The following is a 56408-nucleotide window of genomic DNA, read 5'->3' on the forward strand; positions in this document are numbered from 1 at the left end:
GCTAGCCGAAACTCCGAAGGAGACCAACTGATGACAGGAAGCACCACACCAGCTTCGGCCGGACGGACTCCGGCCACAGTGCTCGGTCGTGCCGGGGCCAGCGGGGCTGCCGTCGGGCTCTGGTACGCACTGCCCGATTATGTGGATCGGCGCCGGTCGCGGGTCCTGGCCAAGCTGGCGATCCTTGCAGGGGCGGGCGTCGTGTTCGCCCGTCGACAGGATCCGGATTCATCGCCGACTGCGCCGTCGGCAGTGGGAACGACGCCGGGGCGCGGCCCCGGGCCTCTGGATACCGCCGGCCAGGGGCAGCTCGCAGACGAAACGGCGGGAACCAGGGCCCGCCTCAAGAACCTGAACCCCGGGCTAGTGATCGGACTGGGTGCCACGATCCTGATAGTGGGCATCGGTGCGAACATCGCCACCGAACGCTGGATCCATCGGTTCGGCGAACGCCTCAAGGCCAACGGATCCAGCCGCCCCCATACGGCCATCGGTTTGATAGCCGGGAGTCTGACCGCCCTGGCGAGCCTGGATGATCTCCCGTCTCCACGGGAATGAGGAAAGTGACGATCTCACTCGTCTAAGATCATCACTTTCCATAACGGGGCCTAGTGCCAGCTTGCGGTGTCGGGGTCGATGCCGTGGTTGCGGGCGTTGGCATCGATGCTTTGACGGAACCATGCCGCAAGGCCGGTACGGACGCCGTCGTAGTGAGCAGCGAACGCCGGATCAGACTCATACATACGACCGAGACAGACCTGCATCTGTCGGGTGAGGGAAAAGTATGAGGCCGAGAACACTGCGCGGTGACGTTCCACGAGTAGCTGCGCTTCCGGGCTGCCAGGTGTGAAACCGGCCTGCATGGACTCCCCGAGGGAACGGTCGAGGTCGGCCATGGTATCGGCGATGGATTGCCATTCCGCCGGACTACGGGTGGCTGATTGCTCGGCATACTGCTGCCATTGGGGCGTGCCTTCGTAGCGTTGGCGGGCTTGGGCCGACCAGTCAGGGTTCCACCGCGGGCCGAAGATGGCCGTCTGTTCCTGGACGGTCAGCAGCAGGCCGTGCTCATGGGCGTCGATCATTCGATCCAGTCCGGCACCGAGCTGCTGGAGATGCTCGATCCTGTCGGCGACGTGCTGGCGTTGGGTGCGCAGGGCGGCCGGTACGTCCGTCGCTGAGTCGTCGAGGATGGCACGGATTCTTTCCAATCCGAGGCCGAGCTCGCGGTAGACGACGATTCTGTGGAGGCGTTCCAAATCAGCGGCGGTGTAGAGCCGGTATCCGGTAGGCGTGCTCAGCGAGGAGCGCGCCAGGCCAATCTCATCCCAGTGGTGTAGCGCGCGGATGGTTACGCCCAGTCGCGTCGCGGCCTGACCGACGGTCAGGCCATCGGCAGAAGTTGCCTCAGGCATGCTCCTGATTCTCCCCTGGACGGCCCTCCGAAGGGGTGATCCCGATATCTTCAAGATTCCGCGCCTCCTGGCTGGCCGGGTCAAAGGGCTTGGCCGCGGTGAAGACGACCCGGGCGTTCTCTGGGGTGATCACCTCGACATCACGAGTGTTCCACGGGGTATCTCGGGGTCCCGCGACCGAGCCAGGGCGCAAGGCGCGGCAGGCTTCAACCAAGGCATTGATCTGGCCCAGGACGCCCGCGAAACTGAAGCCGATGGCCGGGGGCTGGTCTGGAATGCTCCGCGCCTGGACGAGAAGCACGTCCTGGAAGGCCCACCGGCGCAGATGTACCAGCGTGCCGGGGATGCTGAAGAGTTCGAAGAACCCGAGTCCACGAATCCAGAAGTCCACGGATTCCTCCAAATCGCACGACGGAATCGTGACGAATGCGGGCATCCCATAGATGCCGCGGAAGGGTTCCGGCGGCACCGCTTCCGGTGTGGGTACGGGTACGGGGCTGATGTCGAATGCGTTGTAGTAGTCGCTCATGTACCCCAGCCTCCGGCCTCACGCTACGTGAGGGTCAAGCCGTCGCGCGAAAACACCCGTGGCCCGGCGGAAGACCGCCGGGCCACGGGTGTCAATGAGCTAACCGATCAGAAGTACTTCGGCAGCGTGCCCTCGTGGGCGGTGCGCAGTTCCTCCAGGGTGGCGCTGAACTGGCCCTGGATGTCCAGGGAATCCGAGGCAGCATCGACGATGCCCAGCCGGACCACCGGGAAATCCCGGGCGGTGGTCATGTCCTTGAAACGGACCTCCTCGGAGCGAGGCACGGCCACGACGGCGCGGGCCTGGGACTCGGAGAACAGGGCGGTGAACACATCGACGCCGTCCCGGTCGCAGAGATCCTGCAGGGCCACCCGGGCGCCGACGCCGTAGCGCAGCGACATCTCCACCAGGGCTGCCGCGAGGCCACCCTCGGAGAGGTCGTGGGCCGCGTCGATCATGCCGTCGCGTGAGGCGTTGACCAGCAGGTCGCCGAGCAGCTTCTCAGCAGCCAGGTCCACCGTCGGCGGCAGACCGCCCAGGTGTCCGCGCAGGTTCGCGAACTCCGAACCATCCAGCTCATCCGCCGTCGTCCCCATCAGGTAGATGGCCTGCCCGTCGGCGCTGGAGTGCCATCCCGAGGGGGTGCGGCGGGCGACGTCGTCGAACCTGCCCAGCACCGCGACCACCGGGGAGGGATGGATCGGGGTGGTGCCGGTCTGGTTGTAGAGCGAGACGTTGCCGCCGGTGACCGGGATGCCCAGTTCCATGCAGGCATCGGAGAGCCCGCGGATGGCCTCGGCCAATTGCCACATCACGTCAGGGTCCTCGGGGGAGCCGAAGTTCAGGCAGTCGGAGACGGCCAGCGGGACGGCCCCGGTGGTGGCCACGTTGCGGAACGCCTCGGCCAGGGCCAGCTGGGAGCCGTGGTACGGGTCCAGGTAGGCGTACCGGCCGTTGGCATCGGTGGCCAGGGCAACGCCCATCCCGGTTTCCTCATCCACGCGGACCACGCCGGCGTCATCGGGGGACGCCAGGGCCGTGTTGCCGCCGACGTAGCGGTCGAACTGGTTGGTGATCCAGGACTTGTCGCACATGTTCGGTGAGGCGACCAGCTCCAGGACGGCATCCTTGAGCTCCTCGCCCAGGCTCGGCAGGGTGAGCCCCGCCGGGGAGGCCCTGAACGTATCGGCCTGCAGGGCGTCCTGCCAGTCGGGGCGGGCATAGGGGCGGTCGTAGACCGGTCCGTCGTGGGCGACGGTGCGCGGATCCACGTCGACGATGACCTCGTCGTCCCAGGTGATGACCAGCCGTTCGGTGTCGGTGACCTCGCCGAGCCAGGAGTACTCCACGGCCCATTTGTCCATGACCGCTTCGAAGGCCTCGAGGTTTTCCGGGGAGACCACGGCCATCATGCGTTCCTGCGACTCGGACATCAGGATCTCGCCCGGGGTCAGCGTCGGATCGCGCAGCAGCACGTTGGTCAGTTCGACCCGCATGCCGCCGTCGCCGTTGGAGGCCAGTTCACTGGTGGCGCAGGAGATGCCCGCGGCGCCCAGGTCCTGGATGCCCTCGACGAGGGAGGCCTTGAACAGTTCCAGGCAGCACTCGATGAGCACCTTCTCGGCGAAGGGGTCACCGACCTGGACCGCGGGGCGCTTGGAGGGTTTGGTCGCATCGAAGGACTCGGAGGCCAGCACCGAGGCGCCACCGATCCCATCGCCGCCGGTACGGGCACCGAACAGGACGACCTTATTGCCCTTCCCGGAGGCGTTGGCCAGGCGGATGTCCTCATGGCGCATGACGCCCACGGCCAGCGCGTTCACCAGCGGGTTGCCCTGGTATACCGGGTCGAAGACCATTTCCCCGCCGATGTTCGGCAGGCCCAGCGAGTTGCCGTAGCCGCCGATCCCGGCGACGGCCCCGTGCATGACCCGGGCGGTGTCGGGGTGGTCGATGGCCCCGAAACGCAGCGGATCCATCACGGCCACCGGGCGGGCGCCCATGGAGATGATGTCGCGCACGATCCCGCCGATGCCCGTGGCCGCGCCCTGGTAGGGCTCCACGAAGGAGGGGGAGTTATGCGATTCGATCTTGAAGGTGACGGCCCAGCCATCGCCCAGGTTCGTGACCCCGGCGTTCTCGCCGATGCCCACGAGCAGGTCCTTCTTCATCTCATCGGTCACCTTGTCGCCGAATTGGCGCAGGTGGTTCTTGGAGGACTTATACGAGCAATGCTCGGACCACATGACCGAGTACATGGCCAGTTCCGCGCCGGTGGGGCGGCGGCCCAAAACATTCACGACGTCGTCGTACTCGTTCTGCTTCAGCCCCAATTCGGCCCACGGCAGCTCGGTGTCGGGGGTTGCCGCGGCGTTCTCCACGGTGTCGATGTTGAATTGCTGGCTCATTTGGTGCCTCCCACCAGGGTGCTCAGGACGGAGGAGAAGAAGCCCAGGCCGTCGGTTCCGGTGTGTGCGCCGGCGGCCGTCGTGGGGCCGAATCCTGCCTCGACCGCGTGTTCGGGGTGCGGCATGAGTCCGACGACGTTGCCGGCGGCATTGGTGATGCCGGCGATGTCGCGGCGCGAGCCGTTGGGGTTCCAGCCCACGTAGCGCAGGGCGACGCGGCCTTCGGCCTCCAGGGCGTCCAGGGTCTTCTCGTCGGCGACGTACTGCCCGTCCTGGTTCTTCAGCACCACGGTGATCTCCTCACCGGCGTCGTACTGGTTGGTCCACGCCGTGGTGTTGTTCTCCACCCGCAGGACCTGGTCCCGGCAGAGGAACTTCAGGTGGTCGTTCTTGATCATCGATCCGGGCAGCAGATGCGATTCGGTGAGGATCTGGAATCCGTTGCAGATGCCCAGCACGGGGAGCTTGGCCTCCGAATTCGCGGCGTCGATGATGCGGGACATCATCGGGGCGAATCGGGCGATGGCCCCGGCGCGCAGGTAGTCGCCATAGGAGAAGCCACCGGGGATGATGACGGCGTCGACGTCCGCGAGGGAGTCGTCTCCGTGCCAGAGGGCCACGGCTTCGGCGCCGGCCAGCCGCACGGCACGGGCGGCGTCGCGGTCATCGAGGGTGCCGGGGAAGGAGACGACGCCGATGCGGGCGCCGTTCAGGGTCGTGTCCGGCGCGCTGTAGTCGCCGATCAGGGGCAGTGAATCGTTGCTCATGCTTCGGTGACGACCTCGACGTTGACCACGTCTTCAATCACCGGGTTGGAGAGCAGGGTCTCGGCCGCGGTGCGGGCCTGGGCCAGGATCTGATCGGTCACCTCGCCGTCGACGGTCAGTTCGAAGCGTTTGCCCTGACGGACTGACGAAAAGGCGTCGAAGCCCAAACGGGGCAGTGCGCCCACGATGGCCTTGCCCTGGGGGTCGAGGATCTCTGGTTTGGGCATGACGTCAACAACGATGCGGGGCATCCGGGGTCTCCTGTGCGCGAGGTGGTTTGAGTACGCCTGCGGAGGTGCCGTCTCACGCCGGGCTGGAGGCGCTCCGCGAGCTTGCCCGATCAGTCTACCGGGTTCGGCGGGGCCCGCGGCCCGGGGTGACCCACCCCACGTATCCGCGTGAGGGTCCACGGTTTGCCCCTAGGCTGGGGCCATGGATGAGCAGCAGGATGCCGGTGCCGATTTCCCCGTGCTGGACGCCGATGCGCGCTGCCCCTGCCTGTCGGGCGAGGTCTTCGGCGCCTGCTGTGGGCCGGTGCACGCCGACCGTGCGGCAGGAGGTCCGGGGGCGGCGACGGCCGAGGCCCTGATGCGTTCGCGTTATAGCGCCTTCGTCACCGGGGACGCCGCCTACCTGCTGGCCAGTTGGCATCCCTCGACCCGGCCGGCGGAGCTGGACTTGGACCCGTCGATGAGCTGGCGGCGGCTGGACATCGTGGACACGGTCGCCGGAGGCCCCTTCGAGGGCACCGGGATCGTCGAGTTCGCCGCGCATTACCGCCAGGACGGCCGGCGCGGCGTCCAACGCGAACGCAGTACCTTCCTGCGCGAGGACGGACGCTGGTTCTACCTCGAGGCAGTGGCCGGCTAGGAGTCCTGTCCGGTCTTCCCGGCCGCCTTGGCCGTGGCCTTCGCGCGCCAATCGTCTTCGATCTCCTCCAGGGAGCGTCCCGCGGTTTCGGGGATGCGGGTGAGCACATACCAGAGCCCGAGCGCCGAGAGCAGGGCGAAGAGCAGGAAGACCACCCCGCCGAACTTCTCCAGGGCGACGGGGAAGGCGGCAGCGAAGATCGCGTTGAACAGGTATTGGGTGAACGTGATGACCCCGACGCCGATGGCGCGCATGCGCAGTGGCAGGATCTCCGGCACATAGAGCCAGAACACCGGGCCCAGGCCGAACCCGAAGGAGAAGGTGTAGACGAAGACCGCGGCGATGGAGAGGTATCCGGCGTCGGGGAGCAGCCACAGCCCGACCATGGCCACGGCCTGTCCGGCCATGCTCAGGGCCAGCATCTTGATCCGGCCCAGCTTGTCGATCAGCGGCAGGGACACCCCGGTGGAGATGACCAGGGCGATGCCGACACCGTAGTTGGCGACGGCCCCGGCATTGGAACCCATTGAGGTGATGTCGGCGAAGATGATCGGCGCGTAGTAGACGACGGCGTTGATCCCGGTGAAGACCTGGAAGAACGTCAGGACGAACAGGACCACCATGGCCGGGCGGGCGGAACGGAACAGCGTCCCGATCCCCGCGTCCTGCTGTTGGAGGCTGGCTTGGATGTCGTCCACTTCGGCCTGGGCGATCTCGTCGGTACCGCGCAGCTTCTTCAGGACCTTCAGCGCTTCCTGGCCCCGGCCCCGGGTGAGCAGCCAGCGCGGGCTGGCCGGGCTGAGCAGCATGCCGAAGAAGAAGATGATGGCGGGGAAGACCCCTGCCGCGAGGATCCACTGCCAGGACCCCGAATCGTGGAGCAGGTCCCCGACGATGTAGGCGCCGAGGATGCCGACGTTGACCGCCAGCTGGTACAGGCCGGTCAGCAGACCGCGAATCCGTGTGGGGGCCAGCTCGGAAAGGTAGATCAGGCCGAACATGTTGGCGATGCCCACGGCCAGGCCGAGGAAGAAACGGGCGAACATCAAAAACCCGATGTTCGGGGCCAGCCCGCAGGCGATGGACCCGACGATGAAGATCCCCGCCCCCACCAGCAGGATGTGCCGGCGGTCGAAGCGCCGTGAGGCGATGGTGCTGACCACGATGGCCGGCAAGGCGCCCCAGAGGAGCAGGGAGGTGACCAGCCCCTGGGTTTGGGCGTCGATGCCGAAGTCCTGGGTCAGCAGGGGCAGGGCCCCGGAGATCGCGCCCGAGTCGTAGCCGTAGAGCAGGCCGGAGAACCCGGCCAGGATGGCAATGAGGATGACCACCTTGGGGATCGCCTCGGTGGAATGATCTCTGGACGATGGCGCCTTGTTCTCAGCCATGGAGGTGCTCCTTTGCGGGCTACGTGTCGGCGGATTCGTTGGCCGGGGGGAGACTGCCTCCACATCGGCCGGAAGGCTCGGCCCGAAAGTAACGAACGACACAACACTAGAGGTCCTATGTCTGGATCGTCAAAACTGGCAATTCAGCACGGATTTACGAATTCATGCACAAATCACCGGAGTTACATAGGATGTTTTGCCGTCGGGTTAGCGGTCCAGGGTGACCGTACGCAGGTCCAACCGGCGTAGCACCCGATCCACCGCCTCGGGATCCGCCTCGGGTTCCCGGCGCATCGACAGCACCTCGCGCCGGGCTGCGTCGAGGGCCTCGCGTTGGACCTGGTCCATGGCCGCGAGGGTCTTTTTGACGATGCGCGCCTTCTCCGGGTCGTCGCCGAAATCGTGTTCGAGGATCCGGTGCAGCGAGGACATGCGACGGGCGAGCTTCTCGCGCCGTTCGGGGGAGAGCTTCTGCGCCGCCTCGGATTGCCTGACGGTGTCCATGGCCACCTCCTCGGCGCGGACGGCGATGGCCCGTTCGGCCCGTTCGGCCTTGGCCCGGTCGTCGGGCAGCTTCAGATGCCGCATCAGGGTCGGCAGGGTCAGCCCCGGGCCCACCAGGGTGACCAGCAGGACGGCGCAGGCGCAGGTGATGATGAAGTTGCGCCCCGGGAACGGGTCCCCGTTGTCCATCTCCAACGGGAGCGCCAAGGCCAGCGCCAGGGTGGCCAGACCCCGCATGCCGCACCAGCTGACCACGAGCACTTCCTTGAGCGAGCCCGGCACGCTGTTGCGCTTTTCGGTGCCCCCGACCTTGTACATCAACATCATCCAGCCGAAACGCACCAGCAGCACCGCGGCGCAGACGACCAGGATCCCGGGGATGAAGGCCATGATGCCCGCTCCTTCGTCCTCGAAGACGTAGCGCATCTCGATGCCCAGCAGGCCGAAGGCGACCCCGGTGGTCAGCATCTCCACCACGTCCCAGAAGGAGTTGCGGGTCAGGCGTTCGGCGGAATCCTGGGGGCGGGCCCGCCGGCCCAGTTCCAGGGCGGTGACCACGACGGCGACGACGCCCGAGCAATGGATCTCCTCGGCCAGGATGTAGACGGCGAAGGGGGCCACCAGGGTCGCGGCGGAGCGGGCCACCAGATCGGGGACGAAGCGGTTCAGTGTTCCCACGAGCCAGGCCATGGCCAGGCCCAGGACGACGGCTCCGGCGGCGCCGAGGAGGAAACGCGGGATCACATCCCAGCCGACGTCCCGGCCGCTGGCGGCCGCGGCCACGGCGGTCTGGAAGATGACGATGGCGGTGGCGTCGTTGAACAGCCCCTCGGTTTGTAGCACGGTGGTCAGCCTGCGGGGCATGCTGACCTTGGCGGCGACCGCCTCGACGGCCACGGGGTCCGGCGGGGCGACGATGGCGCCGAGCGCGATGGCCGCCGGCAGTCCCATGGAGGGGATCAGCAACCAGGTGGCCCCGGCGACGATGGCCACGGTCACGGCGATGAGCAGGACCGCCAGCAGCACCAAGGAACGCCAACGCAGCCGGAAGACCGCCCAGGAACTACGCTGGGCCACCGCATACAACAGCGGAGGCAGGAACAACGGAAGGATCATTTCCGCGTCGATGTGGATCTCGGGGATGAACGGCAGATAGGCCACCAGCGCCGAGAAGACGAGCATCAGCACCGGATAGGGCAATCTGATCCGCTCCCCGAGCCCGGCGACGAGCACCGTTCCGAACAGCAGGCCAACGAGCAGGATCAAGAATTCCATGGGTGTGTTCCTCCGGGCGCCAGTCTTTCACGCCGCGGGCCCGCCCGGGCCCTGAAATCGACCTGGGCGGTAATGAATCGGTGACTACCCGGGGGAGGGGGCAGTGCCTACTGGTCGCCGCTGGCCGTTCCGCGTCCCAGCAATGCCTCGGCGGACTTCCAGGCCGAGATCTTGCACCCGTTGCCCAGGGCGAAGGCACGTTGGACCGTCGTCTCGTTCAAGGTGCCCTCCACGATGGCCGTCTGTGGACCGGCCGACTCCTGGGTGCAGTCGGCATCCTTCTTCGCCTTCCCGGTCAGCACGGTCTTGCCGGGGCCGTCGAGGAAGGTGCAGGCCTCCTCGGCCTGAGGATGGTCGGTCCCCTTGCCGGGGACCCCTCCGGAACAGACGAGCCGGTACCGGTGGACTACATCCTCGCCATTGGAGGTGATGGTGATGGACAGATCGGCGTCCGTCCCCTCCTCCGGGCCCGCCGGTTGCTCGGTGGGCTCCGGGGCCGAGGACTCCGTGGCGGCAGTGGTCTGCGTTGGTTCGGAGTCGGGACTTTCGCCTGCGCAGCCGCTGAGCAGCAGCAATCCCAGTGCGGCGGCGGCCATCGTCGATAAGGTTCGTGCGGTCCAGCGGTTGGCTTGGTTCGTTTCCATCGTGCACCCCCGGTAGCGGTTGGTCGGACAAAGACCCTTAGGGGTGAATCTGCCACTCCCGGCGTCCGGTGTCCACTGTTCGGCGTCGGGGATTCATCGGCCGGGGGTCGGGACCGGCTCCGTTTCCGCGGCCGCGATCAGGTCGTCGGCGACGGCCAGCAGGCGAAGGCGCAGCCCGGTGGCCTGCTCGGCAAAACCCTGTTGCAGCCTCACGTATTCGGCCTTCCCGGCGGCGGTTTCGATACGGATCGGCGTATAGCCCCAGTCGCCCAGTTCGTAGGGGGAGGCCCGCATGTCCATGGTCCTGATGTCCCAGGCCAGTTCGAAGGTCGCCAGCAGCAGTTCCCCCGGAACCGCGGCCGAGAGCTTATAGGCCCATTTATAGAGGTCCATGTTCGCGTGCAGACAACCGGGCTGGTCCAGCGACGCCTGGTTCTCCCGGGTGGGCCGTTCCTCGTTCAGGCCCACGGCCTGCGGGGTGTAGAAGCGGAAGGCGTCAATATGGGTGCAGCGGATCCGGTGGCCTTCGACGACCTCGTCGGTGCCGGCGGCGCCCAGCCGCAGCGGTAGGTAGTCATGGCGTACCCCGTTCTCCTCCGATTTATACGCCATCGCCCATTCATGCAGACCGAAGCAGGAGAAGCGGGCGGGGTTCGAAGCCGCCCCGGCCAGGATCGACCGGGCGTGGGTGACGGTGCGGTGCCGTTCGGCCATGAAGGCCGCCGCGTCGAAGGTGACCCCCTCGCCGTGGGGCCGGTGGTGCCTCCACGTCAGCCGCTCGGCGGCCTGGTCGCCCAGCAGGACGACGCCGGTGCCCGGGTTCCAGCGCTGCAGCCGGCCGGGCTTCTCGGTGTAGTAGGTGAACAGGAAGTCCTCCACCGGATGTTTGCGCTGGGTGGAGCGACGCTGGAGGAATGGTGCGGCGAAGTGTTGGACCCGGTCACGGTGGGCCCGGGCGCGGGGGAGCCAGAGGTCCTCGGTCAGATGGGGCAGATCGGCTGGCATGGTCCCATTATCGCGTTCTCCCGCCCCCGGGACCGCATCGGCGGCGGGAGAGGGGAAAAACAACCGTGGAGTAGGATGGTGGGTCGGGGGGTTCCCGTGCCCCGGGTGCTTCCGTACCCGGCTCGAGGCCGGAATCCCGAGCCTGAAAGGGACACATGGACCATAAGCGGTTGCCCATAGTGAAGGACACCACCGGTTTGGGGATCGGATACAAGATCGGGTGGTGGTTGCAGTTCATGGGGTATTTCTTCTTCGGGCCCGCGGATCAGCTGCCCCACCTCGATCCACGCGAACGCCTGAAGCGTGAAAGGGCACGGCGGGTCCTGCGGGCCCACCGCAAGCGCGGGACCGACGCTCCGGATGAGGTACTGCTGGTCGCCGGCTCCGACTGAACCATCGAGGAGGCGGAGGGCTGGAAAGGACCGCCGGGCAAGGTTGTAGGATTGTTTGCATCCGACAAAACCGACCCCAGTGAGGAACCCCCATGCCCGCCTCGAGCCTCGAGCCGTTGCACCAGGAGTCCACTCCCTCGATCATCGCGCGCAAGATCCGCACCGCCATCGGCAACGGGGAGTTCGAGCCCGGAACACAACTGGGGGAAGCCGACCTGGCCGGGCGGCTGGGGGTCAGCCGGGGCCCGCTCCGCGAGGCGATGCAACGGTTGACCCAGGAGGGCCTGCTGATCAGCATCCGCAACCGGGGGCTCTTCGTCGTGGAACCGACCCCGGCGGATATCTCCGATATCTATCTCACCCGTACCGCCGTCGAACGCGGGGCCGCGCTGAAGATCATCGAACTGGACCGGACCGGAAGCGAGGCGGGGGCGGAGCTGTTGGCCATCGTGGAGAAGATGGCGGCCCTGGGGCCGGGAAGCGATCCTGCCGAACTGAGCCTGATCGACCTCTCCTTCCACGAGGCGATGGTCCGCTGGGCGTCCAGCAAACGGCTGACGCGGATCCACCGGACCCTGGTCACCGAAACCCGGATGTGCCTGGTCGCGCTCGAACAGGCCGAATACTCACTCCAGCACCGGGTGGATGAACACCGGCATATCGCCGAGGCCATCCTCGCCGGGGATGTCCCGGCGTTGCACCGGGCGCTGGCCGAACACATGGACAGCGCCATCGCCCAGCTGCTCGAGCCCCTGGCCGATGGGGCCGGCACCGACTGAGCCCCCTGCCCCGAAGACACCACGAACCGAAAAAAGGGAGGGTGTGCGCCGCGGCGCACACCCTCCATTTCCGAGCTGTCTTCCTACTGCGCCATGGCCTTGCCCGCGTCGGCCTTGGTCCGGTTGACCTGGACCCACTTCCTGGACGGCCAGCCGACCGATCCGGGATCGCCGGGCAGATCCTCGCCACGCAGTGACGCCTGGGACGTCTCCCGCATGCACAGGATAGCGATGAAGCCGACTATGCCGGCCAGCGACATGTAGATCCCCGGCACCAACACGTTTCCGGTGATATCGATCAACTCGTTGGTCAGTGTCTGCGAGGGGCCCGCAATGAACGCCACGGAGAAGTTGTAGCCGATCGCGAAGCCCGTATAGCGCACATTCGTGGGGAATAGTGCCGGCAAGGTGGAGGACACCGAGGCGACCAGGATGACCAGCAGGGCGCCCAGCACGGCCAGACCGATGAACTGCAGGAACAGGTTGTCGATCCCCAGCAACACCATCGCCGGAACGGCCAAGAGAATATACCCGCCAGCAGCGGTCAGGAGCAGGGGTTTGCGTCCGATCCGGTCCGAGAGGGCGCCCATGAACGGGATCACCACCAGCATGACGACCATGATCGCCACCAGCATCCAGTTGCCCTGGGCGGTACTGTGACCTAACTGTTCGGACATGTAGGTGGGCATGTAGCCGAGGATCAGGTAGAAGGCGACGTTGAGCAGGACGACGAACCCGCCCAGGATGAGCACTTCGCGCCACTGGGTGCGCAGGGTGTGGCGGATTGGGGTTTTGGAGGTTTCCTGGCTATCGGAGGCTTCGGAGAAGACTGCTGCTTCGCCCAGCTTCGTCCGGATGTACAGGGCGGTCAGCCCCAGGGGGATGGTCATCAGGAAGGGCAGACGCCACCAGCCGGCGAGCATTCCGTCGTCACCGACGATCGTGATCAGTGCGGTGCAGACCGTGGCCGAGAGGATGAAGCCCACCATCGTGCCGAATTCCAGGAACGAGCCCAGGAAACCGCGACGCTGATCGGGGGCGCATTCGGCCATGTAGACCGCAGCGCCACCATATTCGCCGCCAGCCGAGAAGCCCTGGACCATGCGGCAGAGCAACAGCAGCAGCGGAGCCGCCAAACCGATCGTCTGGATGGTGGGCAGCAGGCCGATGACGCCGGTGGCGGTGGTCATCATCAACACGGTCAGGACCATGACCTTCTGCCGGCCGAATTTATCGCCCAGCGGGCCCAAGATCAGACCGCCCAAGGGGCGGACGAGGAAGGACATCGCCAAGGTGGCCAGGGCGAGGGTGACTCCCAGCCCGCCGTCACCCTCTTCGGAGCCGAAGAAGTTCACTGCCATGTAGATGGTCAGGTAGCCGTAGACGCCGTAGTCGAACCACTCGACCGCGTTGCCCAGTGCCGAACCCAGGATGGAGCGGTGCAGGCTATCCTTGGCTTCCTGCGTCTGGGGCTCGGCGCCCGGGGCATTGGGGTCCTCCATCGTCATTGCGCCGGATGATCCCTGGGGTTGTTCGCTCATGATCGTTTGCCTTTCGGCCGTCGGTGGGCTAGGCGCCTGATGCGCCGTTATCGGGGTTCAGCAAGGTGGATATCAGCATGCCATATGCGCGCGTTGCCGCCACAACTTCGGAGACACGAACTGATTCGTTCGGTTGGTGTGCCTCGTCGTTGAGCTCGCCCGGACCCAGCACGATGCTCGGAATCCCGAAATCGCGGGAAATGAACCCGCCATCACAGGAGGCGCTCCATCCCGAGATGCTGGTCTCCACCCCGGCGTCGGCCAAAGCGCCGACGGCCGCGGTGACCAGCGGATGGTCCGGATCGGTGCGGAATCCCGGCATCTCCATGGTGGTGTTGACCTGGACGGAAATCCCGTCCCCGGTGATGCCCGCCGCCTCGATGCCCGCGACCAGCTCCTCACGGATGGCCGTGGTGTCTTCACCGGGCATGAGCCGGCGGTCGAACCATAGATGGGCTTCGGGGGCGACCATCGAGGTGCCCCGCCCCCCGGAGATCATGCCGGTGTTCCAGGTGGCGTACCCCAGCAGCGGGTCGTTTTCGGCCCGCAGGCGCTCCTGGTCGGCGGTGACGAGGTTGCAGATCCGCACGGCCGCGTCGATCGCATTGCGCCCATCGCTGGGCCGTCCGGAGTGGGCGGCCTGTCCGGTCACCTCGACCTCCAGATAGGAATCCCCCCGGCAGGCGATGACCGTTTCCAGATCGGTCGGTTCGGCGACGATGCAGCCGAGGTAACGGTGTTCCAGTCCGTCGGCGACCAAGGCCCGGATCCCGGCCCCGGTCTCCTCCTCGTCGACCAGGCAGGCCAGAGTCACCGGACCGGCGAGCCGGGTTCCGGCCTCGTGCAGCATGGTCATGGAGGTCAGCACGGCCGCCAGGCCGCCCTTCATGTCGGTGGCGCCGCGGCCGAAGAGCCGGCCGTCGGCCTCATAGGCGTCGAAGGGCTCGCGGTCCCAGCCGTCCCCGACGGGGACGACGTCGGAGTGGCCCAGGAAGAGCAGTCCGTCCCCGTCCCCGCCGGGCAGGGTGATGAACACATTCGGCCGGCCCGGCTCGACCTCCCGGGTCCTGACCTGCAGGCCCCGCCGCTTCGCTTCGGCGACCAGGGCCTCCACGGTGGCCTGTTCGGTGCCTCCGGGGTTCACCCCGCCGGCGTTGATCAGCTCGATCGTCAGGGCAGTCAGGGCCGGGGCATCGACCTGCCACGCAGTGCTCCCGGTGGCCGTGTCCGTCATTCAGCCACGCCCCGACGCCGGCGCGGAGCCGGTGGCGGCGGCATCGGGCTGCCGGGTTTCCTCCAGGGCGAGATCCAGTGCGGCGGCCAGGCGTTGGACGCCGACGTCGGTGCGCTCGGGCCCGGTGGAGGCGAAGCACACCCGGAAGGCCGAGGCGAAGCGGCCCCCTGCCGACAGGGCCGGGCCCGGGATGAAGGCCACGCCTTCGGCCAGGGCGATCTCGAACAGCCGGCGGGTGTCCACTGCCGCGTCCTCCCCGGTGAGGGTGACCCAGAGGAAGAAGCCCCCGTCCGGATGCGTCGTGCGGATCCGTCCGCCCAGGTTCTTTTCCAGGCTCGCCTGCATCGCGTCGCGCCGGGCGTGGTACTCCCCGCGCAGGAAGGCCAGGTGCTCGTCGAGGATCCCGCGGCGCAGGTATTCGGCCACCACATGCTGGGCCGGGACGTTGGTACAGGTGTCCATCGCCTGCTTGGCGTTGATGATGAGCTGCTGCAGCGAAGGATCGGCGTCGATCCAGCCCACCCGCAGCCCCGGAGCCAAGATCTTGGAGAACGTCCTGACCGAGAACACCAGCGGGTCGTTGTCGCTGAGTTGGCGGAACCCGGGCAGGTCCTCGCCGGCGAAGCGCAGCAGTCCGTAGGGGTCGTCGTCGATGATGACCGCCGCCCAGCGGCGGGCCAGCCCGATGAGGCGTTCCCGCCGTTCCACCGAGAGCGTGGTGCCCGAGGGGTTCTGGAAGTTCGGGATCGTGTAGATCGCCTTGGGGGTGCGGCCGGCGGCGTCGACGAGGCGTTCGAGCTCGTCGATGTCCATCCCGTCCGCATCCATCGGCACCTCGAGCAGTTCGGCCCCGTAGCTCAGTGCGGTGGCCGACCCGTTGGTGTAGGTCGGGGATTCGACGATGACCAGATCGCCCGGATCGACGAAGAGCTTGCAGGCGATGTCCAGGCCCTGCATGCCGCCGGAAGTGATGCTGATCCGTTCGGGGCTGGTGGGCTCCGCCGTGGTGCCCAGGTAGTCGACCAGTGCCTTGACCAGGCGGGGTTCCCCCTCGGAGGCGCCGTAGGTGAAGGAGGAGGCGTCGTGGACGCTGGCGGCGATCTCGGTGAACGTGTCCACCGGAACGAACTCGTCCGCCGGGGCGCCCATGGCGAAACGGATGATGTCGTGCTTCTGGGCGGCGAGCAGCGAGGTGCTTGAGTCGATGACGGAGCCCACGAGGTTCTCGGCGCGGCCGGCGAGTGGCAGGTTCACGGTGGTCATGGTGTCTCCTTCGGGGGGTTTTCGGTGTCGCTGTCGTCTTCGAGGGCGTCCAGCGGAGGGCTGGTGGGACGGGCCGGGTCGCTATCGGCGGCCTCGGCGTTTCGTGCCACGATGTTCATCGAACCGGTCAGGGTCGATTCGTCGGGAGTGGTGAACCCGAAGCGGGGGGTGGCCGGACGGCGTGGTTCGTTCGTCGGAGGGGTCATCCCGGGCAGGCCGGGGGCATTGGAGATCGCGCGCTCGCCGGGGTTGCCGAGCACGTTGATCGACTCCGCCGCCTCGTGGCCGGCCTTGCCGGCGGGAACGAGCCCGCGGGGGAAGGACGTGAAAGTCTCGACCCCGGTATCGGTGACCCGGATGGCCTCGGAGACCTCGTAGCCGTAGCCGTCCATCCACATGCCACACATCAGGTGGAACGTCATGTTCTCGGCCAGCAGGGTCTGGTCCTCGCTGCGCAACGAGATCGTCCGCTCGCCCCAGTCCGGGGGGTAGCCGACCCCGATGGAGTAACCGATGCGCGAGGCCTTCTCGTAGCCGTATTCGAAGAGCGTGCGGTTGAAGACCTGCGAAAGCTCCTGCACCGGAGCCCCGGGATGTACCGTTTCCAACACCGCGGCCAACGCATGGTCGGTGGCCTGGGCCAGATGCGCCAGCTGGGCGGTGGGCGTGCCGGTCATGAACGTCCTGGCCATGGGTACGTGGTAGCGCTGGTAGGCCCCCGCCAGCTCCACGATCATCGCCTGGTCCTTCTCGAGCGGCTCGTTGTTCCAGGTCAGATGCGGGGTATCGGCCGACTCGCCGGTGGGGAGCATGGGCACGATGGCGGTGTAGTCACCACCGAACTCCTCCGTGCCACGGATCTGGGCGTTGGTGATGGCCGCGGCGACATCGCACTGCCGGGCGCCGACTTCGATGGCGTCCTGGGCCGCGTGCATGGCCATGTTGGTGACCACCGCCGCATGGCGCATCAGCTGGATCTCCGCCGGCGATTTGATCGCCCGGACCCAGTTGACCAGTTCGAAGCAGTCCACCAGCGTCCACTCCGGCAGAGCGTTGACCAGCGACCGGTATCCCTTGGGGGAGAAGAAGTGGGCGTCCATCTCCAACCCCACGCAGCCCCTCGTGGCCGGGGCGATGAGGTACCTGGCGCGCAGGGCGTAGGCGACCCAGTCGAAGGGGTGCAGGTGTGGGCGGTGGACGTAGCGTTCGGGGTATCCGACGATGTTGTCCGAATCCAGCCAGGTGGTGCGGAACGCGCCGTTGGCGTCCATCTCACGGGTAAACAGGATCATGTCCCCTTCCATGGGGACGAAGACCATCTGCGGGGTGTAGAACGACCAGGCGTTGTACCCCGTCAGATAGTAGATGTTCGCCGGGTCGGTGACGATCAGCGCACTGAGTCCCTGGTCCTGCATGCGCACCCGTGCCGCGGCCAATCGTGCGGCATACTCCTCGGTGGTGAAGAGCATTGGTGCGAAGCCCGTCTGTACCATTCAAGCTCCTTAAAAACCCATCGTAGATTGTCTACAATTCTAGGGTGTGGTTCAGGTCACTGGCAAGCATGACGCCTAGCGGCGTGGCATGGCCATGTACTTGGTTTCAAGGAACTCCTCGATCCCGACCCGGCCGCCCTCGCGTCCGAGTCCCGAGGCCTTGATGCCGCCGAAGGGTGCCGCCGGATTGGAGACGATGCCCGTGTTCAGTCCGACCATTCCCACTTCGAGGGCATCCCCGACGCGGAAGGCCCGATCCAGGTCCTGGGTGAAGAGGTATCCGGCCAGCCCCCAGGGGGTGTCGTTGGCCATCGCCACGACCTCCTCCTCGGTCTGGAAGGGGATCAGCGGGGCCACGGGTCCGAAGATCTCCTCGGTCATCAGGTGGGCCGAGGGGTCCACGCCGGTGAGCACGGTGGGGGAGTAGAAGTAGCCGGCCCCCTCGGGGCGGGAACCGCCGCAGACCACGCGGGCGCCCTTGGCCACCGCGTCGTCCACCAGTTCCTGGACCTTGGTCAGTGCCTTGGGCTCGACCAGCGGGCCGACGTCGGTGCCGTCAAGGGCACCGTTGCCGACGGTGAGGGCCCCCAAACGCCGTGCGAGCTTGTCGGCGAATTCCTCGGCGACGGAGGACTGCACGAAGATCCGGTTCGCTGCGGTGCAGGCTTCGCCCATGTTGCGCATCTTCGCGGCGAACGCCCCTTCCACCGCACGGTCCAGATCGGCGTCCTCGAAGACGATGAGTGGTGCGTTTCCGCCCAGTTCCATCGACGAGCGCATGACGTTCCGGGCTGCCTGTTCCAGCAACCGGATGCCGACCCCGGTGGAACCGGTGAAACTGACCTTGCGGGCGATCCCCGATTCCATCCACGGGGTCACGACCTCGGAGGCGGATTTGGTGCACACCACGTTCAGCACCCCGGCGGGCAGACCCGCTTCGATCAGGATGTCCACCAGGGCCAGCGAGGACAACGGGGTCAGATTGGCTGGTTTGAAGACCATGGTGCAGCCGGCGGCGATGGCTGGACCGATCTTGCGGGTGCCCATCGCCAACGGGAAGTTCCAGGGGGTGACCAGCACGCAGGGCCCGACCGGTTCCTTGGAGACCATGATCCGGTTGGCCCCGTCCCCGGTGACCATCTGGTCCCCGCCGATGCGCACGGCCTCCTCGGAGAACCAGCGGAAGAACTCGGCGGCGTAGGCGACCTCGCCGCGGGCTTCGGCCAACGGCTTGCCCATCTCGGTGGTCATCACCAGGGCCAGCTCGTCCTGCCGGGCCATGATCAGGTCGTAGGCCCGGCGCAGGATCTCGCTGCGCACCCGCGGGGGTGTGGCGGCCCAGTCCTTCTGGGCGGCGCCGGCGGCCTCGATGGCCCGCCGGGCGTCATCGGCGTTGCCGTTGGCCACGGTGGTGATGACTTCCTCGGTGGCCGGGTTCACCACGTCGAAGCGCCGCCCGGAGGAGGATTCGACCCATTCACCGTTGATGAACAGGTCGGTGCTGATGCCCGAGACGGCACGACGGGCTGACTCGGCGACGGATGAGCTGGAGGTCTCGGTGGTCATGGGTGCTCCTTCGGGTGGGTGGTGGTACGTGCATGGTCGGTGGGTGGGGCGGGGTCGAGCAGTTCGGCCAGATGCAGGCCGCGGCGGCCGGCGTCGAGCTGGGCGACCTGCATGGTGCAGGAGAAGCCGTCGGCCAGGACCGGGACCTCCGCCGTGCTGTCGGCCATGGCAGGGGCCAAGGCCAGATCGGCGACCTTCATGCTGACCTCGTAGTGGTCGGCCTCGAAGCCGAAGTTCCCGGCGACCCCGCAACAGCCGGTGGCATCGGTGACCTCGGCGACGCCCAGGGCGGCCAGGGCCCGGCGTTGGACGGCGGCGCCGAAGACCGAGTATTCGTGGCAGTGGGTTTGCAGGACCACCGAGGCCGGGACGGGGGCCGCCGGCTCGGGGGTCCACCCGTCGGCGGCCAGGGCGGCGACATGTCCGGCGAAGCTCCGGATCCGGGCCGCGACCCGGCGGGCCGCCTCGGTGTGGACGAGTTCGGGCAGGTCCTTGGACAAGGCGGCGGCGCAGCTGGGCTCGATGACGACGATCGGGCGTTCGGTGCCGTCATCCAGGACGCGGGCCGCTTTGCTCAACAGGCGGCGGGCGGTGCCCAGCTGGCCGGTGGAGATATAGGTCAACCCACAGCAGGCCTCCGCCGAGCAGGTCACCGGCTCCCCGGTGCCGACCATCACGCGGGCCGCGGCCCCGGCGACCTCGGGGCGGAAGCCACGGCTGAAGGTGTCCACGAACAAGACGGCACCCGCGGTGCCCTGCCCGGCCCCGGCGTCGTTCCCCGCCGCGACCCGGGATCCCGGGGATCCGGAACCGGAGAGCGTGCGGGGCGGGCCGATGCGCCGGCGCGGTCCGGCGGCCAGGGCGGCGTCGACCTCGCGGCGCCAGGCCGCCCCGGAGGCGAAACGCGGCAGCGCCCGCTTGGTCGTCAGCCCGCCGGCGGCGGAGACGAGCTTGCCCAGCGGGGAGCCCATGACGGCGTTGACCAGCGGGGCGACCCGTCCGGTGATCTTGAGCCACCGCGGCAGCCAGCCCAGCGAGAAGTGCGAGAGCGGGCGCATCCGCCCGGCGTAGTAGTGGGAGAAGAACTCGGATTTATAGGTGGCCATGTCCACCCCGGTCGGGCAGTCGGTGGAGCAGGCCTTGCAGGACAGACACAGGTCCAGGACCTCGCGGACCTCCTTGGACTTCCAGCCCTCCTCGACGGTCTTCGCGCCGCGGACCATGTCCTGCAGCACGCGGGAACGGCCGCGGGTGGAGTCCTTTTCATCCCCGGTGGCCCGGTAGCTGGGGCACATCACCCCGCCGGTGGCCGAACGGCAGCGCCCGATCCCGATGCACCCCTGGACCGCGTGGACGAACGGATCGAGTCCGTCCCCGGTGGCGCCCGAGGCGGGGGTCAGATCGAAGCTGGTCCGCCACTGGCGTGCGGGCACCCCGGCCAGCAGCAGATTCTCGTCGAAGGCGTCGGGACTGGTCATCACCCCGGGGTTCAGCAGCCCCGTCGGATCCCAGATGGCCCGGAAGTCCTCGAAGGCGGTGAGCATTGCCGGGGAGTACATCAACGGCAGGAACTCCGAGCGGGCCCGCCCGTCACCGTGCTCGCCGGAGAGCGAACCACCATGGGAGACCACCAGCGCCGCGGCGGCCGCGGTGAATTCGCGGAAGACCTTCCGGCCGGCGTCGCTGCGCAGATCGTAGGTGATGCGCACGTGCATGCATCCGGCGCCGAAGTGCCCATACATGACCCCCTGGAGCCCGTGCTCGGCCAACAGATCACGGAAGTCGGAGAGGTAGTCTGCCAGGCGTTCGGGGGCGACGGCGGAGTCCTCCCAGCCGGGCCAGGATTCCCCGCCGGTGGACAGCCGGGCCGAGAGCCCGGCCCCGTCCTCACGGACCCGCCAGAGCGAGGCGCGTTCGGTGGTGTCGGGGACGACCCGGCCGTCGACCATCCGCCCGATGCCGCGCAGCCTTTCGAGCAGTTCGTCGGCCTGGGCCTGGACCGAGGCGGGGTCGGTGCCGTCCAGATCGATGTAGAGCCAGGCTTTGCCCTCGGGCAGCCCCGTGACGGAGTCCTCCCCGCGCCGTGACTTCATGGTGGCCACGATGGCGTCGTCGATGCCCTCGACGGCCGCCGGGGAGAACTCCAGGATCGTTTCGATGTCCCGGGCCGCCTCGACGACGTCCGGATAGCCGACACAGAGCAGCAGCGCGCTCGCCGGTTTCGGCACCAGGGCCATCCGGGCGCGGACGACCAGGGCGCAGGTGCCTTCCGACCCGACGAAGGCCCGGGCGATGTTGAAGCCCTTCTCCGGCAACAGGTGCTCCAGGTGGTAGCCGGAGACCTGGCGCTGGATCCGTCCCAGATCGGTGCGGAACCCGGCAAGGTTCTCCTGCGCCAGACCCTCCAGTGCTTCGGTCATCCCCGCAGCGCGACGCACCGCGGCGACGTCGTCCGCGTTCGTGGCGCGGATCCCGGTGGCGGTGGCCGTGAGCCGGATTCCCTCGACGGTGACCAGATCGATCTCCACGACGTGGTCGCTGGTGCGCCCGTAACGCACCGAGTGGTTCCCGCAGGCGTCGTTGCCGATGGCACCGCCGACGGTGGCCCGATTCTTCGAGGACGGGTCGGGGGCGAAGGTCAGCCGGCCGGAGGTGTGGGCCTCAATGCGGGTCGAGAGCGTGGCCAGCACCATCCCCGGTTCCACGTCGACCCACAGGTTCTCCTCGTCGATGGCCAGTAGGTCGTTGAAGTAGGGCGTGGTGTCCAGCACCAGACCCGGGCCCACCGCGTTGCCGGCCATCGAGGTGCCGCCGCCCCGCCCTGTGAGCGGAGTGCCGGTCCCGTGGCAGGCCTGGACGATCGCGGCCACCTGATCGGCGTCGTGCGGGAACACGACGCCGATCGGCTCCACCCGGTAGTTGGAGGCGTCATAGGAGTATTCGGACAAACGCCTCGGCGAGGTGTCGACCTCGATTCCCGCCTCGTGCAGGATGGCCGTCACGGCCGGGGGGCTCGGTGGTGCGATCTGGGTCACGGGGGGTGGATTCCTGTCTACGTCCGGCTTAGGGAGCGTTCGGTTACGGCGGAAAGTGCTGCCTCGAAGCGTTCCAGTCCGAGGGTGATCTCCTCGGCGGTGGCGACGAGGGCCGGGATCAGCCGCACGACGTTTCCGTGCGGGCCACAAGTCAGCGTGAGCAGACCGTGTGCGGTGGTCTCCTGCTGCAGGGCCGCCGCCGTCGCCGCGTCGGGGGCACGGTCGGCGGTGCTGAATTCGATGCCCTGCATCAGACCCAGTCCGCGCACGTCGCCGATCGCCGGGAACCGGGCCTGCAGATCCTTCAATCCGGCCTGCAGCTGGTCCCCGCGGATCCGGGAGTTCTCCACGAGCGACTCGTCCTCGACCACGGCCAGGGTCGCGACCCCGGCAGCGGCGGAGACCGCGTTGCCGCCGTAGGTTCCGCCCTGGGAACCGGGCCAGCCCTTGGACATCAGCTCGGTGGAGGCGGCGATGGCGGAGATCGGGAAGCCCGAGGCGATGCCCTTGGCGGTGATCAGGATGTCAGGGGTCGCGGTGGAGTGCTGGTGGCCCCAGAACTTTCCGGTGCGTCCGACGCCGGCCTGCACCTCGTCGATGATCAGCAGGATGCCGTGCTGGTCGGCCCGGGCGCGCAGACCCTCAAGGAAGCGCGGCGGGGTGGGCAGATAGCCGCCGTCGCCCAGCGCCGGTTCGATGATGAAGGCCGCGGTGTCGTTGGGCGCGGTACGGGTGGCCAGCAGGTAATCCAGTTCCTGCAGGGCGAAGTCGACGGCGGTGTCCACATCCCAACCGTAGCGGTAGGCATACGGGAAGGGGGCCATGTGGACCCCCGCCATCAGCGGGGCGAAGCCCGCGGAGAACCGGGTGCCGGCGCTCGTCAGCGAGGCCGCGGCCACGGTGCGTCCGTGGAAGCCGCCCTGGAAGGAGACGATGTTCGGCCGAGCGGTGGCCATGCGGGCCAGGCGGAGCGAGGCCTCGACCGCTTCGGCACCGGAGTTCGCGTAGAACACCGAGTCCAGTCCGGTCGGCAGCTTTTCGCCGAGTTTTTCGGTCAGTTCCAATAATGGCTGATGCATGACCGTGGTGTTCTGGGCGTGGATGATCTTGCCGCACTGTTCCTGGGCGGCGGCCACCACGCGCGGGTGGCAGTGGCCGGTGCTGGCCACCCCGATGCCGGTGGTGAAATCCAGGTACTCGTTCCCGTCCGTGCCGTAGATCCAGGAACCGAGGGCGTGGTCGACCACTACGGGGGTCGCTTGCTTCAACAGGGGGCTCAGTGAGGTCATATGCTCATCGTGGAGGCCCCCTCGGTAGATTGTCAACAATCTTTCGGGCCGGTAGCGTAGGTGACGTGAAACACGATGATTCCCCCCGTCCCCGCCTGGCACTGCTCACTGCCGCCGGCGTTCCCGAACCCCATAATCTGGCAGAGATCCGGGAGCGCGCCGACGTCGTCGTCACCGACGCCGATGGCCTGGCAGCGGCGCTCGAAGGCGCCGATGCCGTCCTGCTCTGGGACTTCTTCTCCTCCGCCCTCAGCGACGCCTGGCATGCCGCCGGCACGGTGGACTGGGTGCATGTCGCCGCAGCGGGCGTGGACGCCATGCTCTTCGACGGGCTGCGGAAGGCCCCGGTGACGCTGACCAACGCCCACGGGACGTTCTCCCAGCCAATCGCCGAGTTCGTGCTGGCGTCAGTGCTCGCCCACGATAAGCAGTTGCACCGCAGCAAGGCCCTGCAGCGCGAACGGACCTGGAAACACCGTGAACTCACCCGCACCGCAGGGTCCCGGGCCATTGTGGTGGGCACCGGGGGCATCGGGCGGGCCACCGCGCGGTTGCTGCGGGCCGTGGGACTACAGGTCGAAGGGGCCGGACGCAGACCACGGGACAACGACCCCGACTTCGGCACCGTGTACACCAGCGACCAGCTGGCGGACCGGGTGGGGGAGGCCGATCATCTGGTCATGGCCGCACCGCTGACCGAGGCCACCCGGGGTATCGTCAACGCCGAGGTGTTGGCCGCGATGAAACCCGGCGCCCATCTGGTGAACATCGGACGCGGGGCTTTGGTGGACGAACCGGCACTGATCGAGGCACTCCGGGCCGGGGAAATCGCCGCCGCGTCCCTGGACGTCGTCGCCGTGGAGCCGATGCCGGTGGACCACCCGTTCTGGGACATGGACCACGTGCACATCTCGGCTCATATGAGTGGGGACGTGCACGGATGGCGCGATGAACTGGCGGACCAGTTCCTGGCCAACCTCGATGCCTTTATCGCCGGCAGGGACTTGGCGAACGTGGTAGATAAGGACCGGGGCTACGTATCCACCGCGCCGGCGTCGTCCTAACGGCAGCCAGGAGCGATCCTGTGACCCATAGCAGCGCCCACTGGGCCAAGAAGAGTTCCGGCTAGTCCGCGAGCGGGGCCGGGGAAGGAGCTCGGCTCGCGGCGCACTGCGAAGCCGTGGGGGATGAGGTCGCGGGGCAGCTCGTCGGCCAGGCCTGTCAGGACGGTCCTGGACTTCTCTTGTCCAGTGTCCCGGTCGTAGCCGATGATGCGGAATTCGGAGCCATCGTTGTTATCCACCAGTTGGACGACTTCCGTGGGGGTGAACACCACCGTGGACGAGGCCGAGTCAGTGCTTTTCCCCTCTACGTCGAAACGGCGCGTCGTTTCTCCGGTTTCCAGGTCGGTGGAGAGTAGGGCGTTCTCCAGGAGTGTCTGCTGATACTCTCCGGTCTTCGCATCCCCACTGGATAGCACCGGTTTCGGTTCCCCCCAGGGCAGCTGAACCGACGTTGGAGATGAAGTAGACGTCGCCGTCCACGCAGGGTGCATCAGCGGCCACTGCGTTCTCGTTGGCGATGTTGCTGGTACCTGCTCCGTGCTCGGTGTGGTCCTTCGTTCCCGGTAACTGCGCGAGGATCATGGGCTCGGTTTCAGGGTCCCCGGTGGGTGAACAGGGGGCGGTGGCGCGGCTGGCCCCATAGACGATTTCGTCGCACTGGGCCGTTCCAGAAGAGGTGCCCCAGGTCCACGCCGTGGGTTCCTCCAAGATCCGTGCTCTATCGGCTGAGAGAGACCACGAACGTGGATTACCCGAGGTTGTCGACCTCAGTGGATGCCAAATCCTGTTTCGCCGAGCCGCCGACGCACCCGGTCATGGTCAGGGCCAGTGCGGTTCCCAGGGCGATGTTCCTGGCTCGAACTCGAGTCTTCCGGTGATGGTGCCGATCTCTTGGTGTGTGGGCGGCCGTAGCGGAGGACCGGGGGAATCGTTACTCGGCGATACCAACCAGCCGCGCCTGCAGGGAGCGGATCTCCGCGGTGAATTCAGGGACCGGGCCGATCACTTCAACGCCCGGGGCGACGGTGTTGATCGGCAACGGTGCCACCGGGCCGGCGGGAATGCCCCATTCGCGGTGCCAGGCGGTGAGTTGTTCGGAGCTGGAGGCCATCACGATGGTCCCCAACCCCACCCAGGCGTGGGCTGCGCTGCACATCGCGCAGTGTTCGCCCGAGGTGTAGACCACCGCCTCACGGCGTTCGGCCGGGCTGAGGTGATTTGCTGCCCACCGGGCGATGGCGATCTCGGGGTGGCGGGTGTCGTCGCCGTCCTTCACCCGGTTGCGGTCCTCGAAACGGACGGTGCCTGCCGCGTCGACCAGGACCGAGCCGAAGGGGTGGTCGCCGTCGTCCAGCGCCTCACGGGCCAGCTCCACGCAGCGGCGCAGATGGCCACGGGCGGTCTCATCCAGCCCGGGGTCATTGGTTCCGGTGCCGCGGTGGTTGCCAGCAGAAGTATTCGCGTCCATGCCGCCAACCTAACAGGAAAGGCCCGGCCTCCCTCGTGAGGGGGGGGAGGCCGGGCCCGTGACCTGCGGGAGGCTTTAGCGGCCGGAACCGCCGTGGACCGTTGCCTCGGTCTCACCATCGAGTTCGAAGGCTCCGTGGACGGCGCGCACCGCGGTATCGAGCAGCTCGGCGTCGGTGACCACGGAAATACGGATCTCCGAGGTGGAGATCATGTCCACGTTCACTCCGGCCTGGTGCAGGGCCTCGAAGAAGCGGTAGGAGACGCCGGGGTTCGACCGCATGCCGGCACCGATCAGCGAGAGCTTGCCGACCTGGTCGTTATAGGAGATCTCCTCGAAGCCGATATCGGCTCGGGCCGCTTCCAGAGCGGCCATGGCTTCGGCGCCCTCGGCGCTGGGCAGGGTGAAGGAGATATCCGTCTTGCCGGTTTCGGCCTTGGAGATGTTCTGCACGATCATGTCGATGTTGACGTTGGCGCCGGCGATCACGCCGAAGATCTCAGCAGCGGAGCCGGGGACGTCGGGGACGCCGACCACAGTGATCTTGGCTTCTGAACGGTCGTGGGCCACGCCGGAGATGATGGGCTGTTCCATGGTGTCTCCCTCTTGGAGCTTGATGTTGTCTTCGGGGCTGGGCAGCACCCAGGTTCCCTCATGGTCATTGAAGGATGAGCGCACGTGCAGTGGCACCCCGAAACGGCGGGCGTACTCGACGCAGCGCAGATGCAGGATCTTGGCTCCGTTGGCCGCCATCTCCAACATCTCCTCGCTGGAGATCACATCGATCTTCTGGGCGGCATGCACGATCCGCGGATCCGAGGTGTAGATCCCGTCGACATCCGTGTAGATCTCACAGGAATCGGCACCGAGGGCGGCGGCCAGGGCCACCGCGGTGGTGTCGGAGCCGCCGCGGCCCATCGTGGTGATGTTGTTGGATTCGCGGCTCATGCCCTGGAACCCGGCCACGATGGAGATGTAGCCGCGGTCGATGGCCTGGCGCACGCGATGCGGGGAGACATCGATGATGCGGGCCTTGCCGTGCACCGCATCGGTGATCATGCCGGCCTGGCTGCCGGTGAAGGACACCGCCTGGCTGCCGGAGGAGTTGATCGCCATGGCCAGCAGGGCCATGGAGATGCGCTCACCGGCGGACAAGAGCATGTCCATTTCGCGGGCGGGGGGTGAATCGGTGAGCTGATTGGACAGATCAAGCAGCTCATCGGTGGTGTCACCCATGGCCGAAACCACGGCGACGACGTCGTTCCCGGCCTCCTTGGTGGCGAGGATCCGGGCCGCGACGCGTTTGATGCCTTCGGCATCAGCGACCGACGAACCGCCGAACTTTTGGACAATCAGGCTCATGCGTTTGCACACTCCACGGTGTTGGGGACAAGACGGCCGGCCGCCGAGCCGGCCGGGCACATTCTTAACCAGTGTAACGAGGCTGCGGCGTGGTGCCGTGTTCGAGTGACTGTGAACCGTCATGATTCGCCCCGGGATCATCCCGTGGGGTGACTGCCCCTGCCACGAACCAACGTAGGATGATCGGCACGATCACGGGGCAGAAGCCACCGTGGCGCAGTCTGTCAGGAGGGGTGATGGGCATCCAGGAAACCCAGTACGACGGCGGTGCTCCGGCACGGACACCGGAGGCCGGAACGGGGGTGGTTGCCATCGGCTTGGCCCGCTCCTTCGGAACCATCCGCGCGGTCGAGGCCATGGATTTCACGGCGCGGCCCGGGGAAGTCACCGCATTGATCGGCCCCAACGGTTCGGGCAAGACCACTTTGCTGCTCATGCTTTCCTCGCTGCTGGCCCCCGATTCCGGGAGCATCAGCATCTGCGGCATCAATCCGGTCGATGATCCGCGGGCGGCCAGGGCCCGGCTCGGCTGGATGCCGGACACCCTGGGTGTCTGGGAGGAGCTGACCGTCCACGAGATCCTGGCGATGATGGGCCGGCTCTACGGAGCGTCCAAGGCCGATGCCGCCGCCCGGGCCCATGAGTTGTTGAAGCTGGTGAAGCTTGACGAATTCGCCTCCCGACCGGCCCGCGTCCTCTCCCGGGGACAACAGCAGAAACTTTCCCTGGCCAGGGCGTTGGTCAATGATCCACAGGTCCTGCTGCTGGACGAACCCGCCTCCGGGCTGGACCCGGGAGCCAGGATCGAACTGCGCACCCTGCTGCGTGAGCTGGCCGGGCGGGGACGCACCGTGGTGGTGAGCTCCCATGTGCTGGCCGAACTCGACGAGATGGCCGACCGGGCGGTCTTCGTTGCGGCCGGCCGGACCGTCAGCGAACAACGCGTCGACGATGCGGGGACCAGAGGGCGCCGCTATGCCATCGAAGCCCTGGACCGCGAAGCGCTGACCGACGCCCTGGAGCACGCCGGGATCGAATTCACCCTTCCGGCAGGAACCCGGCGGGCAGCGGCCGTGGTCCTCCTCGGGTCGGAGGCGGAAGCCGCGGCCCTGTTGCGCCAACTCGTCGCCGCCGGGGTGGCCGTAGTGGCCTTCGCGCCCGCCGCGGGGATCCTGGAGGAGTCCTATCTGCGCGCCGTGACCACCTCCTCGGATCCTTCCACCCGTCCAACACCAGCAGAGGAGCCCCGGCCATGAGTACCTCGACGACCACGCGCCGCCCCGACGACGAGGGCCGGGGCGGAGAACGGCGCAGTGGATCCGCACTGGGCTTCTGGGCGGGAGCCGGCACCGTCTTCCAACTGGAAAGCCGGCAGCGGATGCGCTCACGCGGCTGGTACGTGATGCTGGCCGTCTGGTTCGTCGTCACGGCACTGGTCGCCGGGCTGGCCGCGTGGACCGCCGGATCCGAAGAGGGTTTCGGGCAGGTCATGTTCGAGCTGGTCATCGGGTTCGTGCTGTTCTTCGGTCTGCTGGTGGCCCCGGCACTGTCGGCCAATACGATCACCGGCGACCGCGCCGGCGGGACCCTGGCCATCCTGCAGAACACCCTGCTCACCCCGGGGCAGATCCTCTGTGGAAAATGGCTGGCGGCCTGGGTTTCCTCGCTGGCCTTCCTGCTGGTCTCGGTCCCGATGATCATCTGGGCGATGACCTATGGGGACGTCTACCTTCCCGCCGTTCCGGTGCTGGTGCTGCTGACCGCGGTGGAACTGGGCATCGCCTGCGCGATCGGGGTGGGTATTTCCGCCCGCTCGGCACGGCCGCTGTTCGCGATCGTCGCCAGCTATCTGGTGGTGGCCCTGCTGGGGCTGGGAACGGTGATCATCTACGGGTTGAGCTTCCAACTGGTCAAGGGAACGGCCATGGCCTCCGAACAGATCTGGCCCGACGACCCCTGGGATGACGTCCAGTACAACGACCAAGGCGAAGCGGTGGACGCCCACGGGGAGGTCATCGAGGACCAGGAAGCCTACTTCGCCGAGATCGAGGAGAAGGCGGTGATGAACTACGACGGACAGGACTTCACCTGTGGCAAGTCACTGTCCCGGATCACCGTCTACCACACCGAACGGAACACGTGGCTGCTGGCGGCCAACCCCTTCGTGGTGGTCGCCGACGCGGCCCCGGTGAAGCCCCGGGCAGCAGCCGACGATTATTACGGGGAAGGGCCGATGGAGGCCGTCAGTTCCATCGTCCGTCAATCACAGCGCGGCGCCGCGGCGATGGACCCTTGCCTCGACGGGGTGAAACAGCCGGTGGTTGATGAGACCGACCTGGCCGGTACCGCCCCGCTTTGGCCGCTGGGTCTGGGAGTCCAGGTCGTGCTGGCCGCGGGGTTGCTGGAGTCGGGCCGTCGCCGGCTGCGTACTCCGGTGAAGAAGCTCGCGCGGGGGAGCCGGCTGGCATGAGAACGGCCGGGCCCCGTGAGGGGCCCGGCCGCAATGCTGCCGCGTGGGCGGTGGTATGGACGCGGGTGTTCCCATCCCCCCGGGAACACCCGCGCGACTAGCGGGTGCCGATGGTGTCTTCGCCGTCGCCGAGCACGGCGTGCAGGAAGTCCTTCGTGCGCTGGTGCTTCGGATCGCTGAACATGACCGAAGGCGAGGCCTCTTCAACGATCTTTCCACCATCGAACATCAGCACCCGGTTGGAGACATCACGGGCGAACTGCATCTCGTGGGTGACGATGAGCATGGTGATATCGGTGGTTTCGGCGATATTGCGCAGGATGCCCAGCACATCGCCGACGATCTCCGGGTCCAGGGCACTGGTGACTTCGTCCAACAGCAGGATCTCCGGGTCCATGGCCAGGGCCCGGGCAATGGCCACGCGCTGCTGCTGTCCACCGGAGAGCGACGTCGGGTGGGCGCCGGCCTTATCGGAGAGACCGACCCGTTCCAACAACTCCTTGGCCTTCAGCGTGGCCTCGCGCTTGGACTGTCCGAGCACATGCACCGGGGCTTCGATGATGTTCTCCACCACGGTCATGTTGGGGAAGAGGTTGAACTGCTGGAAGACCATGCCGATCCGTTGGCGGATGCGCTTCTGGTTCCTCTTGCTGACGGGGACCCGCTTGCCACCGCGTTCCTCGTGCGTCAGCGGCTCACCACCGACGAAGATGTATCCGCCGGTGAGCTCCTCCAACGTCATGACCAGACGCAGGATCGTGGTCTTGCCGGAACCCGAGGGACCGATGAGGGTGACCCTGTCGCCTTTCTGGACACTGAAGTTCAGGTCGTGCAGCACCACGTTGTCGCCGAAGGCCTTCTCGACATCGCGGAAGTCGATCACGGGGGAGCCAGCGCCGCCGGCACCTGCCGTCTGGGTGGCTGTTGACTCAGGTTTTGTAGGCAAGGCGCTTTTCAAATCTGCCAATGAGAAGTGAGGTCGGGTAGCTGGCCAGCAGGAAGATGATGCCCACCAGGGTGAACGCTTCGGTGTACCGGTAGGTGTCACCACCGTAGATCCTGGCGGCGTTGACCATGTCGACGACGCCGATGACCAGCAGATACGGGGTGTCCTTGAACATCGAGATCGCGTAGTTGCCCAAGGCGGGGATGGTCGCGCGCAGGGCCTGCGGGATGATGATCGCGGTCCAGGTCCGTAGCGTCGACATCGACAGGGCGGTGGTGGCTTCCCACTGCCCCTTGGGTACCGAATCAATGCCGGCCCGGTAGACCTCGGACATGTAGGTCGCGTAGTGGATCCCGTAGACGATCACACCGATCGTGATCAGATCCAAGGACAGGAAGGCGTAGGAGGCGAAGAGCAACTGGATGATGATCGGGGTCATCCGGATGACGTTCGCGATCCACTTCACCGCCTCGGACAGCGGACGGGGCAGAACCCGGATCGCCATGGCGATCACCAGCCCCAGGATCGAGGCGATCACGGTGCCCAGGACGGTGACCAACAGGGTCACCTTCACGAACTGCGTCAGCAGCGTGGGCAGGACTTCCGCGGCAGCGCTCCAGTGCCATTCGAAGGCGGCGGAAATGCCAATCATGAGGCACCTCCTGCCGGGGTGCTTGCCGGGGGCGCCGGGGAGAGTATCCGCCAGAGCGACTTGCCCTGGCCGAGCTTGTGCTTGGCCTGATGCTCCAGCGCGTTCATGAAGTACATGAGGACCAGGGCGAAGACGAAGTAACTCAGGATGCCGACCACTCCGTAGGTGAAGAGGGTTCCTGCCGTGCGTTTGACCTGTTCGAGCTGGTAGGTCAGATCGGCCAACGTGATGAATCCCACGATGGCGGTGCCTTTCATCAGGTGGACCAGCAGGCTGGATAACGAGGGGATCATCAGGGCCCAGGCCTGGGGGAAGATGATCCGGCGCATGCGTTGGATGGGACCGAGGCTCAGCGCGGTGGTGGCCTCCCACTGCCCCGTGGGTACTGCCTGGATCGAGCCGCGGACGACTTCGGCGGAGTACGCGCCGTAGTTCAGGCCTAGGGCCATCACCCCGACCAGCATCGGGTGGAGGTCAATGCCCAGCAGAGGCAGGACGAAGAAGAGCCAGAAGACCTGGACCACGAGGGAGGTCCCGCGGAAGAACTCGATGACGACGCGGGCGGGGATGCGGAATCCCTTGGCGGGGCTGGCTGCTGCCAGACCCAGGATCACGGCGAGGATGAAGGCGGCGATGGCGCCGAAGATCGTCAGCTCAATGGTGACTACGAGACCGTCGAGCAGGCGGGGCATGGCCTCGCCGATCGCGGCAAATTTCTCGTCCACGAGGGATGGGCTCCTTCTGGTGCGGGGGACGGGCTAGCAGCGCTGCGGCCGACCGAAAGGCCGGCCGCAGCGAGATGTTGCTATTACTCGTCGTCGGGAGCACCCTCACAGAGCTGTTCGGTGGTCATGTCCTTCGGCGGCAGGTTCTCTGCCGTGAAGCCGAATTCACCGACGACATCCAGGTAGGAGTCCTCGGATTCGGTGACCTTGGCCAGGCCCTCGTTGTAGGCCTCGCGCAGTTCGTCGTCGCCCTTGGCGAAGACGGTCGAGCCGGCACCGAGCTGCTTGACGCCGTCGATCTCCTGGACGAACGGGTCGCCGACGGAGATGTTGGCATCCGGGTTGTCCTTGGCCATGGTGGTCAGCGAGATCGCGGTCATGGCGAAGGCATCGGCGCGACCGTTGTCCACGGTGTCCATGCCCGTCTGTGCGTCGGGAACGGACTGGACCTTCAGACCCAGCGACTTCGCGTAGCCGGCTTCGATGCCGCCAGCGAGCACGGCGAGCTTGACCTTCTCACCGTTGTCCATCTTGGACTTGATCGTGTCGAGGTCGTCGAGACCCTTCGGGTTGTCCTTCTGGGTCATCACGGCCGTGGTGTACATGATTTCCGGATCGGCGAAGTCGGCCTCGGCGCAACGCTCGGGCAGGATCGACATGCCGGCACTGACGGCGTCGAAGCGTCCGGCCTTCAGACCGGGAATCAGTGAATTCCAGTCCACGAGCTTGGAATCGACCTTGTCGATGCCCATGTCGCCGAAGATCTTCTCGGCCAGCGCGATGGTTGCGCCGGTGGGCTTGCCGTTCTCTTCATAGGAATAGGGGACCTCGCCGGCGATGGCAACGGTGATGGAGCCCTGGTCCTTCAGCTCCTGCAGGTGGCCGGACCCGGCCTCCACGGCGCCGCTTTCGCCGCCTGCTTCGCTGTCGGTGGTCGTGGAACCGCCACAACCGCTCAGGGCGAGGGAAGCGGAAGCAAGGACGGCGCCGGTGGCCAGCAGGGACCTGCGACGGATACTGCGGATCATGGTGTACCTCTTTCAGGGATGCATTGACCGGAAGGCGACGGTCCAGCCTCCCCCTAGGAGAACGGACCGACGTCGGGCGGACCCGACCGGTTGGTACTGAGTGGTGTGAATCACGCTAGTCATGAAATAGTCAATTGACAATCCGATTTTCCAGACGTTGGATTGTCAACAATCAAGGTTCGATGATGCCTAAACCGCGGAATCCCGCGGAATTTGGGTCCTTCAGCTCAAGAAAAAGTCCGTGAAGTACTCCACAATCACGATTAAGTTACGATCGAACACCCGCGAATGCGGTGGCATGCCCCTCACAGGGACCAGTCGTCGCACTCCGAGGGCGGCAGAGAGGGAACTTCCAATGCCCATGGGGCACCACTCAACGGCACCGAACATGGCACGGGTGCAACGGTCTTCCACGGTCGACCTGATCACCACCGAGCTGCGCAATGCGATCTATGAAGGACTACTTCTGCCGGGAAGCCAACTCCATGAGTCGATCGTTGCCCAACAACTGGGCGTGAGCAGGGGATCCCTGCGTGAATCCGCCCAACGACTGGTCCAGGACGGGCTGCTGATCGCCCGCCCGGGACAGGGGCTGAAGGTGGCCACGGTCGGCGTCGACGATCTGGAGTCCCTCTACGCGGCCCGTCTGGTCATCGAAGGGGCCGCTCTACGCACCCTGGCCGGGCTTGCGGGCCGCGATGCCAGAAGGGGGCGCCTGGCTACCGTCATGGCGCTGCTGGAACGGCTGGAACATTGGGAAGCCGGGAAGGAGGTTCCCGGGTCCCCGCGCGCCATCGGGGACACGGACCTGGATTTGCATTTTGAAACAGTACGGGCCGCCGGGAATCTACGGATGGCCCACTACATGACGTCATTGGTCATGGAGACCCGGATCGCCAGCCTGGGACACCCGAGGGGCTATATCGTGCGCACCGACGTGGGGGAGGTGCATCGACAGCGTCTGGAGCTGGTGCTTTCGGGGCGGGGGGACGCCGCGGTGGAGCAGCTCAGCGAACACTTCCGGGACACCCTGGACCGGCTGACCGGGCGGGCAGCTGCGACGGTGGCCACGGCCGCCGTCGAACAGCCCGGAAAGGGCCAGCAGTTGGGACCCATCGCGACCTGAGCGCTTCCACGGGTGGAGCCGGTACCACCGGGCACCTATGCAGGAAACCCATGCCGAGCCGCGCCGGAACCGCTGCCGGGGATCCGGCCCCCGTGGCAGGAACCGACCAATCGGTCCAGGGGGTAGCCGGGACCGGGCAGGTCAGGACATGACGCGGCGGCCTTCGAAGGCCCGACCCAGGGTGACCTCGTCGGCGTATTCCAGATCCCCGCCCACGGGAAGCCCGGAGGCCAGACGGGAAATCTTGATGCCGATGGTGGAGAGCATGCGGGCCAGGTAGGTGGCCGTTGCTTCGCCTTCGAGGTTCGGGTCGGTGGCGATGATGACCTCGGTGATCTTGTCGTCGTGCAACCGTCCGAGCAGTTCGCGGATGTGCAGCTGGTCCGGCCCGATCCCCGCGATCGGGTTGATGGAGCCGCCGAGCACGTGGTAGCGACCGCGGAAGGAGCGCGTGCGTTCGACCGCCATGACGTCCTTGGACTCCTCGACCACGCACAACACGGTGTCCTCACGGCGCGGATCACGACAGATGCTGCAGGTCTCGGATTCGGTGACGTTGAAGCAGACCGTGCAGAACTTCACCTTGTCCTTGACCGCACGGATGGCATCAGCGAGCCGGTTCATGTCCTCCCGATCGGCTTCCAGGACGTGGAAGGCGATGCGTTGGGCGGATTTGGGCCCGATGCCGGGCAGCCGACCGAACTCGTCGATCAGCTCTTGGACTGCACCTTCGTACACGAAACCTCACACTGCAAAGTCGGATGACGGCTCCGGGGGAACCTAGATGATCGGGGTGCCGTCGTGGTTGCGCTCCTCGATCAGGCGGCCGTTGAGCAGGCGTTCGATCGCCGGACGGCCGACCATCCCGGATTCCTCGATGGAGATGTCATCGTCGCTGGGAATGTCCTCAACGTACGTCGATTCTACGTCCGTCCGGGGCTCCGGGGGTGTTGCCCCGCCGCCGGAGGCCATTCCTGGGGCGGACGGGGCGGACTGGTCCTTCATCCGGGCCTGGTTCAACAGCTGCTGGTACCGGCTCATCGGCTTATCGGAAACGGGCTGCGGAGCCTCCCGTTCGGGCACGGCAGGGGCCGAAGGCGGGGGGACGGCCCCGGGAGCCGGGGCCACTGGTGCCCCGAAGCCAGCCGGTGCCGGGGCTGCTGGTGTCACCGGATCGGTGGGGGCGGGGGCCGCGGGCGTGGCAGCACCTGCAGGTGCCGGGGCCGCCGGAGCAGGGGACTCTGCCGGTGTCGGGGCTGCCGGTGCGGGGGCGGCCGGAGCGCCGGCTTCCCGGGGTGCCGGTGCCGTCGCCGAGGGGGCGGCGTCGACGGGCGCAGGTGCAGGTGCGGCCGGCTCCGGACGCTGCCAGGTCTCGCCCTCCGGGGCGGTGGCCCGAGGAGTCGGGGGGTCGGCCGGTGGCGCGGCGGGTCCGGCGGGCTCGTCCCAGGGGGCCACCGGTACGGTGTCGCTGCCCCAGTCGTAGCCGCCGTCGTCCTCGGGCTCCGGGCCGAAGTCCGCGGGCCCCTCATCGGGGGTCTGCGAGGGGGCGCCGGGTGAAGGTCGGGGGCTCGGCGCTGCGGCTCGATGCTGGCGCAAGGCCGCGGCCGGGCCCGAGGCGGCCGGGGCCTGGGCCTGGGGACTGCTGTCCCCGGGAGAAGGTGCTGCCGGAGGTCGGGCCGCGGGGGCCGGCTCCGCGGATGCCGGGCCGGGGGTGTCCCGGCCCTGGGGTGCCTGCTGCGCGGGCGCGGGCCGGCTGGGCGTGGAGCGGGCGGGCGTGGGTGCTGCCGGAGCGCTGTTCGTCGCTACCGGGCCGCGGGACGCCGGCGCGGGCCGGCGCTCAGCTTTTGGGCCCGAACCACCCGCCGGAACGGAACCCCCGCCGGTGATGACGATCTCGGGTGCGACACCCAGGATGTGATTGATGGCGCCCCGGAGCAGGTCGGTGTTCTCCTGCTTGGCGGCAAAGGCCTTCATCGGTCCCGGGTTGGCGAAGGCGACCGTCAAGGTCCGTCCGTCGAATCCGGCCAGCGAGGCGTGCGGTTGGATCGTCATCCACACGAACTTCTTCTCCTGGCGCAAGGCGTCCATGATTTCCGGCCAGGCCCGGCGGAACATCTCCACCGTGCCGGCCGCGCCTCCGGCGGCGGGTTCCTCGGCGGCTGGTTCTTCAGTGGCAGGTTCCTGCGCGGCTGCCGGTTCGTTGACCGGCGCCGGGGGTTCTTCCGGAGCCCCGGAGGAGGCGGGTACGTGCTGTTCCGGGGCCGCGGAGGGCGGGGCAGCAGTTGTGGGCCCGGCGGGTGGCGCCTCGGCAGGCGGTGATGGTTGCTCGTCGACGGGACCCCAGGCACCCCAGTCGGCCGCAGACTCCTGCGGCGTGGTGGTGGATTCGGTGGCTGCCGCCGGGGCGTCCGGTGCCGGGGCAGCGGTTTGGGGCTCGGCCGGCGGCGGGGTGGCTGCCGGTTCGGTGGGGCGCGGTGCCGCGCCGTGCGGTTCGGTGGCCGCCGGCGTGGAGGCGACGGTGGGGGTCGGCTCCACGGCCTGGGGAGCGGCCTGGGCAGCGGCGGGTTGCTGGGGCTCGGGGGTGGCCGGCTGGTCCTTGCCGCGGGCGGCCCGCAATGCTTCGCGGGCCGCGGCCGCCCCCTGGGGGCCGGGTGTGAACTCGAAACCCGTGGCGGCCCGGGGCGTGCCGGCATCGGGGGCCGGGGCGTCGGCCGCTGGCTGGCCGGCCGGGACCTCGGGAACGTCCCCGGCGTAGCTGAGGCGGCGTTCGATCCGGTCCACCCGGGCATTGACGCCGCGCTCGGTGGCATCCGAGGCCGGCAGCAGCAGCCGGGCGCACAGCAGTTCGAGGTGCAACCGCGGGCTGGTGGCCCCGGTCATCTCGGTCAGGGCCTGGTTGGTGACGTCGGCGCTGCGGCTGAGTTCGGCATGGCCCAGCAGTGTGGCCTGCTGGGTCATGCGGTGCAACTGGTCCTCGGGCAACCCGCGGATGACGTGGGAGGCGTCTTCGGGCATCGCCTTGACGATGATCAGGTCACGGAAGCGCTCGAGCAGGTCCTCGACGAAACGGCGTGGATCATGCCCGGTCTGGATGACCCGGTCCACCGCCGAGAAGACGGTCGCCGCGTCCTGGGCGGCCATGGCGTCCACGACGTCGTCCAGCAAGGTGGCATGGGTGTACCCGAGCAGGGACACGGCCAGTTCGTAGTCCAGCCCCTCGACCCCGGCGCCGGCCATCAGCTGGTCCAGCACCGAGAGGGAATCGCGCACCGAACCGCCGCCGGCCCGAATGACCAGCGAGAGCACCCCGGGGGCCACGGGCATCTCCTCCTGGGCGCAGAGCCGCTCGAGGTAGGCCATCAGGGGTTCGGGCGGGACGAGCCGGAACGGGTAATGGTGCGTGCGGGATTTGATGGTCCCGATGACCTTGTCCGGTTCGGTGGTCGCGAAGATGAATTTGATGTGCTCCGGCGGCTCCTCGACGATCTTGAGCAGCGCGTTGAAGCCGGCCGAGGTCACCATATGGGCCTCGTCGATGATGAAGATCTTGTACCGGTCGCGGACCGGGGCGAAGGTGGCCCGTTCGCGCAGGTCGCGGGCGTCGTCGACGCCGCCGTGGGAGGCGGCATCGATTTCGATGACATCGAGTGAACCGGATCCGCCGGTGGCCAACTCCAGGCAGCTGTCGCAGGTGCCGCAGGGATCCGCCGTCGGACCCTGGGCGCAGTTCAGGCAACGGGCCAGGATCCTGGCCGAGGTGGTCTTGCCGCAACCACGCGGACCCGAGAAGAGGTAGGCATGGTTCACCCGGTTCTTCGACAGGGCAGCCATCAACGGGGTGGTGACATGCTCCTGCCCGATCACGTCCGCGAAGGCGTCCGGACGGTAACGACGGTAAAGGGCTGTACTCACGAGTCGAAGCCTATCCGTTCCGCCGGGCTCATTGCATCCCCGAGGTGTCCGCGGTGAACCCGCCGAACACCCACGGTTCGAGGGGAAGGCCGGCGGGGTCGAAGGAGTCCAGCGCGGCGGCCAGCGGACCACCGGGAAGCCCCAACGATTCCAACAGCAGGGACCGCACCCGGGGCGGGGGGACGCCGTCGTGGTCCAGCTGCGCCAACGTGACCGAACCGTCCCGTTTGGCCAGGCGTCGGCCCTGGTCGTTCAGGACCAGCGGCACGTGCCCGTACTCCGGCAGTTCCGTGCCGTGGAAGTCTCCGGCCAGCCCGGATAGCAGGGTGGCCAGGTACCCCTGCCGTGGGGTGGAGGGCAACAGATCGTCACCGCGGACCACCTGATCGATCCCCTGCAGGGCGTCGTCGACCACGACGGCGAGGTTGTAGGCGGGGACCCCGTCGTTGCGGACGACGACGAAGTCATCCACGACCCCGGTGTATTCCCCGTGCAGGACATCGGTGATGGTGAACTGCACGACGTCGGTGCGCAACCGCAGCGCCGCCGGACGCGTGGCCCGGCGGCTGGCCCGTTCGGCCCGGCCCAACCCGCGGCAGGTGCCCGGATAGGCCCCGGGGGCGGCATGGGGGGCCGAGGGGGCCTCGGCGATATCGCGGCGGGTGCAGAAGCATTCATAGAGCAGACCGGCCGCCTCCAGGGCGTCGATGGCCGCACGGTAGCCCTCGGGGCGTTCGCTTTGGCGGACCGCGGGGCCGTCCCAGTCGATGCCGATGGCGCGCAGATCGGCCAACTGGAGTTCCTCGGCGCCGGCCCGGGCACGGTCCAGGTCCTCCACCCGCAGCAGGAAGTCCCGGCCGGTGGAGCGGGCGAAGAGCCACGCGAGCACGGCGGTGCGCAGGTTCCCCACATGCAGTTCACCCGAGGGGCTGGGGGCGTAACGGCCGGCACCCATGGTGGCCTCCTCAACGCGCGGCGGTGGGAAAAGTAAAGACCCCTCATGCACCTGCCAGAGCCCACCTACCCTTGCTACCTTCCGGTCCTGGGGGAGTTCGACGGGATGACACCACATGAGGGGCCGACAAATAGTGTACCTGAAAACGGCTGCGACCCGAGCCGGGATCAGCCCTCCCCGTCGCGCTCGGACTTCACTGCGTCGGCCACGACCCGGGTTTCGGGGGAGTAGGCGTAGAGGTGCCCGCCGTCGAAGGAGACCCACCACTTCCCGCAGAGGTGCGTCGTCTCCTGCTCTTGTCCTGCCGGCCACCAGTCGACCTCCAACAGGGGGCTGCGGTGCAGCGCGTCGGCGTCGTCGGCGGCCTCGGCCTTCGAACGCCCCTCCCGGACCAGACCGCCTTCGATCTCGCTGGCCGTCGGCGATCCGGGGGTCTTCAGCCCGAGGCAGGATTCCGGCAGGGTGGTGTCGGGGACGTCCATGACGATGAGGCGTTCATGACCGGTGGTGCGCTGTTCCTCCTGGATGGCCGAAGCCTGCTCCGGGACCCACGAGGGCAGGACCTGCTCGGCGGAGGGCTCCTGGAGGTTGGTGAATTCGTAGCTCTCGGCTTTGTCGTATCGGTCGCCGCCCATCGAGGAGAGGTCGCTGCAGCCGGTAGCTGCACAGAGGACGACGCCGAGGCCTGCGGTGGCTCCGAGGAGCCGGGTGGTGGAGATCGGTGTGGATTTCATGCTCCCCACGCTATGGAGCGTCCCCGGGCCCGCGGATCGGGCCGTGGGCCCCATTGCCGCCTGCCGTGGTCATCCCGCCGGATGACCGTGGAGGGGCCGGCGCGGCAGGGGCCGGTACCCCGATTCGGCCTGTGGCGATTCTTCCGGTAGTCTGGAGCCTGCTCTTTTGGGCAATCTGGAGGATTCGCCTAGCGGCCTATGGCGCACGCCTGGAACGCGTGTTGGGTTCACGCCCTCGGGGGTTCAAATCCCCCATCCTCCGCGGATGCAGAAGCGGCCTCGACATCGAGAATGTCGGGGCCGCTTTTGTCTGCCCGGAAACCGGTTCCTGTCGCGGCCGTGCATTCGTGCTTACCATGGGCAGTAGGTCCGCTGCCGGGCCGGTGGCGGATAGTCAACCGGAGGGAGCCCACCATGGCCAAGCAGAGCACCAGCAGCCCAGCGCGCAATGTCGCCCAGAAGCTGATCTCATCGCATCTGGTAGACGGGGAGATGACCCCGGGGGCCGAAGTCGGCATCTCCATCGACCAGACGTTGACCCAGGACGCCACCGGGACGATGGTCATGCTGGAACTGGAAGCCATGGGGCTGGATCGGGTCAAAACCGAACTTTCAGCCCAATACGTCGACCACAACCTGTTGCAGACCGATGAAAAGAACCCCGAGGACCACCTCTTCCTGCAATCGGCGGCCGAGCGGTTCGGATTGTGGTTCTCCAAGGCCGGCAACGGCGTCTCCCACCCGGTCCACCAATCACGCTTCGGCAAACCCGGGGCCACCATGGTCGGTTCCGACTCCCACACCTGTTCCGCCGGAGCCATCGGGATGCTGGCCATCGGCGTCGGGGGCCTGGAAGTGGCCATGGCCATGGCCGGGGAACCGCTCTATGTGGCGATGCCGGAGATCTGGGGCATCGAACTGACCGGGGAACTGCCCGACTGGGTCTCGGCGAAGGACGTGATCCTGGAGATGCTGCGCCGCCACGGAGTGAAGGGCGGCGTCGGGCGGATCATCGAATACCACGGCCCGGGCCTGGCGGGCCTGACCGCCATGGACCGCCACGTCATCGCGAACATGGGCGCCGAACTCGGGGCCACGACCACCGTCTTCCCCGCCGATGAGGCGGTCCGCGAATATCTGGCGGCCGTGGGGCGGGAGGACGAGTTCCAGGAGCTGCTGGCCGACCCGGGAGCGGGCTACGACCGGACGGACTCCATCAACCTCTCCGAGCTGGAACCGCTCATCGCCAAACCCTCCTCGCCCGGCAACGTGGTCACCGTGGCGGAGGCCGCCGGCGAGGACGTGTTCCAGGTGGTCGTGGGCTCCTCGGCGAACCCCGGTCTGCGCGATTTCGCCGTGTTCGCCGAAATCCTTGCGGGCCGGCAGGCCTGCGAGCAGGTCTCGGTGGACGTGAACCCCACGTCCCGCGAGGTCCTGGCCGATCTGATCGGCGGCGGCTGGCTGACCCAGCTGGTCGGGGCAGGAGCCCGGATCCACCAGTCGGGCTGCATGGGCTGCATCGGCATGGGCCAGGCCCCGGCCACCGGCCGGAACAGTCTGCGCACCATGCCCCGGAACTTCCCCGGACGCTCCGGAACCGAGGAAGATGCGGTGTGGTTGTGTTCCCCGGAGACCGCCGCGGCGGCGGCACTGACCGGCAGGATCACCGACCCGCGTGAACTCGGCCGCACCCTGGAGCTGGCCTACCCCCGCCCGGAAATGCCGAAGACGTTCAGCCAGAACACCGATATGCTCCAGGAACCGCTCCCGCCGAAGGAGGCAGCCGAGGTCGAATTGGTGAAGGGATCGAATATCTCCAGCCTCCCCGATTTCGATGCCATCGCCGATGATCTGGATCTGCCGATCCTGTTGCAGATGGCCGACAACGTCTCCACCGACGAGATCATGCCCGCCGGATCCAGGGTGCTGCCCTTCCGCAGCAACATCCCGAAGATCGCCGAGTTCTCCTTCTCCCGCATCGACACCAGCTATCCGGACCAGGCCCGGGAGCATGAAGGCGGCCATGCGGTCATCGCCGGGGAGAACTACGGGCAGGGATCCTCGCGCGAACACGCGGTCATCGCCCCGCGCTACCTCGGATTGCGGGTGGCCGTCGCCAAGTCCTTCGCCCGCATCCACTGGCAGAACCTGGCCAACTTCGGGATCCTTGCCCTGGAATTCACCGACGCCGCCGATTACGACGCCGGGACCACGGGGCAGCGGCTGGTCATCAACGGGCTACGGGACCAGCTGAAGGCAGGCAACGAGGTGGCGGCGACGTTGGGCGGCCGGGAGGTCACCCTGCGCCATAAGCTCTCCGACCGGCAGGTCGATATGGTGCTGGTCGGCGGACGCATCCCGTCGGTGGCGCAGGGATAGCGCCGGAACCACCGGCGGCCCGGCCGCTGGTCCGGCGACGACGGCGGGGCCGCCACCGCCACCGGACCAGCCGGGCCGGACCCTAGTCGGTGAGCAGTTCGCGGTTGGCGGCACGACGCCGGGCCTGCTCGGCCGGATCCGGGACCGGCAGCGAGGCGATCAGACGCCGCGTGTAGTCGTGGCGTGGGCTTCCCATGATCTGGCTGCCGATGCCCTCCTCGACCAGTTTGCCGCGGTAGAGGACCCCGACCCAATCGGCGAGCATGTCCACGACCGCGAGGTCGTGGCTGATGAACAACGCCGCGAATCCGTACTCCGTCTGGATCTCCTTGAACAGGTCCAGCACCGCTGCCTGGACGGATACGTCCAGGGCGCTGGTGGGTTCGTCGGCGATCAGCAGCTTCGGGTTCAGCGCCAGGCCCCGGGCAAGGCTGGCCCGCTGCCGCTGCCCGCCCGAGAGCTCGTGGGGGTAGCGGTCCACGAACCGGCCGGGCAGCTGGACCGCGTCCATCAGGTCCCGGACCCGGTCCCGGGCGCCGGAGGCCGTGGGATCCTGGTGGACCCATAAGGGTTCGGCCACGCATTCGCCGATGGTCAGATGCGGGTTGAACGAAGCCCCCGGATCCTGGAAGACGAAACCGATGTCCTTGCGCAGCGGTTTGAAGGTCCGTTCGCGGAAGTCGAGCATCTCGTAGCCGAGGACGTTGAGGCTGCCCCCGGTGATCTTGTTCAGCCCCGCGATGGACCGTCCGATCGTCGTCTTGCCCGATCCGGATTCGCCCACCAGCCCATAGACCTCCCCGGCGGAGATCTGGAAGGAGACCCCACCCACGGCGCGGAACGCGGATTTGCCGATCCCTCCGGGGAATTCGACCTCCAGATCCGTGGCGCGCACCAGGACCTCGGCCTCGGAGTGGGCCCGCTCCTCCAGTCCGGCCGAGGCGGAGTTCCGCCCCAGGTGGGGGACGGCGGCCAGGAGTTCCTTGGTGTAGTCCTGCTGCGGGTGGGCGAACAAGTCGGCCACGGGGGCCTCCTCGACGACATCGCCGCGATACATCACCACGACCCGGTCCGCCAGATCCGCGACGACACCCATGTTGTGGGTGATCAGCACGATCGAGGTCCCGTCCTTGCGCTGCAGCTCGCGGAGCAGTTCGAGGATCTCGGCCTGGACGGTGACGTCCAGGGCGGTGGTCGGCTCGTCCGCCACGATGAGCCCGGGATTCAGGGCCAGCGCCGCGGCAATGACGACCCGCTGCTTCTGCCCGCCGGAGAACTGGTGCGGATAGAAATCCACCCGGTGCCCCGGATCCGGGATGCCCACCTTGGCCAAGGCCTCGATGGCCCGGGCCTTGGCCTCCTTGCGGCTGATCCGGTGTCCGGAGCCCGCATGGGCGCGGATCCCCTCGATGATCTGCCAGCCGACGGTGTGGACCGGATTCAGTGCGGTGGAGGGTTCCTGGAACACCATGGCGACATCGCGGCCCCGCAGGTCCCGCAATTGGCTGGCGCTGACGGAGAGGACATCGGAACCATTGACCAGGACCACCCCGGCACTGGTCGCCGTTTCCGGCAACAGTCCCAGGATGGTCTTGGCCGTGACCGTCTTGCCCGAGCCGGATTCGCCGACGATCGCCACGACCTCCCCGGGACGTACGTCCAGGTTCACGTCGTTGACCGCGTGCACATCGCCACCATCGGTCGCGAAGGTCACCTCCAGTCCCGAGATGGACAGGACGGGTTTGCCGTCGTCCGGGGAGGCGGTGTTCGGGTCCTGCCCGGGTTCACGTTCGTGACTCATTTGGTGACCTCCAGTCCGGTTCCATTGACATAGGCGTCGGCGGGCATGTCGGGTCCGCCGCGCTTCTTCCTGCCGGCGCGACGCCGGCCGCGCAGCCGCGGATCGTTCAGGTCGTTCATGGACTCGCCCACCAGGGTCAGGCCCAGCACGGTCAGGACGATCGCGAGGCCCGGGAAGAGCCCGGTCCACCAGATGCCACTGGTGGCATCGGCGAGGGCCTTGTTCAGGTCGTAGCCCCATTCCGCGGCCGATGAGGGTTCGATGCCGAAGCCCAGGAAGCCCAGCCCGGCCAGGGTCAGGATCGATTCCGCCGCGTTGAGGGTGAAGATCAACGGCATCGTCCGGGTGGCGTTGGGGAAGACGTGCCGGGAGATGATGCGCAGGTTCGAGGTGCCGATCACCTTCGCGGACTCCACGAACGGTTCGGCCTTGAGCCGGATGGTTTCGGCGCGGGCGACCCGGAAGTACTGCGGGATGAAGACCACGGTGATCGAGATCGCCGCGGCCATGATCCCCCCGAAGAGGTTGGACTGGCCGCCGCTGATGACGATCGACATCACGATGGCCAGCAGCAATGCGGGGAAGGCGTAGATGGCATCGGCGATGACCACCAGCAGCCGGTCGACCCAGCCACCGAGGTAGCCGGAGACCAGCCCCAGGATCACCCCGGCGAAGATCGACATGAGCACTCCGAGGACGATGACCAGTGCCGCGGTCTGGGCGCCCCAGATCACGCGGGAGAAGACGTCGTATCCCCCGACGGTGGTCCCCCAGATATGGGCGGCGCTGGGGGCCATCTGCGCGCCGAAGTTGGCGCCGTCGGCGGAGGCCTGGGCGTAGCCGTAGGGGGCGATCAGGGGGGCGAAGATCGCGGTCAGGAACAAGATGCCCGACAGGATCAGCCCGATGATCAGCATCGTGCGTTGCAGCCCGACGCTCTTGCGCAGATGCGAGATGATCGGCAGTCGGGTCCAGCGCGGCTGCCGGGCGGGTTTCGATGTGGTGGTGTCCACGATCAGTACCTCACTCTCGGGTCGATCAAGGCGGCGATGACGTCCACCAGGAAGTTGGTCAACGCCACGATCACTGCGATGAGCATGACGATGCCCTGGACCGCGACGAAGTCCCGGGCGGTGAGGTATTCGGCGAGCATGAAGCCCAGTCCCTTCCACCCGAAGGTGGTTTCGGTCAGGATCGCGCCGCCCAGGGTCAGGGCGATCTGCAGGCCCATGACCGTGACGATCGGGATCAGTGCCGGCTTATAGGCATGTTTGGTGACCAGCCGGTATTCGCTGACACCGCGTGATCTGCCGGCCTCGACGAAGTCGGAGCCCAGGGTGCCGATGAGGTTGGTGCGCACCAGGCGCAGGAACACCCCGCCGATGAGCAGCCCCAGGGCAATGGCCGGAAGAACCGCGTGTTTGAGCACATCCAGGGCGATCGTCATGTTCCCGGCGCGGAGGGCGTCCAACAGGTAGAGGCCGCTGGGGTTGCGTAGCCCGGAGAGTTCGGACAGATAGTCGGTTCTGCCGGAGACCGGGAACCACCCGAGCCAGACGGAGAAGATCAGTTTCAGCAGCAGCCCGGCGAAGAAGACGGGGGTGGCGTAGCAGAGGATGGCGAACAGCCGCAGGAATGCGTCGGGGAGCCGGTCCCGCTTATAGGCGGCAATCATGCCGAAGGGGACCCCGATGATGAAAGCGACGATCAGTGCGTAGATCACCAGTTCCAGGGTGGCGGTGCCGTATTGGGCCAGGATGTCGGTCACCTCGCGGTTATCCGAGAGCGTGGTCCCGAAGTTGCCGCGCAGGATGTCGCCGAGGTAGTCGAAATACTGAATGAGGACGGGACGGTCGTAGCCGGCCGCGTGGATCCGGTCGGCCAGCTGATCCGGGGGGAGTCGGCCGCCCAGTGCCGCCGTGATCGGGTCACCGGTGATCCGCATCAGGAAGAAGACCATGCTGATCAGGATGAACATGGTGGGGATGATCAGCAGGAACCTGATCACCAGATAACGGGCCAGACCGAGACTCTGGCTCCGGGGTTTCTTCCCCTTCGCCAGACCGAATCCGGCCGGGACCTTGTCACTCTCTACTGTCATATCTACCTATACTCGTGCGGCCCGGATCCAGTGATCCCGGCGTTGGACGGCAAGCGGGGCGGGGCGGCCATATGTCCGAATGACCGCCCCGCCCCCATGGACCCGGTGTACTACTTCTTGGAGATGACACCGATCCGGAACTTATAGGAGGCGTCCAGGGTGCTCTCGACCCCGTCCACGTCCTCACCGGCGATGGCCACCGTCGCGCCCTGCAGGAGGGGCAACGTCGACAGGTCCTTGCCGACCTCGGTCTGGATCTCGCCGATCAACTCGGAACGCTTATCCTCGTCGGTGGTCACCTGCTGCTTCTGGACGAGCTTGGCGACCTCCTTGTTGTCGTAGTGGTTCGCCAGGAAGTTACCCGGTGCGAAGAACGGCGTCAGGTAGTTGTCCGCATCCGAGTAGTCCGGGAACCAGCCGAGCTGGTAGATCGGGTAGACATCCTGGGTCCGGTCCTTGTTGTACTGGACCCATTCGGTGGACTGCAGGTTGACCTTGAACAGATCGGTCTTTTCCAGCTGCGACTTCACCATGGCGTATTCCTCGCCGGAGGAGGGGCCGTAGTGGTCGGCGTTGTACTGGATGTTCAGTTCCACCGGGGTCTTGACCCCTGCATCCTTCAGGCGCTTCTTGGCCCGATCGACATCCGGGCCGCCGTCGCCGTCACCGTACATCTCCTTCAGCGGCTCGATCGCGCCGGGCAGGCCGGAGGGGACGAAGGAGTAGACGGGGGTGTAGGTGTCCTTGTAGACCTGCGTGGCGATGTCCTGCCGGTTGACGGAGTCCGCCATGGCCTGCCGGACGGCCAGGGCCTTATCCGGATCGGCATCCGAGGTCTTCGCCCCGAACGGCATGGTGTTGAAGTTGAAGACGACATAGCGCAGCTCGCCGCCGGGGCCCTTGAGGACCTGGACCTTGTCATCCTTCTCGAGGTCCTCGATATCGGTCGCCGCCAGGCTGCGGAAGGCGACGTCGATGTTGCCCTGCTGGATATCGAGCTTCAGGTTGTTGGCGCTGGTGTAGTACTTGTAGTCCACGGTCTTGGACTCGGGCTCACCGAGCAGGCCCTGGTAGCCGTCGAAGGCCTGATAGGACACCAGTTCGTTCTTGGTGTAGTTCGTGATTTCGTATTGGCCGGCGAAGGCCTTGCCCTTCACGATCTCGTCGTCGGGGGTGATCTTGTCCTTGGAGAAGACCTCCTCGTCCACGATCGGACCGGTGGCGCTGGTGAGGACCCCGAGGAAGGTCTGGTCGTTGCCGGCCTTCAGGTGGAACACGACGGTGGAGTCATCGGGGGCCTCGACGTGGTCCAGGTTGGTCAGCAGTGCCGCGGGACCCTGCGGGTCGTCGATGGAGACGACCCGGTCGAAGCTGAACTTCACGTCGGAGGAGGTGAGGTCGTTGCCGTTGGCGAACTTCAGCCCGTCCTTGAGCTTGACGGTGAATTCCTTGGGGGAGGTGAACTCCGCCGAGGTGGCGATGCCCGGTTCCGGATCGGCACTGCCGGGTTTGGAGTTGAGCAGGAACGGGTAGACCTGGGTCATCACGGTCAGCGAACCGTTGTCGTAGGCACCCGCCGGGTCGAGGGAGACGATCTTGTCGGTGGTCCCGACGGTGACCTTCTTGCCGCTGTCGCTGCTGTCGCCCCCGGAATCGTCGACGGGGCCGGTGCAGGCACTGAGCGACAGGGCGCCGATGCCCGCCGTGGCCAGTGCCAGCCTGAGGGCACGTTTGGATTTGGTCATGGTAGGTACTCCCTTTATTTGCCTCGTGGTGCAGGTGGGCTGCACGATGCAGTGCGTGTGACGTAACACACCATACTACTTATGATTCCTACCGGAAAACACTGGTCAGCGGCCCTCGGGGCCCCGTCCGTGACCGGATCGTCGCCCCGCGGGGCGGTATGGCGGCGCCCGGAGTCCCGGACTAGCCTGTGGGGTGAGTCACATCGTGGTCCGTGACCGGGCCGACCTGCGGGAGGAATGCCACCATGAACACCCCAACCACGCCCGGCAGGGCCAACACCATCGGTGCGGTCCTGCGCCGTTCCGTGGGACGCAATCCCGGGGCGACGGCCCTGCTCTTCGAGGACCGGCGGTGGACCTACGCCGAACTCGAACTGGCCGTCCACCGCGTGGCCCACCGGTTGGTCTCCAGCGGTCTTCCCCGGGGTGCGCGGGTCGCCGCCTACGGGATGAATTCCGACGCCTATGCCGTCCTGTATCTGGCCTGTGCCGCGACCGGACTGGTGCATGTGCCGGTGAACTTCGCGCTGAAGGGCGATGAACTCGGATACCTCCTGGACGACTCCGGGGCGGGCCTGGTCGTCGCCGATCCCGCCCTGCTGCCGCTGGTGGACCAGGTGCGCAGCGCCGGCAGGGCGGCGGAGGCCACCGAGGTGTGGCCGATGCTTCCCACGCAGGACGACGGCGGGGGGTCCGTCCTGGCGACCGCGATGGACCCCGGGGCCGATTCCACGCCCGTCGAGGTGGAGGTGGCGGGAGGCGACGTCGTGCAACTGCTGTACACCTCGGGAACCACCTCCGCCCCCAAGGGCGCGATGATGACCCACGAGGCCCTGGTCGCCGAATACGTCTCCTCGGTCATCGCCCTGGACTTCACCGCCGAGGACCGCCCCCTGGTGGCGATGCCGCTCTACCACTCGGCGGCGATGCACGTCTTCCTGCTGCCCTATCTTTCCCTCGGAGCCACCATCCGGTTGATCGCGCGTCCGGAGGTCGGGCAGATCCTGCGCCTGGTGGAGGAGGAACACATCGGCTCGTTGTTCCTGGCGCCCACCGTATGGGTGCCCTTGAGCAACCATCCGGAGATGGAGACCCGGGACCTGTCGTCCTTGGCCAAGGCCCAGTACGGGGCCTCCATCATGCCGGTGACCGTGCTGGCGCGACTGCGCTCGCGGTATCCACGGATCGGTTTCTACAACTGCTTCGGCCAATCCGAGCTGGGCCCGCTATGCACCGTCCTGCGCCCCGAGGACCACGAGGCCCGGCCCGCCTCCTGCGGTGTGCCGGTCTACAACGTCGAGGCCCGTGTCGTGACCGCCGACGGGGAGATCGCCGCCCCCGGCGAGCCCGGGGAGATCCAGTACAGGTCACCCCAACTGATGACCGGCTACTGGAATAAGCAGGAGGCCACCGAAGAGGCCTTCGTTGACGGCTGGTTCCGTTCGGGGGACCAGGTCACCCGGGATGCGCAGGGCTACATCCAGGTCGTGGACCGGATCAAGGACGTCATCAACACCGGGGGAGTGCTCGTGCCTCCACGGGAAGTCGAGGACTGCATCTACGAACTGCCCGAAGTAGCCGAAGTCGCCGTCGTCGGGGTTGCCGATGAGCGCTGGATCGAGGCCATCACCGCCGTCGTCGTCCTCAAGGAAGGTGCTTCCCTGACGGCCGAGGGGGTCCGCGCGCATGTGAAGGGCCGGATCGCCGATTACAAGGTGCCCAAACGGGTGGACTTCGTCGCCGAGCTGCCCCGGAACCAGTCGGGCAAACTCCTCAAACGCGAGCTGCGCGCGGAACGGAGCACCGGGCAGTGAGCGCCGGGACTGCCGGGCCGGAGCAGCCGGTGATCGGCATCGAACGCCGTCCCGGGGTCGTGCGGCTGGTCCTGCAACGGCCGGAGGGCGGAAACGTCCTGGACCTGGCCCTGGCCCGCCAACTGCTGGCCGCCGTTCGTGCCGCCGAGGCCGACCCCGAGGTGTACGTGCTCACCCTGACCGGGACCGGACGGTTCTTCTGCGGGGGAGGGGACGTGGGGAACATGGCGGGATCCCCGCCCGCCGAACGCTCCGCCTTCATCGCCGCGTTGGCCGAGGCGGCCCACGAGTTGGCGCTGGCCCTGGTTCATTCCCGGCTCCTGGTGCTCGCCGGGGTCAACGGGGTGGCCGCGGGGGCCGGCCTGGGGCTGGTGCTCAACGCCGATTGGGTCCTGGTGGCGGAGGAAGCGACGCTGATGGCCGCCTACGCGGGCATTGGATTCAGCCCCGACACGGGGGTCTCCTATCTGCTGCCCGCGACCGTGGGCCACCAGCGCGCCGTGGATCTGACCCTGGGCGGACGCCGGCTTGCGGGTAACGAGGCCGTCGACTGGGGGCTGGCGAACGCCTCGGCCCCCTCGGCCGTCTTCGAAGGCGAGCTCACCGTGGCCGAGGACGGGTTCCTGCAAGGCGCCGTCCAGACCCTGGGGCCGACGAAGGCGTTGCTCCGGGCGGGGATGTCCACCGGCTACGCGGCACATCTGGCCGCGGAAACGAGAAGCATCTCGGCCCTGGCCGCGCACCCGGATTCGGTGCAGCGGGTCAACCGCTTCGCCGGTCGCTGAAGGACAGGGGAAAGCCGGGCCGGATGGCTAGGCTGAAGGCAGGAACCCCTGAGCGAGAGGACATCATGAGCACGCCCGATTCGACCCTGCAGGATGTGGCCATCACCTTCAACGACGGAACGACGTCGACCTTCGGGGAGGCGTTCGCCGGCCGGCCGGTCCTGGTGGTCAACGTCGCTTCCAAATGCGGATTCACCCCGCAGTATGAGGGTCTCGAGAAGCTGTATGCGACGCATCGGGACCAGGGCCTGGTGGTGCTGGGGGTGCCCAGCAACCAGTTCATGGGCCAGGAGCCGGGAACGGATGCGCAGATCGAGGAGTTCTGCCAGATCAACTACGGGGTGACCTTCCCGTTGGCCACGAAGACCAACGTCAACGGCCCCGACGCCCACCCGCTCTACCGCGAGCTCACCGCCTACCCCACCGGAGAGGTCCAGGATATCGGCTGGAACTTCGAGAAGTTCCTCGTCGGGGCCGATGGCCGGATCCTGGGCCGGTTCGCGTCCAGTGTCGAGCCGCTCTCCGACGAGCTCGTCGGGGCGGTGCGGGCGGCCCTGTAGCGCTCGCCGTAGAGGCTGACGAGGCGGGGTGAAACTGCTTCATAAGCCTCGTCCCACGGGGTGTTCCCGGGCAAAAGACACGGAAACCATGCTGCTGACCGCTGTGAGGAGCCGGGGGGCGGCGCAATATCGCATCATGGGTTAAAGGTCTTGCCAAGGTGCCAAGCATCCATATCATCGTTCCATAGCAGTGTGATGCGCGATGAGAGACGATGGTCGTGGCAGCAACCGTGGATCCGGGCAGATATACAGCGGCCCCCGATCAGGAGCACGTGACCGTGTTCCTGATCGGGATGCGGGCCAACAGATGGTGGAAGCTGGCCTCGGTGCTCCCGACCGTGGCCGCCATGCCACGGAAGTTGGCTCATCTGGCGAAAGATCCTGAAACCGGTCTGCTGGGCTACCACCAATGGCTGGGTCGGACCACGATTCTGCTGAGTTATTGGCGCAGCCCGGAGGACTTGCAGCGCTTTGCCTCCGCCCAGGATGCTCCGCATCTGGGGGCCTGGCGCCAGTTCACGAAGAAGTCGGCAGGCAGCGGCGACGTGGGCATCTGGCACGAGACCTACCAGGTGAGGGTCACCGACCAAGAGACGGTCTACACCGATATGCCGGCGTTCGGGCTCGGGGCCGCCACGCGACGTGTGCCCATCGGGCGGGGTACGCACACCGCGCGCCAGCGACTGGGACGCGAGGGCTAGAACTGGATTGATCGACTGGGCTTGGGCGGTCAGGTCTCAGGGGTTGGAGCGCGAGAGGGCATCGCGCGCTCGGTGGCCTGCCCAGGGGGTAATTCCTCGTCGGCGCATTCGGTGCAGGCACCGCAACGTGGCAGGAAGACCATGAACATGCGCCGCCCGATGGCCGGATCACAGCCCCGGATAGTGCCGGGCGGCGGTTTCCGGATGAGCGCGCAACCACCCCTTGAGGACGTTGGCGCCGTAGGAGGAGAGCATCGGATTGGTCGGATCGTCGGAGACGCCACGGGCCTGGGCCGCCAGCTCCGGTGGCAGCGGGACCGTATCGATGACCGAATCCAGCCGCGGGGACCAGAAGAAGGGTACCGAATAGCGGTCGACGCCGGCCGGTGGTGCCGTCACGCGGTGGATGGTGGCCATCAGGTAACCGTTGGTGGCGACCTCGAGCATCTCCCCGAGGTTGACCACCAGAGCCCCGGGGATCGGCTCGACGGGAATCCAGTTCTGATGCCCGTAGGGCTGGACCTCCAGCCCGCCGACCTGGTCCTGGAGCAGCAGGGTCACGAAACCGTAATCGGCGTGCAGGCCCACCCCCTGGTTGCCGGCCTCCGGGACCTGGCCGCCGACGTAGTGGACCAGTTTGCCCATCCAGGCCGGGTCGTGCCGGAACGGGGCCTCGAAATGATCCTCGGGCAGACCCAGTGATACGGCGATCGCCGCGAGGAGTTCGGTCCCGACCCGTGACATCAGCTCGGCCCAGGCCATGGCCACGCGCTCGAGTTCGGGGAAGGACGCGGGCCATTGGTTGGGGCCCTGCAGGTTCAGGTAGGGGCGGTCCTGCGGGTAGCCCTCCAGCGCCTCCCGGTCCGGGCCGTAGTCGATCTGTTCCCGGGAGTCGGCCCGGCCCCGGGTCATTTCCTTGCCCAGCCGGGTGTAGCCACGGAACTGGGCCGAGGTGCGGTTGTCCAGCTCCAACCGTTCGGCCAGGGGCAGGGCGAAGAAGGCCTCCATGGTCTGCAGGAGTTCCTGCGCCTGGCCTTCGGCGGCGCCGAAACCGGTGAGTTGGAAGAAGCCGACCTGATGGCTCGCCGCACGCAGGGCGTCGATGAATTCGGGGTTGAAGCAGCCGTCGGCCCGACGGGCCGTGGAGAAATCAAGAACGGGCACTGAGGTTCGCACAAGGTTCATGGCCGTAACGTTAGGGCGCGGCGGCCCCGCGACGACAGCAACGGTTACGCCGGGTTCCGTCATATTGCCCCGGATGTCGGAACCCTTGACAGGTCTCCCCGGCAGGTCGTCGCTCCACATCGGGCTGGCGTTCCCTAAGCTGGAACAGTGATCTTCAAAGCAGTCGGCGAATCCCGCCCGTACCCCGACCACGACCTTGTCACTCCCAAGGACTGGGCCGTCGTCGCCCCCCGTCAGGTACGCCTCGATGAATTGGTGACCACCAAGGCGACCCTGGACCTGGCAGCGCTGTTGGCGGAGGACTCCACGTTCTTCGGTGACCTCTTCCCCCACGTGGTGCAGTGGCAGGGCACCATGTATCTGGAGGACGGGCTGCACCGGGCCGTGCGGACCGCCCTGCACCAGCGTTCGGTCATGCACGCCCGCGTCCTGATCCTGGATTCGTGATCCCATGAGCGATGAACGAGACCCGACCGACTGGCATGGCCAACGGATCGTCACCGAGGAGGACCTGGACGAGGGGTTCTCCGATCACGACCCCGAACGCGTGGAGAACCCGCGCTACTACCGGCGCCGGCTGCTGCACGGGATGGTGCTGGGCCTGCTGGTCGCGCTGGTGATCGCCGCGCTCGTGCTCGCCTACCTGGTCAAGACCGGGCAGGTGGTCATCCCCGCCCTGGAACCGGCGCCGACGCCCACGGCGACGGCCCAGGCGGAGGATCCGGCCGCCGCCGTCTGCCCGCAGGAGGAACTGGAGTACGCGAAGCCGAAGGACGTCACCGTCAACGTCTACAACGCCACCACCAGCGCCGGGCTGGCCGCGGCCACGGCCGAATCGCTGAAGAAGCACGGTTTCACGATCGGGAAGGTGGCCAATGCGAAGTTGAAGAACGCCGACATCGTGGGCACCGTGGTCTCCGGGACGAAGGGCCGGGCCAACGCCCTGACCGTCCAACGCCATATCAAGGGCACCGAATACGTGAAGAAGCCCAAGCGCAGCGCCGACACCATCGATTTCGTCATCGGCAAGAAGTACAAGGCCGGGTCGATCGTCCCGAAGAAGAAGGTGGATACCTCCGACGGCCAGCTCAGCTGCCCGATCGCGGTGAAGGAAGCCCGCAAGAAGGCCAAGGAATCCGCAGCGGCCTCCGGGAAGGCGGACCCCTCACCGGCGAAGGATCAGGACGGGAAGTAACCCGGGACGGCGGCGGGTGGGCCGCTGCTAGTCGCAGCCCTCGGGGCCGCAGGCGGGGGCCTGGGTGCCGGAGGCCGGGTCCTGTCCGGCGTTGACCATGGATAGCGGGGAGACCTCACCCCAGGCGGTGGTCAGGGCCTCGGCGAACACCTCGGGTGGCTGGGCCCCGGAGATTCCGTACTTCATGTCCAGGACGAAGAACGGCACCCCGGTCACCCCCAGGGCGCGGGCCTGGGCGATGTCGGCCTCGACCTCGGCGGTGTACCGATCCGATTCCAGGACCGCCACGACGTCGTCCTCGGCCAGTCCGGCGTCGGTGCCGATCCGGCGCAGCACCGTGGTGTCCCCGGTGTCCAGGCCCTTTTCGAACTGGGCGGAGAGCAGCGCCTCCTTGACCTCGCCGGCCAGGCCATGCGCCCCGGCCAGATGCAGCAGGCGGTGGGCGGTGAAGGAATTGGCGACCTTGAGGTTGCCGAAATCGTAGTGCAGCCCCTCGTCGGCGGCCTGGCCGGTGACGTGTTCGAGCATCTGCTTCACCTGCGCCGGGTCCATGCCCTTCTTCTGCGAAAGATACTCGAATTCGGTGCCGTCGTAGTGGGCCGGCAGCGAGGGATCGAGCTGGTAGCTGTGCCAGGTCACGTCCACCTGGTCACGGAAGGAAAGGGTGGCCAGGGCCGCTTCGAAACGACGTTTGCCGATGAAGCACCAGGGGCAGGAGATGTCGGACCAGATATCGACGGAAAGGCGCGGAGAAGTCATGGATGCTTCAACCTCCCCGCGCCGAGGACTATTCCCGTCCGGTGTCCGGGGGCTAGTTCTGCCAGAACGGGTAGTCGATGTACCCGGTGGGCCCCTCGGTGTAGAAGGTCGCCTGGTTCGGTTCGTTCAGCGGCAGGTCCTCACGCCAGCGCCGCACCAGATCCGGGTTGGCGATGGCGGGCCGCCCGACGACGACCGCCTCACCCCAGCCGCTGGAGGTCAGCTCCCGGGCGTCCTCGACGGTGGTGATCTCGGCGAACCCCGAATTCAACAGCACGGGGCCGCCGAAACGCGAGCGCAGATCCTGGGCCAGTTCCCCGGTCGGCTGCCGGTGCAGGATGCTCAGCGCCGATAATCCCAGCGGGGCGATCCCGTCGATGAGCGCACCGTAGGTGGCCGCGACGTCGTCGCGGTCCTCCTCCAGGGTGCTTTGGACATTGTGTTCGGGGGAGATCCGCAGGCTGGTGCGGCCGGAACCGATGGCCGCGGCCACCGCGGTGGCCACCTCGATGACCAGGCGGGCCCGGTTTCCCGGGGACCCGCCGTAGGCATCGGTGCGTGTATTCGTCGAGGAGGCCAGGAACTCATGGAGCAGGTAGCCGTTGGCGCCATGGAGTTCCACCCCGTCGAAGCCGGCGGCGATCGCATTGGTCGAGGCCCGGACGAACTCCTCCACGATGCCAGCCAGCTCGGAGGTCTCCAGGGCGCGGGGGACCGGGTAGGGGTGCTTGCCGGTGTAGGTGCGGGTGCTTCCCTCGACGGCGATCGCACTGGGGGCGACGACCTCCTGGACCCCGGTGATCTCCGGGTGGGTGACCCGGCCGGCATGCATGACCTGGGCGATGATCAGCCCGCCCTCGGCATGGACGGCGTCGGTGACGCGTTTCCACCCGGCGACCTGCTCCTCGGTGGCCAGTCCGGGCTGGCGCACGAATCCCTGGCCCGTCTGGCTGGGATAGGTTCCCTCGCTGACGATCAGCCCCATCGAAGCCCGTTGGCGGTAGTACTCCACGACGTCGTCGTTGGGCACCCCGTCAACGCGGGACCGTGATCGGGTCAGCGGGGCCATGACCAGCCGGTTGGGCAGGTCGAGGTCGCCGAGGGTGAGCGGGGCAAACAGATCCATGGAAAGGCTCCTGTGGTCGGGGATGCCTGGTGCAACACCGACCGGCGCCCGGGGTATTCCCCGGCGCCGGCCCGCAGCTCAATCCCGGCTGTGGACCCCACCGCGGATCCAGGGGCCGACCAGGTCCAGCCCGGCCTGGTGGCGGAGGGGGCCATAGACGCTGAACTGCCCGTAGGTGGGGTGGTTGACGTCCAGCCGTTCGAGGTCGTCCTGCGGTGCCGATTCATCACCGCCGGCCAGGCCCAGGGCGCGCACGATCTTATCGGGGGTCCCGGTGGAGCCGGCGACGGCGACGCCGCCGACCATCCAGGCCTCGCCGAGGGCCGAATGGCGGGCGGGACCGCGGACGACGAAGACCCCGGCCTCCGGGGTCTTGACCAGGGCCTGGACGGGGAGTTCCTCGCGCAACGCAGCGCAG

50 protein-coding genes, 1 tRNA gene and 1 other RNA gene (1 of these 52 running past the window's edge) are annotated in these 56408 nt (G+C 67.3%); 16 read left to right on the plus strand and 36 right to left on the minus strand.

The window, feature by feature from the left end; translation table 11 throughout:
* The first annotated feature begins 30 nt into the window (after nucleotides 1-30).
* Nucleotides 31-558 carry a hypothetical protein gene (locus ACT3S2_RS06650; RefSeq protein WP_444554499.1) on the plus strand — a complete coding sequence of 176 codons (528 nt, stop codon included), beginning with the start codon at nucleotides 31-33 and terminating at the stop codon, nucleotides 556-558.
* A 50-nt stretch (nucleotides 559-608) separates the two neighbouring features.
* Here the strand turns inward: ACT3S2_RS06650 and ACT3S2_RS06655 are convergent, their stop codons facing one another.
* The 5 genes from ACT3S2_RS06655 to purS all read right to left on the minus strand — a co-directional run bounded on the left by ACT3S2_RS06655 (nucleotide 609) and on the right by purS (nucleotide 5370).
* Nucleotides 609-1415 carry a MerR family transcriptional regulator gene (locus tag ACT3S2_RS06655; protein ID WP_444554500.1) on the minus strand — a complete coding sequence of 269 codons (807 nt, stop codon included), beginning with the start codon at nucleotides 1413-1415 and terminating at the stop codon, nucleotides 609-611.
* Nucleotides 1408-1944, minus strand: a complete 537-nt coding sequence (locus tag ACT3S2_RS06660) for a VOC family protein (RefSeq protein ID WP_444554501.1) — start codon at nucleotides 1942-1944, stop codon at nucleotides 1408-1410. The genes ACT3S2_RS06655 and ACT3S2_RS06660 overlap by 8 nt, the downstream gene beginning before the upstream one ends.
* Nucleotides 1945-2051: 107 nt before the next feature.
* Nucleotides 2052-4352: a phosphoribosylformylglycinamidine synthase subunit PurL gene (gene purL / locus ACT3S2_RS06665; RefSeq protein WP_444554502.1), complete on the minus strand. Its 2301-nt coding sequence runs from the start codon at nucleotides 4350-4352 to the stop codon at nucleotides 2052-2054.
* Nucleotides 4349-5119, minus strand: a complete 771-nt coding sequence (purQ, locus tag ACT3S2_RS06670) for a phosphoribosylformylglycinamidine synthase subunit PurQ (RefSeq protein WP_444554503.1) — start codon at nucleotides 5117-5119, stop codon at nucleotides 4349-4351. The genes purL and purQ overlap by 4 nt, the downstream gene beginning before the upstream one ends.
* Nucleotides 5116-5370: a phosphoribosylformylglycinamidine synthase subunit PurS gene (gene purS / locus ACT3S2_RS06675; RefSeq protein WP_444554504.1), complete on the minus strand. Its 255-nt coding sequence runs from the start codon at nucleotides 5368-5370 to the stop codon at nucleotides 5116-5118. Before purS ends, purQ begins: the two co-directional genes overlap by 4 nt.
* 181 nt (nucleotides 5371-5551) lie before the next feature.
* Between purS and ACT3S2_RS06680 the strand changes: the two genes are divergently transcribed.
* Nucleotides 5552-5989, plus strand: coding sequence for a YchJ family protein (locus ACT3S2_RS06680; RefSeq protein ID WP_444554505.1), 438 nt, complete (start codon nucleotides 5552-5554; stop codon nucleotides 5987-5989).
* Here ACT3S2_RS06680 and ACT3S2_RS06685 read toward each other — a convergent pair.
* The 4 genes from ACT3S2_RS06685 to ACT3S2_RS06700 form a co-directional block, all read right to left on the minus strand.
* A complete protein-coding gene (locus tag ACT3S2_RS06685; protein ID WP_444561448.1) occupies nucleotides 5986-7377 on the minus strand; it encodes a sugar porter family MFS transporter in 1392 nt (463 codons plus the stop codon). The two genes, ACT3S2_RS06680 and ACT3S2_RS06685, sit on opposite strands and share 4 nt — an antisense overlap.
* 207 nt (nucleotides 7378-7584) lie before the next feature.
* Nucleotides 7585-9156, minus strand: a complete 1572-nt coding sequence (locus ACT3S2_RS06690) for a Na+/H+ antiporter (protein ID WP_444554513.1) — start codon at nucleotides 9154-9156, stop codon at nucleotides 7585-7587.
* Between the two features lie 107 nt (nucleotides 9157-9263).
* Nucleotides 9264-9800: a serine protease inhibitor gene (locus ACT3S2_RS06695; RefSeq protein ID WP_444554514.1), complete on the minus strand. Its 537-nt coding sequence runs from the start codon at nucleotides 9798-9800 to the stop codon at nucleotides 9264-9266.
* 93 nt (nucleotides 9801-9893) lie between these two features.
* Nucleotides 9894-10805 (minus strand): 3-methyladenine DNA glycosylase, encoded by a 912-nt coding sequence (locus ACT3S2_RS06700; protein WP_444554515.1) that lies wholly within the window; start codon nucleotides 10803-10805, stop codon nucleotides 9894-9896.
* A gap of 179 nt (nucleotides 10806-10984) precedes the next feature.
* Here ACT3S2_RS06700 and ACT3S2_RS06705 point away from each other — a divergent pair, with 179 nt between their 5' ends.
* Both ACT3S2_RS06705 and ACT3S2_RS06710 read left to right on the plus strand, forming a co-directional pair.
* On the plus strand, nucleotides 10985-11197 hold the full coding sequence (locus ACT3S2_RS06705) for a hypothetical protein (RefSeq protein WP_444561459.1): 213 nt from the start codon (nucleotides 10985-10987) through the stop codon (nucleotides 11195-11197).
* Between the two features lie 92 nt (nucleotides 11198-11289).
* On the plus strand, nucleotides 11290-11976 hold the full coding sequence (locus ACT3S2_RS06710; protein ID WP_444554517.1) for a GntR family transcriptional regulator: 687 nt from the start codon (nucleotides 11290-11292) through the stop codon (nucleotides 11974-11976).
* A gap of 83 nt (nucleotides 11977-12059) precedes the next feature.
* Here ACT3S2_RS06710 and ACT3S2_RS06715 read toward each other — a convergent pair whose 3' ends face one another.
* The 7 genes from ACT3S2_RS06715 to ACT3S2_RS06745 form a co-directional block, all read right to left on the minus strand.
* Nucleotides 12060-13517, minus strand: coding sequence for an MFS transporter (locus ACT3S2_RS06715; protein WP_444554518.1), 1458 nt, complete (start codon nucleotides 13515-13517; stop codon nucleotides 12060-12062).
* A 28-nt stretch (nucleotides 13518-13545) separates the two neighbouring features.
* Entirely contained in the window at nucleotides 13546-14751 is a 1206-nt protein-coding gene (locus tag ACT3S2_RS06720) for a M20 family metallopeptidase (RefSeq protein WP_444554519.1), read from the minus strand.
* Nucleotides 14752-16014 (minus strand): aminotransferase-like domain-containing protein, encoded by a 1263-nt coding sequence (locus ACT3S2_RS06725; protein WP_444554520.1) that lies wholly within the window; start codon nucleotides 16012-16014, stop codon nucleotides 14752-14754. It abuts the gene before it with no gap.
* Nucleotides 16011-17507, minus strand: coding sequence for a M24 family metallopeptidase (locus ACT3S2_RS06730; protein ID WP_444554521.1), 1497 nt, complete (start codon nucleotides 17505-17507; stop codon nucleotides 16011-16013). Before ACT3S2_RS06730 ends, ACT3S2_RS06725 begins: the two co-directional genes overlap by 4 nt.
* 75 nt (nucleotides 17508-17582) lie before the next feature.
* A complete protein-coding gene (locus ACT3S2_RS06735) occupies nucleotides 17583-19073 on the minus strand; it encodes an NAD-dependent succinate-semialdehyde dehydrogenase (protein WP_444554522.1) in 1491 nt (496 codons plus the stop codon).
* The gene (locus ACT3S2_RS06740) at nucleotides 19070-22108 is read right to left on the minus strand and encodes an FAD-binding and (Fe-S)-binding domain-containing protein (protein ID WP_444554523.1); all 3039 of its coding nucleotides are present in this window, start codon (nucleotides 22106-22108) and stop codon (nucleotides 19070-19072) included. Before ACT3S2_RS06740 ends, ACT3S2_RS06735 begins: the two co-directional genes overlap by 4 nt.
* Before the next feature lie 17 nt (nucleotides 22109-22125).
* On the minus strand, nucleotides 22126-23397 hold the full coding sequence (locus ACT3S2_RS06745; protein ID WP_444554524.1) for an aspartate aminotransferase family protein: 1272 nt from the start codon (nucleotides 23395-23397) through the stop codon (nucleotides 22126-22128).
* 65 nt (nucleotides 23398-23462) lie between these two features.
* Here ACT3S2_RS06745 and ACT3S2_RS06750 point away from each other — a divergent pair, with 65 nt between their 5' ends.
* On the plus strand, nucleotides 23463-24461 hold the full coding sequence (locus ACT3S2_RS06750; RefSeq protein WP_444554525.1) for a D-2-hydroxyacid dehydrogenase: 999 nt from the start codon (nucleotides 23463-23465) through the stop codon (nucleotides 24459-24461).
* On the opposite strand, the gene ACT3S2_RS06755 is transcribed toward ACT3S2_RS06750, so the two are convergent.
* From ACT3S2_RS06755 to ACT3S2_RS06765, 3 genes are all read right to left on the minus strand, one after another.
* Nucleotides 24458-24877, minus strand: coding sequence for a hypothetical protein (locus ACT3S2_RS06755; RefSeq protein WP_444554526.1), 420 nt, complete (start codon nucleotides 24875-24877; stop codon nucleotides 24458-24460). The two genes, ACT3S2_RS06750 and ACT3S2_RS06755, sit on opposite strands and share 4 nt — an antisense overlap.
* Before the next feature lie 515 nt (nucleotides 24878-25392).
* A complete protein-coding gene (locus ACT3S2_RS06760) occupies nucleotides 25393-25929 on the minus strand; it encodes a nucleoside deaminase (protein ID WP_444554527.1) in 537 nt (178 codons plus the stop codon).
* 75 nt (nucleotides 25930-26004) lie between these two features.
* Complete coding sequence (locus ACT3S2_RS06765) at nucleotides 26005-27291, minus strand: aspartate kinase (RefSeq protein WP_444554528.1); 1287 nt, start codon at nucleotides 27289-27291, stop codon at nucleotides 26005-26007.
* Nucleotides 27292-27527: 236 nt separating this feature from the next.
* Between ACT3S2_RS06765 and ACT3S2_RS06770 the strand changes: the two genes are divergently transcribed.
* Both ACT3S2_RS06770 and ACT3S2_RS06775 read left to right on the plus strand, forming a co-directional pair.
* Nucleotides 27528-28547, plus strand: coding sequence for an ABC transporter ATP-binding protein (locus tag ACT3S2_RS06770; RefSeq protein WP_444554529.1), 1020 nt, complete (start codon nucleotides 27528-27530; stop codon nucleotides 28545-28547).
* Nucleotides 28544-29761 (plus strand): ABC transporter permease, encoded by a 1218-nt coding sequence (locus ACT3S2_RS06775; RefSeq protein WP_444554530.1) that lies wholly within the window; start codon nucleotides 28544-28546, stop codon nucleotides 29759-29761. Before ACT3S2_RS06770 ends, ACT3S2_RS06775 begins: the two co-directional genes overlap by 4 nt.
* Before the next feature lie 97 nt (nucleotides 29762-29858).
* On the opposite strand, the gene ACT3S2_RS06780 is transcribed toward ACT3S2_RS06775, so the two are convergent.
* The 4 genes from ACT3S2_RS06780 to ehuB form a co-directional block, all read right to left on the minus strand.
* Nucleotides 29859-30644: an amino acid ABC transporter ATP-binding protein gene (locus ACT3S2_RS06780; RefSeq protein WP_444554562.1), complete on the minus strand. Its 786-nt coding sequence runs from the start codon at nucleotides 30642-30644 to the stop codon at nucleotides 29859-29861.
* A 46-nt stretch (nucleotides 30645-30690) separates the two neighbouring features.
* Nucleotides 30691-31359, minus strand: a complete 669-nt coding sequence (locus ACT3S2_RS06785) for an amino acid ABC transporter permease (protein ID WP_444561449.1) — start codon at nucleotides 31357-31359, stop codon at nucleotides 30691-30693.
* The gene (ehuC, locus tag ACT3S2_RS06790; RefSeq protein ID WP_444554532.1) at nucleotides 31356-32084 is read right to left on the minus strand and encodes an ectoine/hydroxyectoine ABC transporter permease subunit EhuC; all 729 of its coding nucleotides are present in this window, start codon (nucleotides 32082-32084) and stop codon (nucleotides 31356-31358) included. Before ehuC ends, ACT3S2_RS06785 begins: the two co-directional genes overlap by 4 nt.
* 83 nt (nucleotides 32085-32167) lie before the next feature.
* Nucleotides 32168-33112 (minus strand): ectoine/hydroxyectoine ABC transporter substrate-binding protein EhuB, encoded by a 945-nt coding sequence (gene ehuB / locus ACT3S2_RS06795; RefSeq protein ID WP_444554533.1) that lies wholly within the window; start codon nucleotides 33110-33112, stop codon nucleotides 32168-32170.
* A gap of 355 nt (nucleotides 33113-33467) precedes the next feature.
* Here ehuB and ACT3S2_RS06800 point away from each other — a divergent pair, with 355 nt between their 5' ends.
* A complete protein-coding gene (locus ACT3S2_RS06800; protein WP_444554534.1) occupies nucleotides 33468-34238 on the plus strand; it encodes a GntR family transcriptional regulator in 771 nt (256 codons plus the stop codon).
* Nucleotides 34239-34379: 141 nt separating this feature from the next.
* On the opposite strand, the gene recR is transcribed toward ACT3S2_RS06800, so the two are convergent.
* The 5 genes from recR to ACT3S2_RS06825 all read right to left on the minus strand — a co-directional run bounded on the left by recR (nucleotide 34380) and on the right by ACT3S2_RS06825 (nucleotide 39839).
* Nucleotides 34380-34976 (minus strand): recombination mediator RecR, encoded by a 597-nt coding sequence (gene recR, locus ACT3S2_RS06805; protein WP_444554535.1) that lies wholly within the window; start codon nucleotides 34974-34976, stop codon nucleotides 34380-34382.
* A 42-nt stretch (nucleotides 34977-35018) separates the two neighbouring features.
* Nucleotides 35019-38150 (minus strand): DNA polymerase III subunit gamma and tau, encoded by a 3132-nt coding sequence (locus tag ACT3S2_RS06810; RefSeq protein WP_444554536.1) that lies wholly within the window; start codon nucleotides 38148-38150, stop codon nucleotides 35019-35021.
* A gap of 28 nt (nucleotides 38151-38178) precedes the next feature.
* The gene (gene gluQRS / locus ACT3S2_RS06815; protein ID WP_444561450.1) at nucleotides 38179-39105 is read right to left on the minus strand and encodes a tRNA glutamyl-Q(34) synthetase GluQRS; all 927 of its coding nucleotides are present in this window, start codon (nucleotides 39103-39105) and stop codon (nucleotides 38179-38181) included.
* Between the two features lie 31 nt (nucleotides 39106-39136).
* Nucleotides 39137-39233, minus strand: an RNA gene (ffs, locus tag ACT3S2_RS06820) — signal recognition particle sRNA small type.
* Nucleotides 39234-39272: 39 nt separating this feature from the next.
* The gene (locus ACT3S2_RS06825; protein ID WP_444561451.1) at nucleotides 39273-39839 is read right to left on the minus strand and encodes a hypothetical protein; all 567 of its coding nucleotides are present in this window, start codon (nucleotides 39837-39839) and stop codon (nucleotides 39273-39275) included.
* A gap of 177 nt (nucleotides 39840-40016) precedes the next feature.
* On the opposite strand from ACT3S2_RS06825, the gene ACT3S2_RS06830 reads away from it, so the two are divergent.
* A tRNA-Ser gene (locus ACT3S2_RS06830) sits at nucleotides 40017-40101 on the plus strand.
* 152 nt (nucleotides 40102-40253) lie between these two features.
* Nucleotides 40254-42218 (plus strand): aconitate hydratase, encoded by a 1965-nt coding sequence (locus ACT3S2_RS06835; protein WP_444554538.1) that lies wholly within the window; start codon nucleotides 40254-40256, stop codon nucleotides 42216-42218.
* Nucleotides 42219-42300: 82 nt separating this feature from the next.
* Here the strand turns inward: ACT3S2_RS06835 and ACT3S2_RS06840 are convergent, their stop codons facing one another.
* From ACT3S2_RS06840 to ACT3S2_RS06855, 4 genes are all read right to left on the minus strand, one after another.
* Nucleotides 42301-44019, minus strand: coding sequence for a dipeptide ABC transporter ATP-binding protein (locus ACT3S2_RS06840; protein WP_444554539.1), 1719 nt, complete (start codon nucleotides 44017-44019; stop codon nucleotides 42301-42303).
* A complete protein-coding gene (locus ACT3S2_RS06845; RefSeq protein ID WP_444554540.1) occupies nucleotides 44016-45032 on the minus strand; it encodes an ABC transporter permease in 1017 nt (338 codons plus the stop codon). Before ACT3S2_RS06845 ends, ACT3S2_RS06840 begins: the two co-directional genes overlap by 4 nt.
* Before the next feature lie 2 nt (nucleotides 45033-45034).
* Nucleotides 45035-46120 carry an ABC transporter permease gene (locus tag ACT3S2_RS06850; protein WP_444554541.1) on the minus strand — a complete coding sequence of 362 codons (1086 nt, stop codon included), beginning with the start codon at nucleotides 46118-46120 and terminating at the stop codon, nucleotides 45035-45037.
* 110 nt (nucleotides 46121-46230) lie between these two features.
* Nucleotides 46231-47865: an ABC transporter substrate-binding protein gene (locus ACT3S2_RS06855; RefSeq protein ID WP_444554542.1), complete on the minus strand. Its 1635-nt coding sequence runs from the start codon at nucleotides 47863-47865 to the stop codon at nucleotides 46231-46233.
* 245 nt (nucleotides 47866-48110) lie between these two features.
* On the opposite strand from ACT3S2_RS06855, the gene ACT3S2_RS06860 reads away from it, so the two are divergent.
* From ACT3S2_RS06860 to ACT3S2_RS06875, 4 genes are all read left to right on the plus strand, one after another.
* On the plus strand, nucleotides 48111-49679 hold the full coding sequence (locus tag ACT3S2_RS06860; protein WP_444554543.1) for a fatty acyl-CoA synthetase: 1569 nt from the start codon (nucleotides 48111-48113) through the stop codon (nucleotides 49677-49679).
* On the plus strand, nucleotides 49676-50464 hold the full coding sequence (locus ACT3S2_RS06865) for an enoyl-CoA hydratase/isomerase family protein (RefSeq protein ID WP_444554544.1): 789 nt from the start codon (nucleotides 49676-49678) through the stop codon (nucleotides 50462-50464). Before ACT3S2_RS06860 ends, ACT3S2_RS06865 begins: the two co-directional genes overlap by 4 nt.
* 65 nt (nucleotides 50465-50529) lie before the next feature.
* Complete coding sequence (locus ACT3S2_RS06870) at nucleotides 50530-51024, plus strand: glutathione peroxidase (RefSeq protein WP_444554545.1); 495 nt, start codon at nucleotides 50530-50532, stop codon at nucleotides 51022-51024.
* Nucleotides 51025-51242: 218 nt separating this feature from the next.
* Nucleotides 51243-51725, plus strand: a complete 483-nt coding sequence (locus ACT3S2_RS06875; protein WP_444554546.1) for a DUF4188 domain-containing protein — start codon at nucleotides 51243-51245, stop codon at nucleotides 51723-51725.
* 168 nt (nucleotides 51726-51893) lie between these two features.
* Here the strand turns inward: ACT3S2_RS06875 and ACT3S2_RS06880 are convergent, their stop codons facing one another.
* Nucleotides 51894-52910 (minus strand): isopenicillin N synthase family dioxygenase, encoded by a 1017-nt coding sequence (locus ACT3S2_RS06880; protein WP_444554547.1) that lies wholly within the window; start codon nucleotides 52908-52910, stop codon nucleotides 51894-51896.
* A gap of 147 nt (nucleotides 52911-53057) precedes the next feature.
* Between ACT3S2_RS06880 and ACT3S2_RS06885 the strand changes: the two genes are divergently transcribed.
* Nucleotides 53058-53357, plus strand: coding sequence for a type II toxin-antitoxin system VapB family antitoxin (locus ACT3S2_RS06885; RefSeq protein WP_444554548.1), 300 nt, complete (start codon nucleotides 53058-53060; stop codon nucleotides 53355-53357).
* A gap of 4 nt (nucleotides 53358-53361) precedes the next feature.
* On the plus strand, nucleotides 53362-54105 hold the full coding sequence (locus tag ACT3S2_RS06890; RefSeq protein WP_444554549.1) for a LytR C-terminal domain-containing protein: 744 nt from the start codon (nucleotides 53362-53364) through the stop codon (nucleotides 54103-54105).
* A gap of 27 nt (nucleotides 54106-54132) precedes the next feature.
* Here the strand turns inward: ACT3S2_RS06890 and ACT3S2_RS06895 are convergent, their stop codons facing one another.
* From ACT3S2_RS06895 to ACT3S2_RS06905, 3 genes are all read right to left on the minus strand, one after another.
* Nucleotides 54133-54864, minus strand: a complete 732-nt coding sequence (locus ACT3S2_RS06895) for a DsbA family oxidoreductase (RefSeq protein WP_444554550.1) — start codon at nucleotides 54862-54864, stop codon at nucleotides 54133-54135.
* A gap of 52 nt (nucleotides 54865-54916) precedes the next feature.
* On the minus strand, nucleotides 54917-55990 hold the full coding sequence (locus ACT3S2_RS06900) for an alkene reductase (RefSeq protein ID WP_444554551.1): 1074 nt from the start codon (nucleotides 55988-55990) through the stop codon (nucleotides 54917-54919).
* Between the two features lie 78 nt (nucleotides 55991-56068).
* On the minus strand, nucleotides 56069-56408 hold the 3' end of the coding sequence (locus tag ACT3S2_RS06905; protein ID WP_444554552.1) for a BRCT domain-containing protein. 347 nt of this gene lie beyond the right edge of the window; the window shows 340 of its 687 coding nt (coding positions 348-687); its start codon lies off the right edge, out of view; it ends in the stop codon at nucleotides 56069-56071.

This window comes from Arthrobacter sp. AOP36-A1-22, from assembly GCF_052377615.1.
In the GTDB taxonomy this organism is placed as follows: domain Bacteria; phylum Actinomycetota; class Actinomycetes; order Actinomycetales; family Micrococcaceae; genus Arthrobacter_H.

What these genes read in the sequence shown, in the direction of transcription:
- ACT3S2_RS06785 (WP_444561449.1), bottom strand. Translation starts at nt 31,359, where the DNA reads ATGATTGGCATTTCCGCCGCCTTCGAATGGCACTGGAGCGCTGCCGCG.
- purQ (WP_444554503.1), bottom strand. Translation starts at nt 5,119, where the DNA reads ATGAGCAACGATTCACTGCCCCTGATCGGCGACTACAGCGCGCCGGAC.
- ACT3S2_RS06655 (WP_444554500.1), bottom strand. Translation starts at nt 1,415, where the DNA reads ATGCCTGAGGCAACTTCTGCCGATGGCCTGACCGTCGGTCAGGCCGCG.
- ehuB (WP_444554533.1), bottom strand. Translation starts at nt 33,112, where the DNA reads ATGATCCGCAGTATCCGTCGCAGGTCCCTGCTGGCCACCGGCGCCGTC.
- ACT3S2_RS06650 (WP_444554499.1), top strand. Translation starts at nt 31, where the DNA reads ATGACAGGAAGCACCACACCAGCTTCGGCCGGACGGACTCCGGCCACA.
- gluQRS (WP_444561450.1), bottom strand. Translation starts at nt 39,105, where the DNA reads ATGGGTGCCGGCCGTTACGCCCCCAGCCCCTCGGGTGAACTGCATGTG.
- ACT3S2_RS06685 (WP_444561448.1), bottom strand. Translation starts at nt 7,377, where the DNA reads ATGGCTGAGAACAAGGCGCCATCGTCCAGAGATCATTCCACCGAGGCG.
- ACT3S2_RS06720 (WP_444554519.1), bottom strand. Translation starts at nt 14,751, where the DNA reads ATGACGGACACGGCCACCGGGAGCACTGCGTGGCAGGTCGATGCCCCG.
- ACT3S2_RS06695 (WP_444554514.1), bottom strand. Translation starts at nt 9,800, where the DNA reads ATGGAAACGAACCAAGCCAACCGCTGGACCGCACGAACCTTATCGACG.
- ACT3S2_RS06775 (WP_444554530.1), top strand. Translation starts at nt 28,544, where the DNA reads ATGAGTACCTCGACGACCACGCGCCGCCCCGACGACGAGGGCCGGGGC.
- ACT3S2_RS06730 (WP_444554521.1), bottom strand. Translation starts at nt 17,507, where the DNA reads ATGGTACAGACGGGCTTCGCACCAATGCTCTTCACCACCGAGGAGTAT.
- ACT3S2_RS06710 (WP_444554517.1), top strand. Translation starts at nt 11,290, where the DNA reads ATGCCCGCCTCGAGCCTCGAGCCGTTGCACCAGGAGTCCACTCCCTCG.
- ACT3S2_RS06800 (WP_444554534.1), top strand. Translation starts at nt 33,468, where the DNA reads ATGCCCATGGGGCACCACTCAACGGCACCGAACATGGCACGGGTGCAA.
- ACT3S2_RS06690 (WP_444554513.1), bottom strand. Translation starts at nt 9,156, where the DNA reads ATGGAATTCTTGATCCTGCTCGTTGGCCTGCTGTTCGGAACGGTGCTC.
- ACT3S2_RS06825 (WP_444561451.1), bottom strand. Translation starts at nt 39,839, where the DNA reads ATGAAATCCACACCGATCTCCACCACCCGGCTCCTCGGAGCCACCGCA.
- ACT3S2_RS06660 (WP_444554501.1), bottom strand. Translation starts at nt 1,944, where the DNA reads ATGAGCGACTACTACAACGCATTCGACATCAGCCCCGTACCCGTACCC.
- ACT3S2_RS06880 (WP_444554547.1), bottom strand. Translation starts at nt 52,910, where the DNA reads ATGAACCTTGTGCGAACCTCAGTGCCCGTTCTTGATTTCTCCACGGCC.
- ACT3S2_RS06835 (WP_444554538.1), top strand. Translation starts at nt 40,254, where the DNA reads ATGGCCAAGCAGAGCACCAGCAGCCCAGCGCGCAATGTCGCCCAGAAG.
- ACT3S2_RS06870 (WP_444554545.1), top strand. Translation starts at nt 50,530, where the DNA reads ATGAGCACGCCCGATTCGACCCTGCAGGATGTGGCCATCACCTTCAAC.
- purL (WP_444554502.1), bottom strand. Translation starts at nt 4,352, where the DNA reads ATGAGCCAGCAATTCAACATCGACACCGTGGAGAACGCCGCGGCAACC.
- ACT3S2_RS06735 (WP_444554522.1), bottom strand. Translation starts at nt 19,073, where the DNA reads ATGACCACCGAGACCTCCAGCTCATCCGTCGCCGAGTCAGCCCGTCGT.
- ACT3S2_RS06895 (WP_444554550.1), bottom strand. Translation starts at nt 54,864, where the DNA reads ATGACTTCTCCGCGCCTTTCCGTCGATATCTGGTCCGACATCTCCTGC.
- ACT3S2_RS06765 (WP_444554528.1), bottom strand. Translation starts at nt 27,291, where the DNA reads ATGAGCCTGATTGTCCAAAAGTTCGGCGGTTCGTCGGTCGCTGATGCC.
- ACT3S2_RS06840 (WP_444554539.1), bottom strand. Translation starts at nt 44,019, where the DNA reads ATGAGTCACGAACGTGAACCCGGGCAGGACCCGAACACCGCCTCCCCG.
- ACT3S2_RS06725 (WP_444554520.1), bottom strand. Translation starts at nt 16,014, where the DNA reads ATGACCACCGTGAACCTGCCACTCGCCGGCCGCGCCGAGAACCTCGTG.
- ACT3S2_RS06860 (WP_444554543.1), top strand. Translation starts at nt 48,111, where the DNA reads ATGAACACCCCAACCACGCCCGGCAGGGCCAACACCATCGGTGCGGTC.
- ACT3S2_RS06760 (WP_444554527.1), bottom strand. Translation starts at nt 25,929, where the DNA reads ATGGACGCGAATACTTCTGCTGGCAACCACCGCGGCACCGGAACCAAT.
- ACT3S2_RS06745 (WP_444554524.1), bottom strand. Translation starts at nt 23,397, where the DNA reads ATGACCTCACTGAGCCCCCTGTTGAAGCAAGCGACCCCCGTAGTGGTC.
- ACT3S2_RS06700 (WP_444554515.1), bottom strand. Translation starts at nt 10,805, where the DNA reads ATGCCAGCCGATCTGCCCCATCTGACCGAGGACCTCTGGCTCCCCCGC.
- ACT3S2_RS06715 (WP_444554518.1), bottom strand. Translation starts at nt 13,517, where the DNA reads ATGAGCGAACAACCCCAGGGATCATCCGGCGCAATGACGATGGAGGAC.
- ACT3S2_RS06855 (WP_444554542.1), bottom strand. Translation starts at nt 47,865, where the DNA reads ATGACCAAATCCAAACGTGCCCTCAGGCTGGCACTGGCCACGGCGGGC.
- purS (WP_444554504.1), bottom strand. Translation starts at nt 5,370, where the DNA reads ATGCCCCGCATCGTTGTTGACGTCATGCCCAAACCAGAGATCCTCGAC.
- ACT3S2_RS06680 (WP_444554505.1), top strand. Translation starts at nt 5,552, where the DNA reads ATGGATGAGCAGCAGGATGCCGGTGCCGATTTCCCCGTGCTGGACGCC.
- ACT3S2_RS06850 (WP_444554541.1), bottom strand. Translation starts at nt 46,120, where the DNA reads ATGACAGTAGAGAGTGACAAGGTCCCGGCCGGATTCGGTCTGGCGAAG.
- ACT3S2_RS06770 (WP_444554529.1), top strand. Translation starts at nt 27,528, where the DNA reads ATGGGCATCCAGGAAACCCAGTACGACGGCGGTGCTCCGGCACGGACA.
- ACT3S2_RS06900 (WP_444554551.1), bottom strand. Translation starts at nt 55,990, where the DNA reads ATGGATCTGTTTGCCCCGCTCACCCTCGGCGACCTCGACCTGCCCAAC.
- ACT3S2_RS06890 (WP_444554549.1), top strand. Translation starts at nt 53,362, where the DNA reads ATGAGCGATGAACGAGACCCGACCGACTGGCATGGCCAACGGATCGTC.